The following is a 54,761-nucleotide window of genomic DNA, read 5'->3' as shown; positions in this document are numbered from 1 at the left end:
GTTCTCCAGGATCCCCGCCGCGTCGGGGACGAGAATCGCCAGAGAGTAGTAGGCGGTGACGAGATAGTTGATGATCGCGGTGGTGTTGATGCCCATGAACCGGACGTTCAGCCCGGGCTGGTACTCCTCGGGAATTCCGGTCTGGTAGAGACCGATGACTCCTTGGTCAGCCTCTCCGGTACGCAGCGCGAGGATGCTGGTCGTGTGCTGGGGGCTGACCGGGATCTTGCCGCAGGGGAAGATCGGGACGCCTCGCCAGGCCGGCACCTCGTGACCGTCGACGTTCGCGGTCCCGGGCACCAGACCACGCCGGTTGCACTGCCGGAAGAAGGCTGCGATGGCCTTCGGATGGGCGACGAAGAGCCGGGTCTTGCGGCGCATCGACAGCAGTTCGTCGAGATCGTCCGGGGTGGGCGGACCGGAGAAGGTGCTGATGCGCTGGCCGTAGTCGATGTTGTGCAGCAGCCCGAACTCGCGGTTGTTGAGCAGTTCCCACTCCTGGCGTTCTCGGATCTCCTCGATGGTCAGGCGGAGTTGCTGCTCGGTCTGGTCCATCGGGTCGTTGTAGAGGTCGGCGACCCGGGTGTGGACGCGGAGCACGGTCTGGGTGAGGGACAACTCGTACTCGCGAGCCTCCAGTTCGTAGTCCACGAAGCCGCCGGTCAGCGTCGGCTCGCCGGTGTGGCCGGCCTGCACCGGGACATCGGCCTCGCCCTTGCGGTTCATCGGCCGTCGCTGCCGATCGGCGTAGGCTTCCAGGTGCGCCGCGAGGGACGGTGCCCGATCGGTGATCTCCGTGACGACGTGCCAGGGGAGTACGAGCACCGTGCCCGCGGTCTCGGCCCGGACCGAGCTCAGCCACAGCGGGTCGGACTGGCCGATGGCCTCGTCCCCCAGCTGGTCGCCGTCGGTGACGACCCCGAGGACCTCCTCCTCGCCGTACTTGCCGGCGGTGTAGCGGGTGAGCCGTCCGTGGGCGACCAGATAGGTCTCCGTCACCGGTTGCCCGGCCTCGAAGAGGATCTGACCGGCCCGCACCTCCCGGACCCGGAAGCGGGAGGCGATCTGCTCGAGGACAGCGGTGTCGGTATAGCCGCGCAGGACCGGGAGCTCGGTCAGTGTCTCGGGAATGACCTTGATGTCGTCCCCGCCGTTCTGCTCGAACTGCACCCTGCCCCGGCCGATGCTGAGCTGTAGACGGCGGTTGACACGGTACGTGCCGCCCTTGACGTCCACCCAGGGCAGAGCCTTCAGCAGCCACCGGGAGGTGATGGCCTGCATCTGCGGCGCGGACTTGGTGGTGGTGGCAAGTCTGCGCGCCGCATGGGTGCTGAGACTGGAGAGCTGTTCGCCGGCGGGTTCGTCGGTGGTGGGACCGGTGGCGCTGTCCGGTACGGACACATTCCCTCCTGGGAGGTGAACGAGGGTGAGCGAAGCGGTCGGTGATGCGCGACGTCGTCGTGTGCAGCTACCAGGTAAACAGCGGCAGGAGCCGGTCGGAACCGCGCGAAGGAGGCGGTTACGCGCCCTGGAGGTGCAAACCTGCAGGCTGAGGCAGTGGGCACACGGGAATGTGATCGCACGCCGTCCTCTCACTACGGAGACGTGTGTGCACGGGACATGTGAGCGACCGCGCTCCTCCTGACGTCGGTCAGGGCTGTCCTTTGCCGGACCGGCAAAGGTATGCATCGTTGCTCCGCAGCGCGGGGCAGGCTGGGTCCGGGCCTGGATCCGGTGTCGGACGCCGGCTTCGGCCCGTGATCGCGCACGTTCCGTTCGACCTGCCGAGGAGTCGCTATGTCCCCTGTCTCACCGACGCAGCCCGCCGAGTTCTGGGAGGCCCGTTACCGCGACCGTGACCGTGTCTGGAGCGGCCGTCCCAACGCGCTGCTCGTGCGCGAGGCGGGTCACCTCCGGCCGGGCCGGGCTCTGGACCTCGGATGCGGCGAGGGCGCGGACGCGGTGTGGCTGGCGTCGCGCGGCTGGCAGGTCACCGGAGCCGACATTTCCCGGACGGCGCTGGAGCGCGCCGCATCTCATGCGGCCGAAGCGGGAGTGGGCGAGCGGACGGACTGGGCACGTCACGAACTCGGAGAGACATTCCCGAAGGGCTCCTTCGACCTGATCAGCGCGCAATATCTGCAGTCCCCGGTCGGGTTGGACCAGGAACGGATCATGCGGGAGGCCGCCGGAGCCGTGGCGGAGGGCGGCACGCTGCTGATCGTCATGCACGGGGGATGGCCGTCATGGCAGAGCAAGGCGCCCTTCGAATTCGAGTTTCCCACTCTCGACGGACTCCTGGACCGGCTCGCGCTGCCCCGCGGGCACTGGACGGTGGAGACCAAGGAGACCGTCCGGCAGCCGAGTGTTTCACCGGACGGGATCGAGGGCTACAGGGACGACAGCGTGTGGCGTATCCGACGGGCAGGCACTGCCGCCCGGCGCAACACCGGGGGAAACGGGGATGATGCGCCGGTCGCACGCATCGTGTCGTGACCTTGATCAGAGGCGAGAGAGAGTGCACATCACGTCACGAGAGGAGCGACTGCACTCACCTCGAACGGGCATCCGTAAGGGAGGCATAAGGGTCAACGAAGGGGTGGAGATGGAAATCTCGGGCATCATCAGCGCGGCTGTGATCGGCATCATCATCGGTGTCCTGGGGCGGCTCGTCGTTCCGGGACGGCAGCGCATCGGCATCCTGTGGACCATCGTCGTCGGTATCGTGGCTGCCCTCATCGGGTCAGCGATCGCCGCAGGATTCGGCATCGGTGACACCAAGGGCGTCGACTGGGGCGAGTGGCTCATCCAGATCGTCCTCGCCGCGCTCGGCGTCGCAGGCCTCGACCGGATCAAGGGCCGCCGCTGACAGCCCGGCATCCCACAACACGACGCGCACCGGGGGCAGCCGACGTACTCCTGCGTGGGCTGCTCCGCCGGGCATGCAGCCCGCGCCGCCACTGCGGAACGCTTCAGCCGCTGCGAAGCAGGAGCCGGCCGACCCCGGAGGGAGATCGAGGAAGAGCCTCGAGCGGGCAGGAGCGCCACGAACTGGTTCCAGAGAGGTTCGAGCAGGCGCGATGGATGTGCGGGCACGGCAGCCCTCCCCGTGATCGCTGAGCGCAGGGAACACCATGATCACGGGCCCCTTCCGATGCTCACCCCCCATCTCCTGGGCACCCACTGCCGGACCGAGTGAGGAAGAGGCTCAGTCGCCCGTTGCCCCGTCGGTCCGCTCCCGCAGGAAGTCGGCATGGCCGTTGTGGCGGGCGTACTCCTGAATCATCAACACGTAGACCCAGCGCAGGCTGAGGGGAACTCCGCGAGAGGAAATGAAGGTCTCGTCGAGGTCGTGCCCGGCCGCCGCCGCCTCACATGCTGTGACCTCGGTCTGGAACAATCTGAAGTCTCCCTCCGCATCGGCTGCGTGGACTCCGTCGAGTCCCTCGTTGCCATCTGACGGACCGGTGAAGACATCGCCGACAGCCTCACCGGCGAAGCTTCGCCGGAACCACCATCGCTCCACCTCCGCCATGTGCCGGACCAAGCCAAGGAGGGTGAGGTGGGAAGGCTCCACGGTCGCCCGCGCCAATTGGGCCGGATCCAGCCCGGCGCACTTGGCCAGCAATGTCTCTCGGTGCCAGCTCAGCCAACCCTCCAACATCTGACGCTCAGTTACGGTACCCAGGCCGGCTAGCTGCTTGGTGCGCTCGACCGGAGGTGCTGTCCATGTCATGGATCCACCCTGCACCGCCGTCCGGGAGGGATCAAGCAGGTGAAATCGCAGCGTGGCCAAGCCGCCCCTTGTGATTGCTGGGCGCAGGGCACCCCCTGATCACGTGGACCCGCGGCCGTTCTGACGTACCCACCTCACGGGCACCCCCGCCGGCCGGTCCAAGTCGCAAGCCGATGACGACCAATTGTCCGCCCTGGGGGGCGTCGTTGACGGCCGGGTGCGATCATCGTCGTGCGGGCAGCACTCCAACTGCCGACAGCACCATCGTGTGGCGTCGCGTAACGACTGTCGGGACTTCGCGATTCCTGGCACATCCGACTGTCGATCGATGTCACAAATCGAGTCGCTGACTCGTCATGCCAGGAGCACGGCATCCCGCGGTGGGGTGTCGAACGAACCTGCACTCACAGAAGTGGAGTTAGCGTGCACGCCGCCTACGTCACGGTCACCATCCTCGGCGCGGTCTTCAACGGCGCCGCTGCCGTCACCTACCTGATCGGCCATGAATACCCCAAGACCCAAGCGGACATGAAGGGATTGCCGCGGAAGTGGGTACCGGTGCTGGGCGGGTTGCTGGCCGCGGGCACCGTGGGGCTGCTGGCCGGGCTCGCCGTGCCGTTCCTGGGCACCCTCGCCGCATCCGGCCTCGTGCTGTACTTCATCGGCGCAATCATCGCCCACCTGCGGGTGGGCTCACGCAACATCGTAGGCGGAATCGTCTTCCTGGCCACCGCGGTGGCCGCCCTGACCCTCGGCCTGCTCGAGCACGGCGCTTGGTGAGGTGTCATTGCCGTCCATGGGGTGGGCAGTCCAGTTCCGTCACCCGGGAGTGTGACTGTCTGGCTCACGGGTTCGGGAGGCCTACGCCGACGACCCGTGCTGACAGCCGCGGCATCCGACAGACCTGATGGATGTGGAACGGGCGGCGGTCCGGCCTGTCGATGCCTGGCCGGCCGACGCCCCCACCCGCGTCTGATCGACAGCACACCGACGCAGCGACCCAGTGTCCGGATGCCGACCAGGTCGGCCTTGCCGTCGCGACCGATCCGCCGCATGTCTGGCACCAGGAAGTCATCGCTCCAGGACATGCCGCGGGCTATGACGGTGTCATCAACGACTACTTCCTTGTGCGCACTGCCGCGTTCGATCCGCGCGGGACCCTGTCCGACGACCGGCTTGCCGCGGAACACATCAGCGGTCTGAAGCGTTGGCTCCCGTGCGAAGTCGCCCCCTACGTCGCTTTCGCAGGAGAGCGAAGTCTGCGCAACCCGGCTTCCGGCGCCTCGGCATCGAGGTGGACCGGGACCTGATCGCGCTGCGGCGGACGACGGTCCACTCGGCCATCTGCCGAGCTCGTGCCGCGGACATCGCCGGCTGGGACTCCCGTACGGTGCCGGGCCGTTCGGCCGGAGCGGGCAACGGCACCACGTTCGAGGAGGCAGCCCCGGACACCGCGGTCTCCGGGGCCGGTGCCCGAGGGTGAGGTCGACGCCCCCGCGCATCATTTCCAAAACAAATTCTGCAAAAATACTTTTGGAAAGCTTTCGAGAGCTCTAACCTCCGGTCATGGTCAGTGACGAGCGGAGACGCGTACTCGATCCGGAGCAGGACGCAGCAGCCCTCAAGGCGCTCACACATCCGTTGCGCATCCGATTGCTCGGGATGTTGCGACAGGACGGTCCAGCCACCGCGAGCGAGCTCGCGGTCAGGACCGGGGAGTCGTCCGCTTCCACCAGTTATCACTTGCGGGTCCTGGCGAAGTACGCGTTCGTCGCCGAGGCCGAGCACCGTGACGGGCGGGAGCGTCGCTGGCAGGCGGTGCACTCCGTGACCTCCTGGAGCAACAAGGAAATGGGAGCCACGCCGGGCAGCCGCGCTTGGCTCAGCTTGTCGCGCAGGGCCCAGATCGAGCACCTGGAGGCCGCACTCGTCCAGCACGAGGCCGATATCGCCGACGGCCGGCTGGGGCAGGAGTGGGTGGAGCCTTCCGGAATCAGCGACCTGATGCCCCGTTTGACTTCCGAGTCGCTCACCGAACTGTGGGAAGTGCTCGACCGGAAGCTGGAGGAACTGACCGCCCGTGACGCGGAGGACCCCCGCGCGGCGCAGGTCGTACTCCTGACCGCCGGGCTGGCACTGGCACCGCGCGAATCCGGCACGGAGCCGGACGCCCGCGCCGCCGAGACAGATGCAGCCGCTGAGACAGATGCCGAGAAGGCTTCATGACCAGACCGCTGGACATAGACACGGCACGCCGCCGCTACGTCACGGTCTGTGTTCTCTTCTGGCTGCCACTGGGACTGACCATCGCCCCGTTGATCCTGTTGTTCACCGCGCGCGGTATGACGATGACGGCCATCGCGGGCTTCTTCGCCGCGCACTCCCTCACGGCCGCGGCGTTGGAACTGCCGACCGGAGGGCTGTCCGACGTCTTGGGACGCCGCGCGGTCCTGGCCGCAGCCGGCCTGCTGAACCTGGTCGCCCTGACCCTTCAGGGCCTGGGCACCGCTCCCTGGCTGCTCGGCCTGGGCATGGCGCTGATGGGTGCGGGCCGCGCCCTGTCCAGCGGACCGGCCGAAGCCTGGTACGTCGACTTCGTCCACGCATACTCCGGGCCCGGCGCCGAAGTGCGCACCGGCCTGGCCCGCGGCTCCTCCGCGACCTCCGCCGCACTCGCCGCGGGCACTCTGCTCGGCGGTGCCCTTCCCTGGCTGCTCGGGGCCGGGCCCGACCTCGGTGCATGGCTGAGCGAAGCCACCTCCGGCCGGGTGCTGCCTCTCTCCGTACCGCTACTGCTGGGTGCGGCGGTCGAGATCGCCTTCGTGCTGTACGTGTTGACCGCTCTCCCCGAGCCGTCCCGGCCGTCGGCCACGCTGCGCGATGTACTCCGAGACATCCCGGCGACGGTCGCGGGCGGGTTGCGTCTGGGGGCCCGTGACGCGCTGGTTCGCCGGGTATTTCTCAGCGCGGGGGCCGCCGGCAGTGCCTTGGCCGCGATCGAACTGCTCACACCGGGACGTGCTGCGGCCCTCACCGGCGCATCGGAGTCGGGAGCGGTGCTCTTCGCCGCACTCGCCTGCGCCGGATTCATCTGCTCCGGTATCGGCAGCCACCTCGCACCGCTGACTGCCCGGCTGGCGGGCACCGGCGAGCGCGCGGTCGTCGTGAGTCTGGGCACCGGCGCGAGCGGACTGCTCCTGCTCGGTGCCACCGCAGGGTCTACAGGAGTGGGCTCCGTGATCCTCGCGGCCACCGGTTACGGTCTTGTCTACCTCGGGCTCGGCGCGGCGGGACCGAGTGAGAACGACATCCTGCACCGCCGTGTCGCCAGTGCGGTTCGGGCGACCGCGCTGTCCGTCCAGTCCCTTGCCCTGCAACTGGTGGCAGCGCTGACCGGCTTGATAGTCGGCACCCTCCGGCCAGGCCCAGTGCCCTGGCTGCTGGGAGGCATCGCGCTGCTGGCGGGAGCACTCCTGTGGATCCATCGCAGCGGGTCCGCATCCCCGGATCCAGGTACGACGCCTCTGCTGAACGACGAGTCGCGCTCCCCGAGCATCGTCGGCCCCGATCTTCATCAGCCCGATGTGGGTCAGTCGGATGCCGGTCGGTAGCGCCGGGGTCGGCGCCCGGCGCCCCGGAGCCGCCGAGCAGCGCACCATCAATGCCGGCAGCAATTCCTGGGGGATGTCCTCGGCTACGACAGCACGGATGACGCCGGCACGCGATGCCCACCGGGGCGTGATGCCTGACAGTCCAGTCAGGACAACTGTGATCGTCGAGCGCCCGTCCACTCGTGAGGGTGGTCGATGTCGCCGGTGCCCCGGACGGGGATGGCGACGAGGACGAGAACGATCCCGGCCAGGGTGACGGCGAGGCGGGCACGTCCGGGGTTCTTTTCGCGGTCGGTGGCAAGGAGTTCACCACACCGTCGGCCATGCACCTGTTGGTCGAGGGCGGTCAGATCGTCCGCATGCACCTCTACGAAGAAACGCTGGCCGTCGACCGGACATTCAGCACCGACTGAACGGGTCCGTCCGGAACGTCGGCTGCGGTGACCGGTGCGTCCACGATGTGGGAGCGAGGCCGGTACGCGTGGACCGGCGGGGGAGGGGCGTCGCATCTCGACCGGTCCCGACAGGCCGTCTGCTTGCCGCCCGTGCTGAGCCTCGCCCGGGCCGGCGGACGTAACGGCGACGGCCGCCGGAGCACGCCGGACGTGCGGCCCGTCCCCACGAGGGCCGCCCCGGCCGGCCGCTCCTGCGTCAGCCGGTCACCGCTGTCGTCCGGAAGAGGTCGCCACAGATGAGGGGCTGGGTGGTGCGCAGGGTCAGGGCCTCCCGGGAGCCGGGAGGGTAGACCCGGAGATAGTCGGGCCGGTCCCAGCACTTCGAGCCCTTGATCCCGCGGTTGAGGGTGTGCAGAGTGGTTTCGGCCGAGTCGCCGGCGCCGATGACGGTCGCCCGCCCCGCGGCGCCCTCACGGTCGGCGGGTTTGCCGATGAGACTGCCGTCGCGCTTGATCAGAGAGACCCCGGGGAAGCCGGTCAGGGTGCAGGAGTGGGAGGACTTGTTCACCAGTGTGAGCTGGTAGTGGATCTGGCCCGCTCCTGGGTCGCCCTGCGCCAGGCGCATGGTGAGTTCCTTGGTCGTGCAGCGCCCCGGACCGCTGTCGGTCACCGGGGTGGATGCGGCAGTCGAGGTGGTCGGGGTGGCGGCCCTGGTGGGAGCAGGCTCGCCCGGGGCGATGGCCGTGTCCGGGGCGGTGCTGCCGTGGGCCGACCTGCTGGAGCCCGCGGGCTCGGTCGAGGGGGAAGGGCCGTCGTTGCAGCCGGCGGTGCCCAGGGCGAGAGATGCGACTGCCGCCGGGACGAGGGCGTACCGGCTGAGCGCGCGCCCGGTCCCGGCCGGTCCGCGTCCCCACGGACGGAAGGCTCGTGGGGACGATGGGGTGGTTCGCGGAGTGGAGTCCATGATTCTCGCCTGCTCGCTTCTGCGCCCCTTGAATCATCAACTCCGGTGCGGGAGTACGGTTTCGGACTCCCGCACCGGGCCCGGCGGGAGCGGCGGACGCAAGATGACCCGGACCTGATGGAGCGAGGGGGCGCGGTGTTGCCGGATTCAGGAGGCGGCCGCGGCCTCGTCTTCCAGCGCGCATCGGATGAGGGTGTCGGCGGCGGCGCGGGCGTGTAGCGCGGTGTCGGGGTCTCCCGAGACGGCTGCCGTGGTCTGGGCGCCCTCGGCAAGAAGGACCAGCTGCGGGGCGAGCCGGTCGGGGCTGCCGGCGGCGCGCCGCCACCACCATCCGGCGCTGGCGCGACGAGCTGATCACCTTGCTGGCCGCCAAGGCACCACGGCTGGACCGCGCCCTGAAGAAGATCGCCCGACGGGACGGCGAGGTCGTCCTGATCGACGGCACCCTGATCCACGTAGGTTTCCGAAGCTCGATCGCCGGTTACCGGAAAAGTCATATTCGGCGCGGTACGGCTCCGTCCTGCCAGCGGTAGAGGTCGCGCAGCAGGGAAATCTCGGCGCCGTGATGGATCAGCTCCCTGTTGACGTGCAGGACCCTGTTCTCCATGGGAAACCGCTCGGGACCCACCGCGGGCGGATTCTCCAGGTCAGCGTCCGAGAGCTCGCGGACCCCCGCGTTCCATCTCCCATACATCTCATCGAGCTGTTTCAGCGCCTCGTCAGCGGTCCCCGCGTAGGCGAATGTCTGGGAGTCGACGTCCTGGCCGCCGAAGTACCATCCGACCCGATAGCCCAGGCACGAGACGATGATGTGAGCCAACCGCCAGGCAATCGTGGTCACCGGCGCCGGCACCGGGCCAGGGGACGCGAAGTCCATCGTCCACTCCCTCGAACCTTCCGACATCGGTGCGGCCGACGTGCCACGCGGGCGGACGCTCCAGCAGTCGCGCACCGGCTCCCAGAAATACTCCTCATCGGTGAGACCGTCCAGCCGTGGCCGCAGGTTTGTGCGCCAGTGCCAGTCCAACTGCTCCGCGAGCCGCTCGCTTCTTGCCATTTCCGCACACTACATACAACGGAAACTTGGCTGCGACCCTCGCGGATGCCGTCGCCGGCCGTGGGCCGCGAGAGCGCACCGCACCGGGAGATGACGCTGGGGGCTGATGTGCCGTTCGGGCCGCGCCGCCGCGAGCGGCTGTTTGACATCAACAACCCGGCTGGCTGGGTTGGGTTCAATGACCCAGATGTGACAGCCTCGACCGATGACATGACGGATGATCAAGACCGCAGACTCCCGCCCGAAATCAGCATGAGTACCCCGAGCGAGCACCACGCCAGAGCCTCCGACCTGCATGTTCGAAGATGGCGAAGACTCAATGGGAATCGTGGTACTCGGATCGGCCATGCGCCGATCTCCACGGGACGACCGGGTCCCGCTCGCTGCGGCGGCTCCCTCTTCGGGACCGGGCGCCGGTACTCGTCCTGCTCACCGTCCCACAACCCGCCCTGCCCCACCGGGTTTCGCCCCGGCATCGGGTCGTCCGGATCGATGACGGAATTCGACGTTGTCGACTGGCTTCGGCTAGAGGCCGCGCTTCTGTCCGTGGTCGAACTCCACGGCGCGAGTGTCGCTTGCATGGTCGAGTTTGCTCTGTCTAAAGTGCGAACGCACCTATGTGGACGCACAGTTGCTGTCGCGGTCCGAGATTGCTGACTTCAACAACGGCTGCCCGAGAAACCGTTCACCGCGCGGCCGCCTCCGGAGCCGTCCTCCTTCCGTCTCGGAGTGCCTCTCGGTCCGGTCGGATCGAGCAGAGATGCCAGGCAGCTCACCCCTGACCAGTTGTTCAGAGGCAAGGAAACACATGAAGGCGAAGAAAATGAACGACGCTTCCCGGGAGCTTCCGTCACAGCACAGGCGTCGGCTGATCGGACTGGCCACGGCAAGCGCGTTGACGGCGGGCCTCTCCGTCCTCCTGCCACCGACCGCGCAAGCCGGCGCCGACGCCTCGTCGTCTACGGTCAGACAGCGGGAGTTTGCGTCGGCCGCGGCCAAGTACCAGGTGCCCGCACAGGTGTTGCTCGCGGTGGCGTACCAGGAGTCGGCGTGGGACGCACACACCGGCCAGATGAGCACCGGCGGCGGTTACGGGCCGATGCACCTCACCGACGTCACTGCCGCCATGATGGCTGCGGGCGCTGCCGGCGCTGTCGGCCGCGGCGACCTCGCCGCCATGGCAGGCGATCCGGCCCTGCACACGGTGCACGCCGCGGCGACCCTGACCGGCCTGTCGCCGACAGCCCTGCGGAACGACCCCGCCGCCAACATCGAGGGTGGCGCGGCCCTGCTTGCGGCGTACCAGCGGGCCGTGAGCGGCGACACGCCGGCCGACGCCGGGCAGTGGTACGCGGCGGTGGCCCGTTACAGCGGCTCGTCGCAGAGGGACAGCGCCACGGCGTTCGCCGACCGCGTCTACGCAACCGTCAGGGCCGGGGCCGGCCGCACCACCCAGGACGGCCAGCGTGTATCGATGCGCGCCAACGCCGGAGTCCGTACCGCGACCGGCCAGTTGGGCAAGCTCGCGCTCACCGGCGAGGAGCCCACGCCGACCGAGTGTCCGCCCGTGGTCCAATGCACCTACCTGGCGGCCTCGCCCTCCAACGGGCAGGTCTCCAGCCGGCCCGACAACGGCATCAGGATCGACACCATCGTCATCCACGACACGGAGTCCTCGTACGAGTCGGCCATCAGTGCCTTCCAGGCCGCGGACGGCTCCGCGGCCAACTACGTCATGCGTTCCTCCGACGGTGCGGTCACCCAGATGGTGCCCACGAAGGACATCGCCTTCCACGCGGGCAACTACTCGACCAACCTGCACTCCATCGGCATCGAGCACGAAGGTTTCGCAGCCCACGGCGGCACCTGGTACACCGAGGCGCAGTACGAGGCAACGGCGAACCTGGTCAAGTACCTCTCACAGCGCTTCGGTATCCCGCTGGACCGCGAACACATCCTCGGACATGACAATGTTGCCGGACCCAACTCCACTCTGGTCGCGGGCATGCACTGGGACCCGGGAACCTCCTGGGACTGGGAACACTTCATGAGCCTTCTCGGCGCCCCGGTGACCGGACCTCACGGGGTCGGCCCGGTCGGCTCCGCGGTCACGATCACACCCGGCTTCACGGACAACCAGCAGACCGTGCAGATCTGCCCGTCGGACGACCCGACCGGCGCCACCACCGCCTGCACCGACCAGCGGCAGCCCTCGAACTTCGTTCAGCTGCGCACCGCGCCGAGCGCAACCGCCCCGCTCTTCGGTGACCAGGCAATCCACGAGGGTGGCGCGGGCACCGACCGGATCAACGACTGGGGCTCCACCGCCCAGGCCGGACAGCAGTTCGTGGTGGCCGGCCAGGACGGCGACTGGACTGCCATCTGGTACAGCGGCACACAAGTGTGGTTCCACAACCCGAACGGTTGCAACACCACGCCCGCCCACGATGTGACCCTGATCAGCGCCACCGACTCCGCACCGGTGCCCGTCTACGGCTCCAGCTACCCCGACCGGGCCGAGTACCCCGCCGGCCTGTCGCCCTCGACCCAGACTCCGATCAGCTACTACACGGTCCCGCCCGGCCAGGCCTACGTCGCCACCACCCAACCGGCCGCCACCGACGACTACTTCACCTCCGGCGCGGTCGTCATCGGGGCCAAGCAGATGTACACCATCCAGTACAACCACCGCATCGCCCTCGTCTACTCCGCAGACGTCACCCCGACCGGCGCCTGACACGGGTGTCGATGCTCTGTTCTCCGAGATCGTGACCCGGCCGCGTGGCGCTGTGAGTCGGCACGCGGGATCACACGGCGCCGGCCCACAGCGTCGGGGGCCTTCCCGCCGCGCACGCGCAGGGCCCCTCGACGGGCGGCTCGGACAGACATGGAGCAAGAAGAAAGGCGCAAGTGATGGACAGGCGAATGTTCTCCAAGATGTTCTCCGCAGGTGCTGCCGCGGCCTCGCTGCCCGCGTTCTCGACGGCGTCGGCATCGGCGGCCACGTCCGGTGAGGAGAAGTCGGCGGGACTTCCCACAACCGTGCCGGGCACGCATCCGTCTTCGGCTGGTCGAAGTAGATCAGAGCCGGTCTTCTGAACGTCGGGTACGCCGAGGTCGGCCCGGCCGACGGTCCCCCGGTCATCCTGCTGCACGGCTTGTCGTACGACATCTGCAGTTTCGAGGAGGTGGCACCTTCCGGAGCGGCTCCTCGCGATGCCCGGCGTGTGCGGATCACTTGCACGGTCGCGCCGCGTGCTGCTCGGGCGCCGCCGCATGGTGTGTCCGACGGCGCCCGGGGCCGGTATCAGCCGGCGGCTGCGGGGCTCTCAGTCGACCGGAGGTGGGCGGCCATGGCGGGATCGCTGATCCCGTCCCTGCCGGTTTCCACGCGGCCCGCGAAGCGGCGCTCGAGCGGTGACCCGTTCACCGTGACGCTGAAGTCGTACCAGTGGCCGCTCGGGTTCAGCGACCAGCGCCGTTCGACCTCCTTGCGGGGCGGCACATGGACCGTCCGGGGCTCGGAGAATCGGTAGGCGTGCGGCTCGATGTGCAGCGTGACCGGCTTCGGGCCGGGGTTGTGCACGGTGAGGACGACTGAGCTTCCGGAGCGGTCGTACCGAACCCGGAGTTCGGGGCCGGCCTCGGAGGCCGTACTCCCGGTGAAGGAACGGAAGAAGCCGCCCGGGCCGTGGACCTCGAGGTCGTACGCGCCCGAGTCGGCCACCATGGCGTCCCAGACATCGGTGAGCTGCTTCCCGGCCTCGACGGTGTAACGCCGCGGGATCCGGTCGAGGTGGCTCCTGTCGTACACGTGGAAGACGGCGCCCTTGCGGCCGGTGTTGATGAACCGGAGGGTGACCCTGCCCTCGGCGTGGTCGACGGAGGCGTCGGTGTGCAGTTCGTACGGCAGCGCGCGGGAGTACCGCGTCCCGTGCTCCTGAAAGAGCGGTTCCGCCGTCGTCGGCGCCTTCGGCGCGGGCAGGGTGCGCTGCTGGGCGTCGGAGTCGGCCCAGTCGCTCTGGTCGGGCAGTGCGGGGAATCGCCGGACGTTGGGGCGCCTGAAGTCGAAGGCCGAAGTGAGGTCCCCGGAGACCGCACGGTGCCACGGACTGATGGTGTCCATCCGGACGCCGAAGCGCTGTTCGAGGAACATGCCGATCGAGGTGTGGTCGAAGACCTCGGAGTCGACCCAGCCGCCACGGCTCCACGGGGAGACGACGTAGAGCGGCACCCTCGGGCCCAAGCCCCACGGACGGGTCGTGCCAGTGATCGTGTCCTGGGGTTTGAGCCACGACGACGTCTGGGCGGACGCGTCGAAGTACTCACCGTCCAGCGGGACCGTCGACTTGCCGGCGAGCGTGCCGTCGAGGTTGTAGGACGGAACGGCCGGCGCGGGCACGTGGTCGAAGAGCCCGTCGTTCTCGTCGAAGGTCAGCAGGAAGACGGTCTTGCTCCACACGTCGGGGTTGGCGGTCAGCGCGTCCAGCACGTCGGCCGTGAAGTTGCCGCCGTGCGTGGGGCTGGAGCCCGCACCGGGGTGCTCGGAGTCGGCCGCCGTCGTCAGCACCCAGGAGACCTGCGGCAGCGTGTCGTTGAGCACGTCGTCCCGGAGCCGGTCCAGGAAGTCGGGGCCGCCGGTCATGCCGTGCTCGTACACCGGGGTCCCGGGCCGCGCGGTCCGGAAACTCTCGAACGCCAGGCAGCCATGCATCGCGCCGGTCCAGTTGTCGTTCATGTCCTGGTAGATGTGCCAGCTGACGCCGGCACGTTCCAGCACGTCCGGGATGGTGTCCCAGTCGAACGCGTTACTCGCGTACTTGTAGGTCTGCGGCCACGCGCCGGGCACCCATTCACCGTTGATCCAGCACCGGAGGTTGTTGGGCTCGGACTGGTCGTGCTGGGCGTTGATGCCGCGGCGGCCGAGTTCGGGGTTGAAGTTGGAGCCCGACCAGAACGTGATGCGGTTGGGGTCGGTGCCGGTGGTGACGGAGCAATGGTAGGCATCGCAGATCGTGAACGCCTCGGCGAGGGCGAACTGGAACGGGATGTCGTCCCGCCGGTAGTGACCCATGGAGTACTCGGTCTTGAACTTCGGCCAGTAGCCGAGTTTGCCCTGGTTCCAGGCGGCCTGTGCGTCGGCGAACGAGTGAGGGGTCGAGGGGACGAGGAGTGCGCTGGAGCGCTCGGGGTCGAGATGGTAGGGCGGGATCTCTCTCGAACCGTCGGACTGGTACCAGACCGGTTTCCCGCTCTCGAGGGGGATCGGGAACCGGTCACCGAAGCCGCGCACCCCGCGCATCGTGCCGAAGTAGTGGTTGAAGCCGCGGTTCTCCTGCATCAGGACCACCACATGCTCGACGTCCTTGATGGTTCCGGTGCGGACTGCCGCGTCGACGGCGAGCGCCCGGCTGATGGAACCGGGGAGCGCGGACGCTGCGGCCGCCGCTCCCAGAGTCGTCGCCGACCTGCGGAGAAAGTCGCGGCGACTGGTTGATGAGGGCATGGCGCATTCCTTGCTCGGCGGACGGGGCTGCGCCCGGACGGGGACCGTCGCCGGAATCACGTCGGCCTCGGGGGCCGGCCGATTCCCGTGCGGTGACGGCGGCAGCCAGCACAACCTAGAAAGGCAGGGTGAACCCGAGCTGATCGTGCGGAAGTTCGGCATGAACAGCACTGCCCACCACTCATGCCGGGCACGCAGTCCCGGTTCTCGACCGCCGTCGGTGGACATCCTGGTGGGCCATTCGACCGGCGGCGGCGAGATGACCCGCTACATCGGCCGGCACGGCACCGGCCGGGTGGCCAAGGCCGTACTGCTCGGTGCGATCCCGCCGTTGATGCTGAAGACGCCGGAGAATCCCGAGGGGCTGCCGATCGACGTTATCGACGAGATCCGCAACGGTGTCGCGAACGACCGCTCGCAGTTCTACAAGGACCTCAGTGCGGCCTTCTACGGCGCGATCCGCCCCGGATCGACGGTGACGCAGGGCATCCGCGACGAGTTCTGGCTGTGGTCGATGTCCGTGGGCATCAAGGGCGCGTACGACTGCATCAAGGCATTCTCCGAGACCGACCTCACCGAGGATCTCAAGCGGTTCGACCTCCCCACTCTGATCGTCCGCGGTGACGACGATCAGATCGTGCCCATCGTGGCCGCGGGCAACAAGTCCTCGAGGCTGGTCAAGGGCTCGACCTTCAAGGTCTACCCCGGCGCCCCGCACGGTCTGTCGATGATCCCGAAGTTCGCCGACCAGTTCAATGCCGACCTGCTGGCGTTCGCCCGCGCCTGACGGCGTCGTCGCGCGCCGCACGGGCCTTGCGTGCCCATGAGGGCTGTCCCCCGGTCCCGGGCGGGCGCATGCGCATGACGGCAGCTTCCTTCTCCCCGAAACACCGTTCAGTCCGTCCGGTTGGCGTTGAGGGGCGACGAAACCCGCTTCCGTGCCGGGTCACGGAGAGCTAGTGTGCGGGCAGCGAGTCACCCACGAGGAGTCAGAGAGATGCCCGGTCGTCCGAGCGCGCGTTGACGCTGTAGGCCGTGATCGGCCTGTCATCGCGTGCTGCCCACGGTGTTGCGGCACAGCGAGCCTTCTCCTGCCCGAACCGCCGGCGCACCCGTTGCGCCGCCCGGTAGCGGGCCTCGCCGGCGACCCAAGGACTCCCCGTGCCGTCCGCTTCCCCTGCTGTACCCGACTCCGGTCTGCCTGTTCCATCGAGCCTGTGGTGGGACGGCGACTTCCGCAGACTGTGGGTGGGGCAGACCGCCTCCCAACTCGGCGAACACGCCAGTCTGGTGATTCTTCCGCTCTGCGCCGTCCTGACGCTCGACGCCGGCGCCGCTCAGCTGGGCGCCCTTCGCGCGGTGGGGCAGACACCGATCCTGTTGCTCTCGCTCTTCGTCGGCGCCTGGGTGGACAGCCTGCGGACCCGTACGGTGATGGTGCTGTCGGACGTCGGCCGGACCCTTGCCCTGGGCGCCGCCGCGGTGGTCGGCCTCTTCGGGACGCTCGGCCTGCCCGCACTGTTCGTGGTCGCCTTCGCCGTCGGGGCCCTGTCTGTGTTCTTCGACGTGGCATACCAGGCTTCAGCCGTACGGCTGGTGCGCCGCGATCAACTGGTACGGAGCAACAGCGCACTGGAGGCCAGCCGGTCCGCGGCACAGATCGGCGGCCCTGCTCTCGGCGGTGCGTTGGTGTCCATGCTGTCGGCGCCGATCGCTGCGGCCTCCAGTGCCCTGTTGTTCACAGTGTCGTTCCTGTCGATCCGACGGATCCGCCGCACCGAATCGGTCCCGGAGCGCCCGGCCCGTCACCCGCGGGTACGGCGGCGGATCAGTGAGGGCATCCGTTTCGTCGCCGGTGACACCTTGCTGCGGACCGTGTGCCTGGCCTCGGCCGCCTTCCAGTTCTCCTTCGCTGCCGCGATGACCGTGTATCTGCTCTTCCTGCCGCTCCAACTGCACATGTCGGGCACCGCCGTGGGGTTGACACTCGCGGCGACGGGTCCGGGCGCGCTTCTGGGCTCGATGCTGGCTGCTCGCCTGCCGAGTCGGTTCGGCCACGGTGTGGTACTCGTCTCCGCGGCAGTACTCGGCGATGGAGCCTTCCTGTGTGTGCCCGCGCTGAACGGCTCCTCAGCGGTGACGATTTCCGCACTCCTCGCGGTCAACTTCGTGTTCGGGGCCGGCGGTCAGCTGGTCAGTGTCACGGTCATGGCCGTACGGCAGACCGTCACACCGGACGGGATGCAGGGCCGCGCCGCAGCGACGATCGCGTTCAGCGGCATGGGCCTGACCCCGCTCGGCTCGCTGCTCGGCGGATTCCTCGCGGAGGAGTGGGGGCTGCGCACCAGCCTCCTGGTGACGGCAGCAGGCATGCTGCTGTCCCCGGCGCTGATGGTTCTGTCACCGCTCGCGCGCCTGGGGCCGACCCTTCCGGCATCCCGGGACACGCCGCCGGAGGGCGCCGCCGAGGTCCACGGGACGAGCTCCCCGACCGCCGAACCCGGTTCACGGGGAGGGAGCCCGGATGGCAGTTCCCCGATTCGGCGGCCCGGGCTCAGGAACAGTCCGTGAGGAATTCGATGAGTGCCGCGTTCACCTCGGCCGGACGCTCCTGCTGCGTCCAGTGGCCGCAGCCCGCCAGCTCCAGTGGCTTGCGCCGCAGACCGGGCATCAGACGGGGGAGCCTCTCGATGAGTTCGGGCGTGCCGGGGAAGGCAGGAACCGGGTCGCGGTCGCCGTAGATGTACAGGGCGGGAGAGGTGACGACCGAGCCCTGCCACGGAGCGGTCAGCTCCCAGTTGCGGTCGAGGTTGCGGTACCAGTTGAGAGCCCCGGTGAAGCCCTTCGCGAAGCTCTCGGTGAGCGCGTCGAGATCGTCCTCGGTGAACCAGTCAGGAAGCGTCTCGGGGTCCGGCATGTCCGCGAGCCAGCCGCGCTCCGGATCGACCAGCGGCTGCTTGCCCGCGCCGGCGCCGGGAGCTTCACCGGAGGCCGAATAGAAGAATTTGCGCAACGCGGTGCGCGTGTCCTTCGCGAACTCGGCGTCGGCGACACCGGGGCGGTTGAAGTAGTTCCAGTAGAAGCGGCCGCCGAACTTCTTGTCCATGGCGACCAGCGGAGGCTCCGTACCCCGGAACGGGGGCGGCACACTCAGGCCGGCCACCCCGAGGACCATGTCCGGCCTCAGCAGAGCGGTGTGCCAGGCTACCGGCGCGCCCCAGTCGTGCCCGACGACGTACGCCTGCTCCTCACCCATCGCCTGGATCAGACCGACGACGTCGCCGACCAGGTGGAGGATGCTGTACGCGTCAACGGCTTCGGGACGGTCGCTGCGCCCGTATCCACGCTGGTCAGGGGCGACCACTCGGAAGCCCGCGTCGGCCAGGGGACCGAACTGGTGGTGCCAGGAGTGCCATGACTCGGGGAAGCCGTGCAGGAGCACCACCAGGGGGCCCTCGCCTTCCTCGGCGATGTGCAGTCGGACCCCGTTCGCGTCAACCATCCGATGCTCAACCATGTGCCTGAGCGTATACGGCGTGGCCTCGGCGGTCCGTCCACTGCTCGGCGGCCTCGGCCCTGGGCCTGCGCGGAGCCCGCCCCGCCCGTCGCACCGGCCGACGAGGCGGTGCTCCGCCCGGGTGCGGCCCCCTCTCGGGGAGGGTGCCGCACCCCAGGGGCTCAGCGCTGGGCCATGGCGGGCGGGGCGGCGTCGACGCCCCAGCTCGTCGGCTTCTCCGAGAGCTTGACCTTGATCGTGCCGGAGCGGAGCAGATCCTTGTGGGAGAGCCAGCTCTGGCGCAGCTTGCCCTTGTTCGTGTCCACGGAGGACACGTACTGGAGCTTCGACGCGTCGGCGCCCGGGGCCTCGACGGTGATCTTCCGTCCGTGCTCGGGCCGGATCTCGACCTTGTCGAACATCGGCGCGGTGACCACGTAGTCGGCGGAGCCGGGCTGGGCCTCGAAGATGCCGGCCATGGCGAAGACGAGCAGCGACGAGGTGGCGCCGAGGTCGTCGTTGCCGGGCATGCCGTACACGTCGTCGGTGAAGAGCGTCCGCATCGCGCGCAGCACGGCTGAGGTCTTCCACGGCGCGCCGGTCCACGCGTACATCCACGGCGTGTGGAAGTCGGGCTCGTTGTTGGGATTGAAGGCGAAGTTGTTGTGGTAGTCGTACGCGCCGGTCACCCATGACTCCGAGGCGGCCTTCGCCGGATCGGTGAGCACGGTCGGCATGTCGAAGAACTTGTCGAGCCGCTGCTCGGCAGCTGCCTGGCCGCCCATGAGGCCGTACAGGGTCTGCGGGTCCTGCTGGGCGAGCCACTGGTACTGCCAAGCGGTGCCCTCGTGGAAGGCGCCGGACTGAGTGGGGTCGGGGTTACCGGCGACCGTGCCGTCCGCGTTCTTCGCCACCGGGAATCCGGAGAAGCCCTGCGACGTGACGCCGGAGTCCCAGAGCTTGGTGAAGTTGTCGCAGCGCGAAGCCAGCGTCGCGGCCTTGTCCCGGTAACCGAGGCCGCCGGCCATGGTGGACAGCGCGCAGTCGGCGAGCGAGTATTCGAGCGTGGCCGAGCCCGCCTGGCGGCTGTCGCCGTACAGGTACCCGGGCAGGTTCTGGTAGCCGACCCAGCCGTTCTTGACGTACGTCGGGTTGCCGTCGCGGCCACGGAAGATCGACTGGTCCGCGGGGACCTCGTTGACGTTCTTCCAGAGGGCGTCGAAGAGCTGGCGCGAGGTGTGGGTGTCCAGCAGCCCGCGGTTGTAGATGTCGACGATCCACGGGGTGATGGGATCGCCACTCATCACGTTGGTCTCGCCGCCGCCGAGTCCCCAGCGCGGCAGCCAGCCGCCGTCCTGGTAGATGTGCAGCACGGACTTGGCCATGTCCGTGGCCTTGTCCGGGTTCAGCAGCGCCACCAGCTGGTTCTGCGAGCGGTAGGTGTCCCAGAGCGAGAACATCTGGTAGTACGTGGAATCCGCGCGGTGCACCTGGTCGTCGAAGCCGCGGTAGCGGTTGTCGACATCGGACCCGATCGACGGGTGCAGCAGCGAATGGTAGAGCGCGCTGTAGTACGTGCGCTGATCGGCGGTGCTGCCGCCGGCCACGCGCATGCGGTTCAGCTCGTCCTGCCAGGCGTCGTGCGCGCCGGTGCGGGCCTTGTCGAACGACTTCGGCTGCTCGGCCTTGCGGTTGAGGCGCGCGCCGTCGATCGAGGTGTAGGAGAGGCCCACCGAAGTACCGACCTGGTCGCCCTTGGCCGGGTCGAACGTCACCCAGGCGCCGGCGCGCTTGGTGCCGCGCGTCGCTTCGCGCTGGTCCGGAGTCAGGGTGCCGTCGGACCAGGTACCGAAGTCCGAGAACTTCCGGTCGAACTTGGCGCTGAAGAATATCCGGTAGCGCTCCTTCCCGGTCTCACCGCAGAAGTTGCCCCCTTGGACCCACCCTTCCACCGTGTCGTCGCCGACAACCTTGACATCGCCGGCGTAGGTGCTGCCGTTGCTCTCGCCGGCCTCGATCAGGACGTTCTCGGCGCCCGATCCGGCGGGGTAGGTGTAGCGGTGCTGGCCGGTCCGCTGTGTCGCGGTGAGCTCTGCCTGGATGCCGTTGTCGAACTTCACGCCGTAGTAGCCCGGCGCGCGGGTCTCGTTGTCATGGCTGAACTTCGCACCGGACTGCGCCGGGTCGGACGACGTGACGGCACCGGTGGTCGGCATGAACCGGAAGTTGCCCATCGTCTGGCAGCCGACACCCGAGAGATGCGTGTGGCTGAAGCCGAGGATGGTGTCCTGTTTGTAGTCATAGGAGGCGTACTTGTTCAGCTGCGTGTCGGGGCTCAGCTGAACCATGCCGAACGGGGCGGCGGCGCCCGGGAAAGTGGTCCCGTCACCGTTGTTGCCGATCGACGTGTCGACCAGCGTGGTGGGGTCATCGGCGAACTTCGGGCCCTGCTCCTTGGCGCTTGCGACGCCGGAGGTGGCGGAAGCCGCGGCCACGGTGGTGGCGATCAACAAGGCGGTGAACACGCGTTTCAACGCTCTCATCGCGATCCTCTCGTACGACAACGTTGTCAATTTCGAGCTTGTCGATCTTTGCCCTTCCGGTGCCGTTCCGTCAATCCGCGCCTCAACTCCGTTGGTGTGATGTGGACTTGTAGTCCGCACAGTGCTCTTCGGGCGGGCGTGACCGCCCACGGACCCGAACCGCCGGCACGAGGCGGTCTCCCTTTGAGCGAGTGCAGCAGGCAGCCGAGTGTCCGGTGGATGAGGTCCGTGCACGCACCTGGCTGGAGCTGAGCCATGGGCGCCGCGCCCGGACGGCCGCAGCTGAGTGGTTCGCCGTGCAGCGGACGGAAGGGGCCCCTGGCCGGCATGACGCCGTACAGGGGCCCGTTGAGCTTTCGAACCAGGTCAGCCGTCGGACTCCGACGACGGAATGTAGGCGCCCGGAACGTCCTCCGGCGAGAAAATCTTGTCTTCGCCGGGGTACGGCTCGGACCACTCATGCGTCTGGTACCACGTGAGGTGGTTCATCTGCGCGGGGTTCGCGAAGTCGGGCACGGCGTGGGGGCCGGTCAGCCGCTGGTGCGACTTCCAGGTGTCCCACTTCGCCGCTACCGCCTGCTTGGCCGCAGGCACCTTCGCCGAAGGCACGGGCGCCGCGCTGGGGTCCTGCGGTGCCGGGGTGTCCAGGCCGCAGGCGGGCGAGGTCGCCAGACCCGCGGTCAGCGAGGTCCGGTTGGGCAGTGCCTTGAACGGCTCGAAGTCCGCCTTACGGGTGAAGGCCCCGGTCATCGGGCTGGCCGCGCTGTCCTTCTGGTTCATCGGGTGGATCCCGAGGATCTGCTCGATGGTCCGGATCATCGTGATCTGGGAGTAGTAGTGGCTGTCGACGGTGCCGTGCTGGGCCCAGGGGCTGATGATCTGGATCGGGGCGCGGTGGCCGTCGACATGGTCGAGGCCGGCCTGGGAGTCGTCCTCGACGACGAAGATCGCCGAGTCCTTCCAGTACCGGCTGTGCGAGATCGTGTCGACCATCCTGCCGACCGCGAGGTCGTTGTCCGCGACTTGAGCGGTCGCGTTCGCCGGACCGCCGGTGTGGTCGCTGGAGAGCCAGAACATGTTCAGGTTCGCCGGCCCGTTCTTCTCGAAGTCACGCTTCCAGATCTCGGCCCGGTAGATGTCCGGGACGCTGGTGTCGAATTTCGGGAAGCCGTGTACCGACACGTCGTTGAGCGACGGGATCGGCGAGGACGAGTCGAGATGGTAGGCGGTGTCCTGTTCGGTCGCCTCCATGTTCTTCGTGTCGCAGTACAGGTTCTGCCAGGTCGAACCCGAAGGCTTGGCCAGGAACTGCTGGAACTCGCCGAAGTCCCGCACCGACTTCCCCGCCGCCTGCGCACCGGTCCAGATGAAGCCGGTCCGCTGATGGCCGAGAGCGTCGTCCTCGGTGTCGTAACTGCGCAGGTACTCACCGGCCGAGGATTCGGTGTACTCCGGATTGTCTGCCTGCATCAACCAGTTGTGTCCCTCGGCGGAGTTCGTGCCGATGTCGTACGTGTTGTCGTACAGCCCGAACTGCTGGGTCAGCGCGTGCTGGTTCGGCGTCACGTTCTCGCCGAACTGCGCCAGCGAAGGTTCGCCGTTGCCCTGCGGAATGTCACCGAAGAGCTGGTCGTAGGTCCGGTTCTCCTTGACGATCAGGAAGACGTGCTTGATCGTCGAGGGATCGCCGAGTCGGGCCGGGACCGGCACCGGCTTCGTCCTGCCCTTGCCCTTCGCCAGTGGGACCGCGCCACCGGTCCAGCCGTTCTGCTTGAAGACCTTGGCGGTCTCGGACTTGATGACGCGATCGTTCGGCAGCGTGAACTGCTGCAGGCTCGAAGTCGTGTCGTGGGTGGCGTGTCCGGCGCTGTTGGTGGGGCGGCGGGCGTCAATTCCACGGGTGTTGGAGACCAGCACCTTGTTGCCGACGGTGGCGATCTCCGCGGGGAAGTAGTCCGTCGGGAGCAGGCCGACGTAGCTGACCGGCTCCTGCGGGCTCGTGAACCGGTAGACGGCGACCGCGTTGGCGCGTCCGAGCGTCACCAGCAGGTGACCGTCGTCCGTGAGTGTCACCGCGTCCGGCTCGTAGCCCACCGACGCCTCCGGCCATGGCTGGGTGGCAATCGTCTGCACGACCTTGTTCCGGGCGGCGTCGATGACCGACACCTCGTTGGTGGCGGTGTTGGTGACGAACACCGCCCCCTTCTTGGCATACAGCGCGGTCGGGTGCAGACCGACGTTGATACTGGAGACGGCGGCGGCCGGGTTCCTCAGGTCGATGACGCTGACCGTGCCGGTGGTGGTGGCAGCGGTCACCGGATCGGCCGGTACCTGGGTGTTGTAGGAGTTGATCGTGGTGTCGCCGGACTTCGCCGGACGCCCGCCCTCATTGCTGACGTACAGCCTGGTGCCGACCTGGACCACGCCACGCGGCGCGTTGCCCACGGCCCAGCTCTGCTGGATGGACCCGGTCGCCGCGTCGATGGCGACCACCCGGTTCTGACCGTTGACGGCGGAGTACACGGTGGAGCCGTCGGCCGAGAACAGCGCCGCACCCACCAGAGCGTGTCTGGGCCCGTCCGCCGGGATCGGGACGAACGTCGGGTCGGCGACGCTGCCGTCCGGATTCACGGTGAACCTGGTGTAGCCGTCGGTCTGGCCCAGCCACAGCTGCGAACCGTCGGGCGAGTACGTGGGACCTTCCTGGCCCACGTCGTTGCCACTGATGCGCAGGTTCGCCGACGCCGAGTTGCCGACGAGTTGCTGCACCTTCCAGTTCTTGACGTCCACGATGGCCAGTGCCATGCCACCATCGGTGACCGAGGCCGCGAGGTGAGTGCCGTCCGGGCTGACCGAGGACGACATGATCTTGCCGTTGTTGATGACGAGGCGGTCACCGTACGGGGCGATGTGCTGGTCACTGGAGATGACCTGACCCTGAGCGGTGGTCTGACCCACCTGTTCGGTGCCGAACTGGTGCGTCTGAGCGAAAGCGGTGCCGGTGGCGGCCAGGGCGACAGCGGTGACGCCTGCCGTTACCAGAGTGGTCCGGCGGCCGATGCTCCTACCGAGAAGGACGAAATAATCCCTCTCGACACGCCGGCGGCGGCGTGTTACCTGCATTGAGTCATCCCTTCGAAGTGGCTGAGAGCAGCTCGACATTGCCGTCGAACTGCCAGAGCGGATTCGGTGTGTCCCCGATCGGGGTCCGCACCAGGAAGTAGCCGTTCACCTCCTTCGGCCCGTCGCCATCGGCCATGAACCGGCCGTCGGAGGTGACGTCGAGCTGGTAGATGGCCGTCCCTGCGGCCTCGACCCGGGGGAGATGCCAGGTGACGACACATCGCCAGTCGTTCCCCGGCCCATGGGCGGCGACCTGCCCGGCGCCCTTGTTGCATGCTGCCGTGACCCGCAGCTGCGCCTCGGTGACGTCCGGACGGTTGAGTTCGTCGGTCTGAATGCGGTACAGGTGGGCGAAGGCCGTGGCCACCGACCGCTGGACCTTGTCCTGCTCGATTCCGGAGCCCAGGGACGGCGTGGCCACGGCTACGACCGCGACCGTGAGGGCGCCCAGTCCGGCCAACGGCAGCAGCCCGGTGCTGATCGCACGGCGTCCGGTGCCGTCGTACGCCGGGTTGGTGAAGTCGCGCCGCAGGAAAAGGAAGTACGCCAACGCCGTCGCGAACAAGGCCCACACCAGGCTGACCGCGATGCCGATCAGGAGTGGGTCGATCTGTGACGGGCTGGTGAAGAGGCCGTTCCAGGCGATGAACGCGTAGCCGGGCAGGGCGAGACGTACGGCCACGGGCAGCGGCAGCATCTGGGCGAGCTGCATCACGAGCGCGACGAGCGCGGGCAGCAGCAGCCCCATCGGGGAACGCCCCAGTGCGATCGACCCGAGCAGTCCGATTGCGGCGAGGGCTGCCGTCGGGGCGAGCACGCACACCCAGGCGAGGAGGACCCCGCCTGCGGCTTCCGAAGGCGTGAGCAGGTGGCCGTCGAGTCCGACCAATGGCTGGTTGCCGACTGTCACCAGCCCGCCGACCGCGCTGGAACACGCCAACCCTGCCATGAGAAGCAGGATGACGGTGAGGCTGGCCAGTGCCTTCGCCATGAAGATCCGCCGAGGCGACCGGACCGCCACCAGCAGGTGGCGCCATGTACCGAGCCGGTCCTCGGAGGCGAACACGTCACCGGCGACCAGCGAGGTCAGCAACGGAAGTGCCCAACTGCCCGCGAAGCCGAGCACCACCAGTGAGCCGGCCCACCCCGTGGCGTGCATCCAGCGGCCGAAGAGGGTGTCGGAGGGGAGCGAGCTCTGCTGACTCACCGCGGCCACGAAGAGCGCCGGCGCGATCCAGCATGCGAGAACCAGCAGACGGATACGCCACTGCGAGACCAGTTTGACCAGTTCGAAGCGGTAGCCGCGCGCCACCGATACGGGGTGGACCCTGGCAACGTTGTCGACGGTGAGGGTGGCGGTCATCGGTCGGCCTCCTGCTGCTCGGTGAGGGCGAGGAACGCGGCCTCGAGCGGCGACACCACGGGGGCGAGCTCGCGTACCGCGATGCCCCCGTGTACGAGCCGCGCCACCAGTTCATCGAGGGCCGGCACCAGCGCGCGCACGACGAGCACCTCGTCGCCGTGCCATGCTCCGGCGTCGTCGACGACGCCGATTCCGGCCATGCCGACAGCGAGCCCGCGGGCGGCCTGCGGGTCGGAGGTGAGCAGCCGGTAGTCCAGTTCATGGTTCTCTGCGGCGAGCTTGCTCAGCGGACCGGAGAAGACGACCCGCCCGGTGGCGAGGATGGTGACCTCCGAGCACAGCGCTTCGAGGTCGTCCATGCGATGGCTCGAGAGGACGACGCTGGTCCCGCCCGCCACGAGCCGGTTCAGGACTCCGTGGACGTGTCTCTTTCCGGCCGGGTCGAGACCGTTGGAAGGTTCGTCGAGCACGAGCAGCCGAGGCTTTGTGAGGAGGGCGGCTGCGAGCCCGAGCCGCTGACGCATACCGAGGGAGAAGCCGCGGGCCCGGTCGTCCGCGACATCGGTGAGCCCGACGTCGTCAAGTACCTCGTCGATGTCCGTCGTCCGCGCGTCGCGGCTGCGGAGAGCGGCCAGCGCGGCGAGGTTCTGCCTGGCGGTGAGCGAGGGGTAGAGGCCGGGCCCGTCCACGAAACCGGCGACACCGTCGGGAGCGGCGAGCGACCGCCCTACCGGCCTGCCCAGGATCTCGAGGCGACCGCTGTCGGCGACGGCCAGACCCAGCAGGAGGCCGAGCAAGGTCGTCTTACCGGCACCGTTCGGTCCGACCAGGCCGTGGATCTGCCCCTGTGCCATGTCGAGATCGATGCCGTCGAGTGCGACGACGTCGCCGAAACACTTGGTGATCCCGTGAGCCCGGATTGCGAAGCGTGTGTCCATGAACCCCTTCTTTCGAAACCCTCAGGGACCCTAGGGGCGGCACACCACGCAGGCAGGGGTTGCTGATTGAACACCTGCGGAACGGGAGACGACGAGGAGCCGCTGCGCCGATGGCTGTCGATGTTTCGACCGACGTCCTTCCGGTGGCGCGGTCGCAGGGCAGATCGAGCGAGGGTCTGCGCAGTTGCGTCAGCAGGCGCGCCGCGCGGGGCGGCGGAGCGCGCCCGCCTGACCATCGGTCAGGGATGTGTGATGGGTACTCGGGTGATCACGTGTCAGGTGGGTTCAGGGACTCGGCGCCGTGCGGCGAGGCCGACGAGGCCACCGACGGCCGCCAGGCAGTTGACTGAGCGTTCTCCCGACGGAGGTGAACCTCTCGTCCGTCCGCGGTGAATGCGGCCCTCGCACTCGCCCGACTGCTGGAACGCACCGGGGCGGGCCGGTATCTCCGCCGTCTCTGTCCGCGCGCCGCCCCTCGCTACCGCGCGAAGGTCACCGGCGCGTGGCCCAGGCGGCGAAGCCTTCGACGGCGTCGGTGACGGCGTGGAACCGCAGGGAGTGGAAGGAGTCGAAGTTGTGCTGGGTGCCAAGCAGTTCGACGAAGGTGACCGGCGCGGTGGAGGTGCGGGCGAGGTCGTCCGCGAAGCGACGGGCGTCCTTGACCAGCACCAGAGTGTCCAGGGCGCCGTGGACGATCAGGAACGGTGGCGCGTCCGCATGGAGATGGGCGTGCGGGGTGGCGGGGGCGCCCGATGCGTCTGCGCCGGCCGGTCCGTAGTAGCCGTACAGTCCGACGGCGCCGGAGACCGAGTCATCGGTCAGCGCGATGGTCGCGGCCAAGGTGTGCGCCGGCCGATCCTCCGGCGACGACCAGACGCGAGGGATCGGCGCCGAGCTCGTCGGCGTGGTCACGCAACCAGACGATCGCCTGTCGTGCATCCGCGAGCGAGTCGGTGTAGGCGGTTCGTAGCCGGTAGTTCGCGCTCGCGCAGACCCAGCCGCTGCCGGCCAGGCGGTGGAGCAGCGGGTGCGCACGGAGAAGCTTGCTGCCCGTCATGAACCCGCCGCCGTGCAGATACAGCAGGATCGGCGCGCCGTGCGGGTGGGCGCGCGGGACGTATACGTCCAGGCGTTGGGTCCGGGCGTCGCCGTACCGGCGGTCACGGAGCCTGCGTACGTCGGGCCGCCATGAAATCAAGGGCAGCAGCAGGACCCTGAGGAGGGGTAGTCGCCTGTGGGGTATCCGGATGCCTGGCCGGGCTGCCAGGGCCGCCTCCAGGACGCTGCGCGCCGACCGGGAGCGGAACGCGAGGGCGACCATGCCGCAGGCGGGGACGGCGGTGAGTGCGACCGCCAGCCACCACAGTGGCGTACCGACCCGTGTCAACAGCGTGGGAAGGGTGCCGGCCACCAGCAGGGCCAGGCCCAGGAACGGCTGTTCGTTGAGTAGATACCCGAGCCAGAACCATCGGTTCGACGGACTCGACCGCGGTGGCAGGGGTGGCCGCAGCGCGGCGAACGTGCACAGGGTCAGCAGCGCTACGGAGAAGAGGAAGCCCAACGGCACGATTGATCACACCCTGCCCGGCGCAGTGAGGCGCAGCCGCATCAAGGCCGCGCTGTCGAAAGCCAGGAGGACGGCGCATTCCACGGGACCCGTCAGCCGCGTCGGCACATCGTCCTCCAGCCTCGCTGATGCGATGCAGCCCATCCTGCCCTTCGCGTTGCAGGATGAGAAGTGCCGATCCTGGGTGCAGTCGGAGCCGGGCAGATCAAGGGTGACGGCAGCCCGGACGTTGCTCGTCACGGGCGTGGTCGAGCAGCGCATGGCCGCCGCTACGTCGGCCGGCAGCCTCCAGGCCGACGCATTTTTTCTTCCGATATCCAGCCTTCAGTCCCGGCGGAGTTCACGCGGGGTGTCCGGCGGTGATGTCAAGCGTGTCGTGCAGGGACAGCGGCGGTGTTGTGCCGGTGCTGGTGTGCGGGGCGTGCGTGGTGATGGGGTCGAGGAGGAAGGCGACGTGATCGCCTCCGTCAACTCGATGGTGGATCCGTCCGGCGAACCAGGCGAGGGCGTCTGTGAGAACAGGGGCCTTGTCAGGCCCTTCGCTCCATGGGACGTCGGCGAACTTGTCCACTTCGGCACCGCACAAGGCGCCGAAGTGCGCGGCGAGGTCGTGGCGTCCAGGGAGCAGGTGGACCACCAGAACTTCGGCCTCGCGGGCCAGGAGGTATGTGTGGTTGGCCTTGGAGAGCCATACGACGAACCGGGCAGGCTTCAGGGAACACTGGCCGGCGAAGCCGACCAGGCAGCCCGCGCGTTTGCCCCCGACCGCGGTGGTGACCACATACACAGGAGATTCCACCAACGCGGTGAAGGCGTCGAATTCTGCCATCTGAGAAACCCTCCTGGTGTAGGAGTCCTATTCATTCATAAAGGTCCAGTTTGTCCTTGTTGCAGTATGCTCGACATGTTGGGAGTGATCATTATGTCCGGTGGTCAGAAATCTCGATCGAAGGTCGAGCAAGCCAAGGGCAAGGTCAAGGAGACCGCAGGCCGTGCCGTGGGCAACGAAAGCCTGGAAGCCAAGGGGCGCGCCGAGAAGGCGAAGGGTGACACCCGACAGGCCAAGGAAAAGATCAAGGACGTGTTCAAGCACTGACGCGCGGGTCGGCTGCGACCCGACCGAGGTGATGAAGCGGTCTGCGTAGGGCCTGGGGGCGAGCGGGCGGGCGTGGGTTCCGTGACCTGGCGCTCACGCCATGCCGCTCCCTCCGTCGAGCCCGCTACTTCAGCGCAGCGACCTGCTCACAGCGTGCTCGCCGGTACCGGAATGCCTCGACGGCGTCGTCACCGCTCGGGGCTGTTCACGCGGATCAACGTCTGCTGTCCGTTCGCCACGAGTTTCTGACGGCCGTTCTGGAGGCCGAACACCTCCAGCCGGCACACGGTCAGGGTGCGGCCGGACCTCAACACGGTTCCCACCGCTTCGATGTGGTCCCCGACGGCAGGTGCGAGCAGGTTGATCTTGTACTCGACCGTGAGCACCTCGGTGTTCTCCGGGAACAGCGTGTAGCCGGCGTAGCCGCCGGCGCTGTCCGCGATCGCGCTGGTGGCGCCCGCGTGGAAGTAGCCGTGCTGCTGAGTGACTTCAGGACGGCTCGGGAGCACGATGTGCACCCGGCCCGGCGCGATCTGCGTTATCCGCGCACCCAGGTGGGCCATAAGCCCCTGACGGTCGAAGCTGCTCCGGATGCGCGCCTGCACCTGTGGGCTCACCTGTTCCTGCTGCGTCTGATCTTCCACGCTCTCTCCTCTTCGCGGACGTCACGGGCCGCCATGGACGATGTGAGGCTGCCGTGATTCGCCGGACGGATCTTCATTCCGGCCCGAGCGTAAGGGCGTTGCGGTGCCGTGCGTACAGTGGCGTTCGGCGGCGCCGGTCGTGAGGGTCGTGCGGGAGACGGAGAGAGTCTGGATGGCCGGCATGGATACGTCCGAATGGTGGGAAGTTCTACCGGCTGGTATTCGTGAGCAGGTCGACGGATACGTCCTGCGGGACGCCCGCATTCAGGCGATCCGCATCGTGTTCGAGGCCGGCCGTGCCCGTGGTCTGGGACTCAATGACGCTCAGCTCGTCGTCCACGACCGTTACCTCCAGCACGGCGACAGAATCGCCCGCACCCCCGACAGCCCCCTCGACGTGGTGTCCCTGGCAGCCCGCGCTGCCGGCTGCCCCGGCCGTATCACCGCGATCGAGGCGGTGTGGGACGGTGACACCGTTCATGACTGGTTCGTGAACCTGCTGGCGATCACCGCTGACCCCGCGGGTGAGCATCCACTGGCCACCATCTACCGGGGCACGGCTGTACGGCACCTTGGTGAAGGGGAGGATGCGGGCCCGCTCCACCCGTCGGCGGCAGCCGCCGACAGGGCCGGTAGAGCCCTGGCTGTGCGCCTTTCGGTCCCGTTCCACTTCGCGAGTCCGGATACCCCGGATGACCAGGCTCCCCGCTGGCGGCCTTGAGCGACGAGGACGTGGCGCCTCTGGTCATCACCGGTCTGACGAGGTGGACCGTGGCGCCGACGGTCGGCGACCGGGAAGCCGGCGGTGCACTTACCGCAGAGCTCCCGACGACCAGTCCGGGCTCTACGGTGGCGCCGCCGGCCAAGGCTCTCAGCGGCCGCGTCGTTGTCCTGCGATGAGCCGGTAGACAACCAGGACGATGACGGATCCGACTACGGCGGCGATCCAGGTGGAGAGATGAAAGAAGCCGTTGATCGAGTGCACGCCGAAGATGACCTTCCCCAGCCAGCCGCCCAGAAGGCCACCGGCGATACCGATCAGCATGGTGATCAGGCAGCCTCCCGGGTCCTTGCCCGGGAGCAACGCCTTGGCGATCGCACCGGCCAGCAACCCGATCAAGATCCACGCAATGATGCCCATGACGTACTCACCCTTCACTCGAACGCCGTGCCCGCCGTTCCTCGTGTCCGTCGTCGGCCACAACGGACCGTCGGCCACCTCCAGCCGGACAGGATCCAGCATCGGCCAGTGGCTGCCGCGGACTGATTCAACGCGCGGGACGACGTTGATACGGGTGAACGGCGGGCGAGGCACCGTCGCCGTCGTGGTGCGTCCGCGGGGGTTTGAGGGGCGGCCCTGAGCGGTCGTCGTCCTCCTGGGGGAGCGGACCGAGCTGTTCCCCGAACTCGCAGCCGACCAGCTGATCGTGCCGTGCGCCGGACTTGTTGACCGCGTACGTGACTTGCCGACCGACCGCAGGCCCCGCCTCCGCGCCGTGCACCATCGCTGCCCCGCTCGGGTGGTTGGGCGACGCGATCGGCTCATCCGGGTGTGCCCGGTGCAGACAGGGGCGGCAGGCTGACCGCAACGTCACTTTCGAGGGAAGAAGGTATTCCATGCTTGAGCGTGCCCGCGGCAAGAAGCGCACCGAGGTCACCTTCGTCATCCCGGCTGACCGACCCGTCGGCCCGGTCAGTGTCGTCGGGGACTTCAACGACTGGAAGCCTGGCGCACATCCCTTCGTCGCGCGCGCGGACGGCAGTCGTGCAGTCACCGTCGCGCTGCCGCGCGAGCAGCGGTACGGCTTCCGCTACCTCGCCGCAGGCGACTGCTGGTTCGATGACGATCAGGCCGACGAGCACGACGGCCGCAACGCGATTCTGCACACCTGATCTGAAGATCGGGCATTCGGTGACCGTGGCGACGGGGCCACGGGTGGCTGCGGTTCCTCCTGTCGCGTGCGCGGCGGCGACGGCCGCTCCTTCCCGGGTCGGACCCCGCCGCCGCGTCTGTCCGCCTCGCTGGATGGCGCGGTCCAGAGGCCTGTTCTCCAGGCCATGAGTCGGTGTGCGCCCGGCGTGAGGGTGTGCGCGGGCCGGGCCTCTCCTCAATTCACCCTGTGGTGGCTGCTGACCCAGCTGCGCCGACACCGCCCCGGCCGTATGGGTGGGTGGAACGCCGCCCGTCGATGGGGTCGAACTCCGCGACCACGCGCTGAGCGAAGTCCTTGAAACCGATGCAGGTCGCCTGCCCGGCACCCACCCCGAGGCACGCATCACCCTCACACTCACCCCCGACGGCGCCCCCGGCCCGTTCGTGCGGGAGCTGTACCGCGGACCGGTGGAGTGTGCCCGACAGTCCGTCGGGTGGAAACAACTGCCCACCCGTACCCGTCTGAACGTCGCGCACACCCGCCCGCACCGCGTCGACTGCACTTGACCGACGGCAGCTCTTCCCGGCCGTGGAGCGGAGTCGGCTCATTCCGGGGGCGGCAGCAGCGTTCCCAGCGGTCCGAGGTCGAGGTTGAGGTCGTCCATGGTCAGCCCGTGCTGGGTGCAGAGGTCGTTCATACGATCGTGCAGGACGAGCAGCGTCGCTCCCAGTCGTTCCTCCTCCTCTTCGGTGAGATCCCCTTGGTCGACTCGGTGCAGTGCCTGCCGCTCCATGAGCTGACGCAGCAGTTCGACCAGGGTGAGGACGAGTTTGACCAGGTCGCGTTCGACGTTGTCGGGGTCCGTGCTGATCCGGTGAGGCCGGGGCCGACCGGTCCCGCCCGGTGCGGGCAGGTCCTGCGGAGCGGCCGGCAGCAGCCCGAAAGCGCGGGTCGCGGCGTCCGCCACCTCCTCCCACCGACGCCCGGCGTCCTGAGGCTCCTCACTCCCCATGGTCGCTCCCGGGAGGCGACGTGCGGATGGACATGATCAGGGCGCGAAGCGAGATGCGTACGAGATCGATGTCGGCGATGGACAGCACCACATCGCCGGTGAGAACCACACCGCCGCTGAGCAGCCGGTCCAGCAGATCGACCAGGGCGACCTGGCGGCTCGCCAGAGGCTCCACCTCTGAAGAGGGACCGGGCCCGGTCATGGAGGCGCGCCTTCCGCCACGTCACCCGGTGAGGTCGGAGCCTCCGCGAAGGAGTACGGAGCCCAGGGGCCAGTGATCTCGACCCGTACCCCGGGAAAACCGTCGGCGGCGCTACTCACCTCGTCGCGGAACTCCTCGGCGTGGTCAAGTGGTACGAGATACGCGTCGTTGACGACGTTCTCGCCCGGATCGGTGGCCAGCTCGCCCTGCTGCACGCGGTGGCTGGCACGGTCGGCGGCATGCTTGCGTCCTGCGGCCTCGACTCGTTCTGCCGTCTTCTGCGCCGCTCGGTAGACGTCGTCGCGCACACTCTGCTGTGCCTTGCGGGTACGGAGATAGGCGCGCCCCGGACTGAGGCCGCTCGCGGCTGCCGATGCGGAGCCGGGAGCGACGGGTCGGGCGGACGGCTCCACATAGATCTTGACCCCCCATTCGATATGGGCGGCCAGGCGGGAGAGGCGTTCCGCGAAGCCATTCCACCCGGTCTCCAGAACCCTTCGAGCGCGCTCGTCGTCGAGATACACGGTCGCGAGCCGCAGCGGGAGGACCGTGGTGCGTGCGGCCAGCGCCTCGATGACCCCATGGTGGGCGCGGGCGACCGCCTCCAGCCACGCAAGATCTTCGAGATGGACCTTGAGGGCGTCTTCCTGGAAATCCTGTGCGGACACCGCGCTCACCGCGAGCAGCAACTCGTCACCGTCCGTACGCCCCAGCAAGTGGACTGCCGCGCCGGCCACACCGGTCAGCGTGGCCGCCGCCTCCACCAGTCCGTCGGAGTTACGGGCGACGCCGTAGGCATAGGTGACCCGCTCAGTCATCCCGCGCCCTCTTACCGCGGCGGCTCGCCCTGGGCTCCTGCTTGCCGTCGGAGAGGGCCTCACCGCTGAGCGCCGCGTCGACGCCGGGGACCGCCTGGCTCTCGGGGAGCCCCCCGCTTCGCCGTAGCGCGTCGATCTCGGCCCGGAGGCGCTTGTTCTCCTCGGCGAGGGACCGTTCCCCGTGGGCGCGGGACGAGAGCGTCGGATCGTGCTCCCACCAGTCGATGCCCATTTCCTTCGCCTTGTCGACGGAGGCGACCAGCAGCCGGAGTTTGATGGTCAGCAGCTCGATGTCGAGCAGATTGATCTGGATGTCGCCCGCGATGACGATGCCCTTGTCCAGCACCCGCTCAAGGATGTCGGCGAGGTTCGCGGACGACCCCTGAGCGTAGGGCGGTGCCGCCCTGGATGGATAGGAGCCCAGCCTGTTGGCCATGGGATCGGTCACGGCCCCGGCCTCGAATCTCCTTGCCGGTACGCCCTGATCTCGTCCAGCCGGTCGAGCAGCTCATCCTCTCTCCGGTCGAACGTCTCCTCATCGATGCGCCCGGCAAGGAGATCCGCTTCGAGCGCGGCGAGGGCCTGCTGCACAGGTGCGGGGTCGTAGTACTCGTTCTCGGCTGCTTCGAGGACGTGGTCCACCACCCAGCCGACGCCGCGCACGGGTGCCAGCGGGAGGGTCACGATCTGAGTGAAGAGGCCCATCAGATGCCCTTCAGACGAAGCTGTACGGGGGAAGAGGACCGTGGAGCCGGAACTGGAACTCGTCCCCCATCTGGTTGGCGAGACTCAACTCGGTGGTGAGGAAGAGTTCGTCCTGGTCCTCGGCCACGAGGAACGAGGCGCTGAGGAAATCGCTGCCGGTCGGTTGCGAGGTCTCCTGATCCCGGGCGAACGGACGCAGCGCTTCGACCACGCCTGCGGCCAGTGCCTCCTGGCGCGCCTGCACTTCTCTTGCGACCAGTTCGCCCAGCGCGAGCGGGGTGTCGGGGCCGGCGGTGCCGCTGCGGATCTCATCGTTGAGGGCCCGGGCTTCGTCCGAGTCCTCGAGGATCTGGCGTAGGAGGGCTTCCTCGTCCTGCGACACCTTCAGGTGGTACTCGGCGCAACTCTCCAGTGCTTGCAGCCTGTCCACGTACTCGCCGGCGCGCTCCTCCAGCACCACCCGCACTGCCTCGTCGTCCTCTGCTGTGAGGCCGAATCTCAAGGGCAGAACGGTACCGTCCGCCATCAGGCGGTTCTGCACATCCTGATGCGCGGTGAGGTCCCGGCGCTTGGGGCGCAGGCCCGCCGGCGCATCGCTGACGACTGCGCGCAGCGACCCCTCGGTGACCGTACGCAACTGCGAGGGAGGTTCCCCGACGCCGGTGACGCCGTCGAGGTGGAGCGGATGCTTCTCGCCGGCGATGCAGTACACGTATACCGCCATGGCTCACTCCTCCTCGTGTTCCCTCGTGCGTCGTGCTGGTCGGCGCGTCGCCCGCCGTCTCCTCTCAACGGGCTCCTTGCGCTTCTCCGTCTCCTCGGTCTCCTCGTCCGCCTCCGCGCCTTCGTCACCGCTTCCTCCGCCCTTTAGGCTGTCGGTCACGGCTTCCACGGCGCCGGTGAGCGCCCCCTTGGACTTGCCACGAGCTCCGCTCTCGAGCGTGTCGCCGACGATGTCCGTCAGCTGCGCCGGTTGTTTGCTTCCCGACTCGAGGTCGAGGCGGTTGCAGGCTTCAGCGAAGCGCAAGTACGTATCGACGCTGGCCACGACGATGCGGGCATCGATCTTCAGAATCTCGATCCCGACCAGTGACACGCGGACGAAGACGTCGATCACCAGCCCCCGGTCAAGAATGAGCTCCAGGACGTCGTAGAGGCTGCCGCCGCCACCGCCTCTCGACATGCTTCCACCGCTTTGCGGCACCACTGTCATGGTGCCTCCTTTCACCGGCAGGGCCTGTGGATTCAGCCCCGTCGGTCGATTTGGCCACGGGTGTAACGACGCTTTCGTTCGTAGGCCACCAGATCGCCTTCCCCATCCAGTGTTACGCGATAGGTGGCCATCACGCTGGTGGTCTCAGGGATGCGCTCCAGTTCCAGCACCTCCACATCCGCCTCCCATCCGTCTTCTGTCGGCTTCAGGGCCGACACCGATTCAGGGGGACGTCCGAGCAGCTCCTGCAGCTGTTCCGCTGCGGCGCGCATGGCTGATGCCGGCTTGGTCCTGGACCGCCGCTTGGCGGGCTCTGCTGCGGCCATGGTCGGACTCCGATGCGGAGGGGGCGCCATTCCACGTGCGCACGTACAATTTCATCATATATGGGGGATAGTTGACATTCACGCGGACGGTATCACCGCGACTCGCCGGGCCTGGCTCTCCTGCTCAATGGCCCTTGCTGGAGGGATCAGTTCATGAACGACACGACCAAGATCGCTCTCGCTGCCGCGGTCGCGGGTGGGTACGTGCTCGGGCGCGCGAAGAAGGGACGGCTCGCCTTCGCCATGGCGACGTATGTCGCTGGGAGGCGCTTCGGGCTCGATCCGCAGCAACTGGCCACAGAAGGCCTGCGCAAGCTCAAGGATGTTCCGCAAATCGCCGAGTTGAACGAGCAGGTGCGTGGGGAACTGCTGGACGCGGGGCGTCAGGCACTCGCTTCCACAGTCGACCGACGTCTCGCGGACCTTGCGGACTCCCTCCATGATCGCAGGCTTCGCCTCGGTGCGAAGGGTGACGAGGAGGAAGAGGAGCCGGAGGAGGAGGAAGAGGAGCCCGAGGAGGAGGAAGAGGAGCCCGAGGAAGAGGAAGAGGAAGAGGAAGAGGAGCCCGAGGAAGAGGAAGAGGAAGAGGAAGAGGAGGAGGAAGAGGAGCCCGAGGAGGAGGAAGAGGAGCCCGAGGAGGAGGAAGAGGAAGAGGAGGAGGAAGAGGAGCCCGAGGAGGAGGAAGAGGAGGAAGAGGAGCCCGAGGAGGAGACACCGCGGCGCCGCCGAGCGCCCGCCAGGAAGGCCGCCTCTCGGACTGCACCGCGTAAGAGGTCCGCCGGCAAGCCAGAGAGGAAGCCTGCGAAGAAGGCTCCTGCGAAGAAGGCTCCTGCGAAGAAGGCGGCCGCGAAGAAGGCTCCTGCGAAGAAGGCGGCCGCGAAGAAGGCTCCTGCGAAGAAGGCGGCCGCGAAGAAGGCTCCCGCGAAGAAGGCGGCCGCGAAGAAGGCTCCCGCGAAGAAGGCTCCCGCGAAGAAGGCCCCCGCGAAGAAGGCGGCCGCCAAGAAGACGACCACACGCCGGAGGTAGACCGATGGCCAGGACAGATCGTGGCTCCGATGGTGGCGGGGAAGCCTCGGGTATGGAACTTCTTCGCGACGAGTTGGTCGACTACCTCGGCGCTGAGGCAGAGCAGCTTGTGGGTAAAGCCGGCGACAAACTCGCCGATCTCACCGACCAGTTGTTCGATGTCGCTGAGAGCGGGGGCGGTCTCTCCAATTTGCTCCCCGGCGGCGGCGGCATGAAGGCCTTTCTGGGCGCAAAGGCCAAGGGTCTCAAGGACACCGCGATGGGCAAGGTGGGGGAACTGCTGGGTAAGGGAGGCGGCGGAGGCAAGTCGGGTGGCGGCAAGTCCATGAATATCGTGGAAGTTGTCGACGTGGGCGTGCCCCTTCGGACTGCGTACGACTACTGGACTCAGTACGAGAAGTTCAGCACCTTCACCAAAGGCGTCCGCAGCGTGTCGCGCAACGACGACAGCACCAGTGACTGGAAGCTCAAAGTGGGTCCCTCGACTCGCGGCTGGAAGGCCTCGGTCCAGGAACAGGTGCCGGACGAGCGCATCATCTGGACATCCGAGGGTGCCAAGGGAACAACTCGCGGCTGTGTCAGCTTCCATGAACTCGGACCCACTCTGACGAGAATTGTGCTCGTTGTCGAGTACTATCCCTCCGGCTTCTTTGAGAAGACCGGAAACCTCTGGCGGGCTCAAGGACGGCGCCTCCGGCTGGACTTCAAGCACTTTGCGCGCTACGTCACCTTCGCCGACGAAGAGGTCGAGGGATGGCGCGGAGAAATCCGCGATGGCGAAGTGGTCCGCACCCACGAAGAGGCGATGGAGGACGAAGAAGAAGGCGAATACGACGAGGAGGGTGACGAGGAAGGAGAAGGCGACGCGGAAGACCAGGATGACGTTGAAGAGGGCGAAGAAGAGGAGGAGGACGGGGAGTACGAGGACGAGGAAGAAGACGACGGGGAGTACGAGGAAGAGGAAGAGGACGACGGGGAGTACGAGGAAGAAGAGTGACTGCTCTCGCCGCCCAGTGCGAGGCGGTAGCCGCAGACGTGCAGCGTGGTGCCTGTGTGATCTCCCTCCGACCTTGCGCGCCGGCTGCCCCGGGAGAGGGCTCGATGCAGCGGTCACCGTGTGTCGGCCTGGGCGAGAGCATGGTTGATGGTGCACTGGGTGGGGGTGTCGTGGGTGCGGCCCGCACCCGGCGCACCGGGTGCGGGCTCCGCGCCAAGGCGGTCAGCTTCCCTCGAGGAGGATGTCCTTCAATTCGCTCAGGCTGTCGATCCGGTAGCTTGCCTGGGAAAAGTCGTTCGCCTTCGTGAACTCGTTATGGACAACGGCGCAGTCGATACCGGCCGCCACAGCCGAGGTCAGTCCTCTGGCCGAATCCTCCACGACCAGGGTCTCTTCCCTGGCGGCGCCGAAGCGTTTCAGCCCGGCCAGGTACGGTTCCGGGTGCGGCTTGGCGAGTTCGTAGTCCTCGCGAACAATGACGAATTCCATGAACTGCCTGATCTGGCGCTTCTCATGGATGATGTCGAAGTCGGCCGGTTTCGCGGTCGTCACGATGGCCATGCGGACGTACGTCGACAGCTCGGCGAGAGTGTCGACGACGCCGTCGATCTCGATGGCCTCGGTCCGCAGGTACTCCTGGTAGTAGCCGTTGCGGGCCTCGCGAACCCGGCTGAGGGTCCGGTCGTCGATGCCGGCCGTCTTGGCTTGGGCCCAGGAGCCCGATCCCCGGGCCATGTCCCGGAGGTACTGATCCTTGTCCAGCGTGAAACCGGCCTCCATCAGGGCGCGTTCCGCGGACCTGAAATACCAGAACTCGGTGTCGACCAGGACGCCATCATGATCGAAGAGTATGTATTTTCTCACGGCCTCAATCCTCTCCGGCGGCCGCGGCGGGCAGGCGCGCCGCCGCGGATCGTACCGTCGTCACCCATGAGTGAGCGTTTTCGGTGTGGCCGCTGGTCGCGTGAGGACGGGCAGGTGGGGGTGGGTGCCGTAACGAGCAGGGCTCCCGTGCCGTTGTGGGAGGTGCTCGGCGACTCAACTCAGGAACGAGGGAGCCCTGTTGGTTCCATATCCTGCCGTACTCGACCTCCCCCACGCCCTGGTCGAATGGGTCACGATGCTCCTGGCCACCCGTGAGGGTGACCGACGGTGCAAGCTCCCGCCGCACCGACGTGCGCTCGTCGCACTCGTGTACCTGCGCCGCCACGACACCCTCGCCAGGATCGCCGCGGCCTTCGGCATATCCGTCGGCACCGCCCACGCCTACGTCACCGCCGTCACCGACCTGATCGCCGAGCGGGCACCGCCTTGCCAGTAGTTTCCTTTAGTTTGCCCTTGACCTGCTTGGCCTTTGCTTTCGCCTTACTCATTGGTTCATCGATTTTGTTTCGGAATACCCTCAAGATCTCCTCCGCCGCAGGAAATCAAGGTCTTTCGACGGCCAGGCGCATAATTGAAGATGACTGGCAAAGATCGGGGAGTGTCATGATCATTCTCGGTGTCATCCTGCTTGTGATCGGACTGGTAGCCGGAATTTCCATTCTGTGGACCATAGGTGTCATCCTCGCGGTCATCGGTGTCATCCTGTGGATTCTCGGCGGGGTCGGTCACGCCGTGGGTGGAAGGCGGCACTATTGGTGAGCCGCTCTTCGTGCGGTGCCGGGGCAGCGCAGAGTTCGCGCGTCTGATCACGGATGACGCTCAGGCTGAGGGCGATCATGACCTGGCCGGCTACGCGGGCGATGCCGCCCTGGACGCCATGCAGCACCGGGGAGACGAGGGGACGTCGGCGACACCCCGCGTCTTCGGGCGGCCCGTGAAGCCCGCCCGGCGGCCCTTTGCCGCGTCCGCGGGAGATCACAAGGCTTGGTCCCGCAGCGCCGGTTCATTCCGCGTCAGCCGGCCACGGGCGTCTCGCAGTGTGCCGGGACACGGTCAGCGAGCAGGCTTGTTCGAAGCGGCCTTCTTTGTGGTCCGCTTGGCGCTGGCCGTCTTCTTGCGCGCGGGCGCCGCGGCTTTGGCTGCTTCCTTCTCCGTGCTTGCGGCAGCAGTGGCAAGGGCGCCGGAGCTTGTTTCGAGGTGGGCTCGAACGAACCACTGAAACTGTTCCAGGGACCGCAAATGCTCGATGAGCAGGTCTTCCGTCACGGCATCGATGCTGCTGACTTCGGAAGCCGCTTCCCTGTGCGCCTCGATGACACCGGTGTACACGAGATCGAGGGCGCCCAGATGCGCGAGAGCGTCGGCGCGGCCGATGCTGTAGTCCTTCCATGTACGTCCGGACACGAGTGCTCCGGGCGTTCCCTGGGGCTCGCCTCCCAGAGCAGAGATCCGCTCAGCGGTGGCATCGGCCATTTCGCGGACGGCCGCGGTCTGTGGGTCGAGCATTTCGTGGACGGCAATGAAGTGAGGCCCGACGACATTCCAGTGGATGTGCTTGAGGGTGAGAGCGAGATCGTTGAGTGCGTGCAGACGCAGTTGCAGCGTCCCGATTGTCCGGCCGCCGTCCTTCGCGCTGAGACCGGGAATGGTGTAGCGGGGGGTGTCGTCGACGGGTGACATGGCGCTCCTACCTTGTATTCGACGGTTGCTGGGGCTTCACCTGCCCCAAGTAACTGACTCATAACACCCGACTGGTGTTCGCTCGGAGTCTCGGCCGGCCGAAGCTCGGCCGAATGTTGGGGGACGGCCACCCGTTCGGGGACATGCCGTGCTGTCAGGTCTTGTCGGACGGGGAGCATGTCATCTCGTGCGCGCTCCGCGCCTGGCAGGCCGGTCTCAGGGGTGAGTCGTCGCGACTCGGGGATCAGTCGTCGGACACATCGACACCACTTCGAGTTGCCGCTGCACGGGGCTGCGCAGGATTCCCCGGAAGGGAAACGGGAAACACGACGGTTCGAGAGTGTGACGGGCCTTCCGTGGGGCAGCAGAGCCTTCGGAGGTTGATAACTATGGTCCCCCTGATTCTGGTTCTGCTCCTGGCACTCCTTCTCTTCGGTGCCGGCTTCGCATTGAAGGCCCTGTGGTGGATAGCCGTCATCGTCCTGGTGGTATGGCTGCTCGGGTTCGTGATTCGCCCCGGCGCCGTCGGTGGCAAGCGCGGACGTTGGTACCGCTGGTAATTCGGGAAACTCCCGAGGAGCGTGCGCGGGTCTCGGCATATTTCGTGTCGGGTTCAGTACGTGCTTCCCGCTCCAAAGGACGAAGTCCGTCCCGCTCGCCGTGCAGACCACCGAACCACCGTCAGACGGATCGACGAGGAGCGGTTCACCGGACAACGGGTGCCGTTCTTGAGGAAGATATCTTCGATGAAGGAGCTGATTCATTCATGAGCGAGAATATCTGGGGCTACCAGCCGACGACAGGTTATTCCGCTGGCAACAGCCTCATCGGATACAAGGTCGAGGCGGTCGACGGAAGTATCGGCAAGGTCGACAAGCATTCCGACGACGTCGGCGCGGCCTATCTCGTCGTCGACACCGGGGTGTGGATCTTCGGCAAGCACGTTCTGCTGCCCGCCGGCACGGTCACGCGTGTCGACGCCGCAGCCGAGAAGATCTACGTCGAGCGGACCAAGGACCAGATCAAGGACGCCCCCGAGTTCGACAAGGACAAGCATCTCGGCGACCTCGACCACCGTCAGCAGACCGGTGAGTACTACGGAAAGCACCGCCGCACCTGAGCATCACGCGTCAGTCGACGGGGGCGACCGGAGCTGTCCGGTCGCCCCGTCCCATTTCGCTGCAGGCCCTACGTCTCCCTCGGTGCGATGGGGCGGAGGGCGGGCCCCTGAAGGACTTCGCCGTCCACGGCTGATCGGGAGCCGTGGCACGGTCCACAGGCCTTGACCCTTCCTCGGCGTGGCCGCTCCCCGGACCGGTGTGGGAGAGAGCCTGCGCCCCCTCGTCCTCATGTCCCGTGGCATCGGATCTCGACCGGTCGTACCGAGGTTTGGCGACCGGCCTGTCCGTCCTGGCGCGGCCTGGCTTTAACAGGGTGTGCTTGTGGATCGGGATGCGTACCCTCGGATCTGTGCCCCGCAACCCGAAGAGCCCCCGTCGACTGGTCGTCGACGGGAACACGTACATGTGGACGCTTCGCCACGCCCACCGCGTGCTGGACAGCGGCCGTTCCGCGGACTGCCGCGAGACCCTCACGCTGTGCCCGCAACCCTCCGGCACCGGCGGTCCGTTGCGCATCGTCTTCGCCGGTGGCCCGGGCCGGTACGTCCCGGGCGGGTTTCACCTGGGTTCCGGGGACGTGGGGTTCACCCGGGGCAGCTCGCTGAATCTGCACGAACCGGGTGCCGTCCGGGCCCTGCTCGACGCGGCGTCGGCCCGCGGGTGGCAGCCGGGGGAGCGGCGGCCGACGGAGTTCGACGGCTGGTCCCTGCTGCACGAGGCAGCCGCCGCGCGCACCCGGAACTCCGGCCCCGCAGGTCCGTAAGGGGCATCAAGGTTCCTTTCCGCAGCCTCTTCTGACGGACGGTCCGCCGGGGAACTCGCGGAGGGGCTGCACCTTCTGGGCAGGCGTCATGGGCTGACGGCCTGCAGCCGTACTCCCACGCGTGGCGTGAGCCGACCGCCCGGGCCGCGCCCGGAAGCGCTTTCGGGCGCGGTCCCGGTTGCGTAAGGTTACGAGCGGCCCAGGAGCCGTGCGCGCCGGGCCGCCCGGGGCGCGCGGACGACGCGACCGAGGGTCAGAGGACCGGGGGGTGGCGGGGATGGCGGACGCGGGGGCCGTGGGGCGTGCGGACGAGGCGGGGGAGGACGGCGGGCGGATCGTACCGCTGGACCGGCGGGTGTTGGCCGTCGCCGGGGTGGTGTTCGTCGTGTTGATGGCACTGTCCTCGCGCTACGGCTTCCACCGTGACGAGCTGTACTTCCTCGACTGCGCCCGGCACCTCCAGGCGAGTTATGTGGACCAGCCGGCGCTGGCGCCGCTGCTCGCCCGGGCCTCGCTGTCGCTGTTCGGGGTCTCGGCGACGGGCCTGCGGCTGTGGTCCGCGCTGGCTGCCGCGGGCACGGTGGTTGTGGGCGGTCTGACTGCGCGGGAGTTCGGCGGCGCGCGGCGGGCGCAACTGCTCGCGGCGATCGCGACCGGCACCATGCCCGTGCTGCTGGGCAGCGGGCACGTGGCCAACACGACCCCGTACGAAGTGCTGGCCTGGGCGGCGATCGCGCTCGTGGTCGCGCGGATCGGTCGGACCGGCGACACACGGTGGTGGCTCGCCGCGGGGGCGCTGGTCGGCATCGGCTCGGAATTCAACCACCTCGCGGCGATCTTCGGGACCGTCCTGCTGGCCGCCGTGCTGCTCGGCCCGGCCCGTCGGACCGTGGCCGACCGCAGACTCCTCGCGGGCGCCGCGATCGCCGTTCTGCTCGTGCTGCCGGACCTGTGGTGGCAGGCGCGGCACGGGTGGGCGATGTTCGCGATGACGCGGGCACTGAACGGGGAGCACGGAGGCGCGGGAAACATCCTCACCTGGATCGTGGGCCAGCTCGGCATGTCGTGCCTGGCGATGGCGGTGCTGTGGGTGGTGGGCCTGCGGTTTCTGTGGCGGTCCGGCCGGCCGCTGTGGCGGTGTCTGGTGACTGCGTACGCCGTGCTGTTCGTGCTCTTCGCCGTGACGTCCGGAGCGCAGGTGTACTACCTGGCGGGGCTGTACGTGTGCCTGCTGGCGGCCGGGGCGGTGGGACTCGACGAATGGCTGTATTCCCGCCCGGACCGGCTGCGCAGCCTGATGGTCGGAACCGCGATCTCGGCCGCGCTGTCCGCAGTGATCGTGCTGCCGGTGCTGCCGCCCTCCGACGTGGCCTGGACGTACGACACCAGTGCGATATCGGGGGAGACCCTGGGCTGGCCGCAGCTTGTCGGTACCGTGGGGCGGGTGTGGACAGAGCTGCCGGCCGGGCAGCGCGCGAACGCGACGATCTTCGCAGCGGATTACGCCGAGGCCGGCGCCATCAACGAACTGGGCCGAAACGCCGGGCTGCCCACCGCTGCGGGCGCCCAGAACACCGACTGGTGGTGGGGCCCCGGCAACGCGCACGCCACGACCGTGGTGGCCGTCGCCCCGGGCCCTGATTACGCCCCCGGGTACGCCGCTCACCTGCGCAGGTACTTCCGGCACGTGCGCGTGGCCGCCACCCTTTCCAACCCCGAGGGTGTGCACACCATCGAATGGGGCGGCCACGTCTACGTCTGCACCGGCCCCCGTCGCCCCTGGGGCGCGATCTGGCCCGAGCTGCGCAACTACGCGTGATGCCAACGTCCCACGCTGCCCCGAGTGTTGTTCGGCGCCACATGTCCGCTCGCCATGGCTGACCGGCTACGGACGCCAGTCCTCACGGTAGTCGGGGTGGTCGCCGTGGGTCAGAGCGAGGAGACGGACGGGGCCTTCGAGGACCGATACCTCTTGCTGCGTACGCTCCCACGCGTCGAGGTCCTCCGCTGCCGGAGCGTCTCCTGCGGCCTCGATCCTCGCCACCGCCTCGTCCCGTAGTCGGCACATCGTCGCGTACTCGACCAAGATCACGCGCCTCGCCCCGATTTCCTGCAGGACGCGGGCCGGGTCGTGGCGGGCGATGTGGTGGGCAACGGCGGCATCGTTGGCCACCTGGGCGTCGACGCCAGTGACGGCTTTGTCGTGGCAGTCGATGACGACCCATTGTCCGTCGTGCTGTTCGTGGTGGTGCGCTGTCCACCGGCCGCTGTCGTAGCCGTCCCAACTGGCGTCGAGCGCCGCCTGCTCATCTTCGTCGAGGCGTGCGAGGAGGAAAGTGACCAGGTCGTCCATCGGGTCATTCTCGCGTGGTCAGGGGCTGTGCACGGTGAACGCGCCCCGCCTCGTCGCCGTCGTCACCCTCGTCCGGGCAGGTGCCCGTTTTGAACACGGCCAACTCGTCGAGCGGCCGCGGACGACTCGTCAGTCGGCGTGGAACGGTGCGAACGGCAGTGGAAGGCGCGGGTGGGTGTTCAGGTAGCGGCTGAGTAGTTCTCCGGTCGGTAGGTGCGTCATGCTGGCGGGGTGGACGAGGAGCCGTTTGAGCACTGGGTGAGCAGGCGCGAGCTGGAGCGCCGACGCAAGAAGGGACGGATGCGCTTGAGTGCGCTGAATCCGGGCCCCCGGCGGGGTTCGCACGTCTTCCCGGAAGCGCCGCGTCTGATCTGGCGTTGGGATGGCTATGCCTGGGAGCCGGTGGCTGTGGCGAGCGACTGGGCAGCAGCTGCGGCGGTGCTGTACTCGCAGGACGGTGCGGACGGACCCACCGGGCGTCGGACACCCGGCCGCCTTTCCCGAACGGCGCAGGGAAGGCGACTGCGCGGCGAAGGAATGGCGGAGAGGAAGAAAGCGCGAGTGCGGGAACTGCTCGACGAGGGGGACTACCGCCCATGAGCCCGAGGGATGAACGGGGTGTCGAGGCCACTCCTTGTGCTGGTCGGCTTCGCCGCCGTGGGCGGCCTTCCTTCGGCGCGTATCGCTCTGCCGGCCACCGTGCGCCCGTCTGCCTTGTGGGCGGATCGCTCCGGAGCGCCCTGAGGTCGACAGCCACCGGAGCCGACGCCGCCGCTCCGGCGGGCCTCTCCACACGACCGTGCCGCCGCTTCGCCATGAGGACTCAGCGAAGCAGCGGCACAGAGGGTTGACTCACGGAGCGTCAGTGCAGCGCGACCTCACCCGCGCGGACGGCACGCATGGCGCGCTCGACAGTTTGCCGGTTTTCGCCGACCGGAGCCACGTAATCGATGACGTCGCGCACGGCGTCCTGGCCGAGCATCCGGGTGATCACCCACGCGGCGAGATACTGCGACGCCAGGCAACCACCTGCCGTAGCGATGTTCCCCACGGAGTGGAACGGCGTGTCCAGTACGGTGACGTCGCAGGCTTCGAGATAGGGTCGGCTCTTCATGTCCGTGCAGGCCGGCATGGCGTTCAGCAAGCCCAGCCGGGCGAGCACCAGCGCGCCGGAGCACTGCGAACCGATCAGCTGTCGCGAAGGGTCGAGCGTCAGCCTGGAGATCAGCCGGTCGTCGGCGACCACATCTCGCGCCTTCACACCGCTGCCGATCAGGACGACCTCGGCCTCGGTCACGAACTCCATCGGACGCTGCCCGGTCACTTCGACGCCGTTCATCGACGTGACCACCGGCGTCGGCGTCGTGATGAAGGCTTCCAGGCCGTCCTTGCGGCACCGGTTGATCAGGGAGGAGGCGATGAAGCTGTCGAGCTCGTTGAACCCGTCGAAGGTGACCACGGCTACCTGCATCACAGCTCCTTCAAGTAGGACCGACCGGCAATTGGAGGGCGGCGTCATGGGGTCCGGCACGCACACCTGCGGCGTTGTCGCACCATGGCTCCGCCATGACGCGGTCCTCCGCCTTGCAGCTGCACCGGACCCCGCCCCTTCTCCCACCCTCCCATTGCCGAAAGGTCTGGGGCGTCAGACCTGCAATCTCCCAGGCGCGCCGCTCCGGGGCGAGGGCCAATCAGCCATTGGTGGCATGCCTACCGCGGTCTGCGTCTCGACGAGCCCCGAGAGCGCAGGAGCAGGCAATGGGCGAGATCACCGTCGGCAGGCAGCACCTCGACCGGCGGCCGGCCGGCAGCAGCGACAGCTATGGACAGCCCTACCAGACCGAGAATCGCACCCTTTCCGACAGGTTGGCGGCGGTGCCGCAATGTCACCGCAGCGGGTCGATGAGAACACGGGGGTTGAGGATCCCGGCCGGGTCGAGCACTGCTTTGCCGGCCTGAAGGGCGGAGGCGAAGAGGTCGGGACGCTGTCGGTCGTACCACGGCCGGTGGTCGCGGCCCACCGCGTGATGGTGGGTGATGGTGGCGCCGTTGGCGATCAGCACGTCGGAGACAGCCTGCTTGATCTCGTCCCACTGCTCCACGGTCCTGCCCCACCGGCCCGCCCCGTAGATCCCGAAGTACGGTGCCGGACCGTCCGGGTAGATGTGGGTGAACCGGCAGGTCACGACAGCTTCGACGCCGACCTGGCGCATGGCGTCCCGAGCCGCGTCGTCGACGGCTGCCCGCAGAGCGTCGAACCGGTCCCAGGTGCAGGCTGTCTCGAAGGTCTCCACGATCACGCCCTGAGCGGCAAGGGCGTCCCGCTGGTAGGGCATCCGCACGAAGGAGGAGCGCCAGGTGTCGGCGGCCCCGGTGCGCGCTGTCCGGTCGGCGTCGTCGGTGTAGCGCGGCGGCTCGCCCGGCGTGCCGCCGTGGTCCCGGCACAGCTCCAGCGCCCGTTCCATCCAGGCGTTGACAGGATGGTCGGCGGATTCGAAGCCGAGCACCAGGACAGCGGTCGGGGAACCTGCGTTCAGGAACGCCTCCATGGGGTCCAGGAGCCGGCAGTTGGCCGGGTTCAGCCCGGACTGTGACAGGGCACGCACCGCCTCCACGCCCGCGGCGTGGTGCGCGAAGCCCACCGACGCGCCTGCACGCCACCGCGGCCGGTCCTGGAGTCGGACCCAGGCTTGTGTGATGACGCCGAGGGCCCCTTCCGAACCGAGGAACAACCGGTCGGGGGACGGCCCGGCACCCGACCCCGGGAGTCGACGGGTCGTGACGACGCCGGCTGGGGTGATGACCTGCAGCGACTCGGTGAGGTCGTCGATGTGGGTGAGGTGCGTCGCGAAGTGGCCGCCCGCCCGGGTGGCCAGCCAGCCGCCGAGAGTTGAGAACTCGAAGGACTGGGGGAAGAACCGCAGCGTGTACCCGTGGGGCCTCAGCTGCTGTTCCAGGTGCGGGCCGAAGAGCCCCGCCTGGACGAGCGCGGCCCGGCTGGTCGTGTCGACCTCCAGGACCTGGTTCATCGAAGTGAGGTCCAGGCTGACGACCCCGGCGTACCCGTCGCCCACCTGGGGCTCCACGCCTCCCACCACGGACGAGCCGCCCCCGAACGGCACGACCGCGATGTCGGCGTCGCTGCACCAGTCGAGCACGTGGACGATCTGGTCCTCCGAGGTCGGTCGTACGACGAGGTCGGGTACGTGAGGCAGCTGTCCCAGCAGCGCCCGCACGACATCCCGGAACGCCTGTCCGTGGCTGTGCGCGAGCCGGTCGCGCACGTCCTCGGAGACGATCGGTGCCAGGGACGGCGGTGCCTGAACCCTGCTTGCGCCCACTCCGAACGACTCGACCGGGGGTGCTTCGTGCACAGTCAGGTCGGCTCCCGGCAGCAACTCCGCGGTGCGTCGGCCGAGTTCCTCACGTTCCGGGCCGGTCACCGCGTCTTCGACGTTTCCCCATCCCCACCACGAACGCGTCTTGCCGGTCACGGCCGCACCTCCCTATCTGAATGTCGGGTAAGTTACCTGCCGGTCAGATTGGCATAGGGTGGGGTCATGGGCAAGCAGGAGAAGGTCACGCGAGGGGTGGGCACCAAGGGGATGCCCCGCAAGGAGCGGGAGCGTCTGATCCTGGACGCGGCGGCGGAGGAGTTCGGTAAAAAGGGCTACGCCCGCGGGTCGACCGCGGACGTGGCGGCGCGGGCGGGAATCAGCAAGCCCATGATCTATGAGTACTTCGGGTCCAAGGACGGCCTTTACCTGACCTGCTTGCAGCAGGCCGGTTCCCGCCTCGTGGCAGCTGTCGAATCCGCACAGGAGGGGCCTTCCGACATCACGCGCGCCGCGCGCACCCTGGAGGCCGTCTTCCGGGCGCTCGAGTCACGGCTCCACGACTGGGAACTCGTCTACGACTCGACCCTGCCGGCCGACGGCCCCCTGCATGCGGCAGCCGTTGTCCACCGCCGGGAACTCAACCGCATGGGAGCGGTCGGTGTGGCCGAGTTCCTCGGCTCCGCCCAGGTCGCTGAACCGCTGGACGCCGACCTTGCCACGCACCTCTGGTACGGGGCGGTGAGCGCTGCGGTTGCCTGGTGGAGGCACCACCCCGAGCAGACCGCCGACGAGATGATCTACCGATTCGAACGGATCTCCGCGGTGCTCCATCCGGAGAAGTCGGCGAAGTCGCTCACGCCCTCTTGAGCGTCCTTCATCCGGTCGACATGGCCTTTCGGGCGAGGTCGAGTTCCGGCGTGGTGCGAGCGGTGCCGTAGCGGGCTGGGCACCGGGCATTCCCCCGTGTATTCCCCGTGCATGGGTGCGGTCCGGCCCGCTGTGCGGTCGTGGGTCTGGCGTGGCTCGCGGCGAGGCTGCCCGCCGCAGGGGGAGCGAGGCGTTCTCCCTGCGGCGAACGTGTTCGTTACGATCGGTCCATGACAGCGAGAAAAGAGCCGATCAGCCGCCGGGCGCGTCCGGCGAAGCCCGCCCTTTCCCGGCGATGGATCGTGGACACCGCCGTGCGCATCATGCGCGCCGAGGGGCTGGAAAAGGTCACCATGCGCCGGCTGGCGCAGGAGCTGGACACCGGCCCGGCCTCGCTCTACGTCTATGTGGCCAACACCGCCGAACTGCACGCGGCCGTGCTGGACGCGCTGTTGGGCGAGGTCGACCTGGCCGGCGAGGGCTCCTGGGACGGTTGGCGCGATCAACTCCTGGCCGTGCTGACGTCCTACACCCTCGTGCTGTTCGAGCATCCGCAGCTCGCCCGGTCGGCTCTCGTCGCGCGCCCCAGCGGCGAGAACTACCTGCGGCTGGTGGAGCGCGTTCTCGATCTGCTGTCCCGCAGCAGTGCCTCCCGTGAGCAGGCCGCCTGGGGCGTGGACCAGCTGCTTCAGAACGCCACGGCCACCGCCGCCGAGCAGTCGACGCAGGAGCACGGCGCCACGGGTGAGAAGGATTGGAACGCCCTCACCCGGGCCCTTCACGCCCTGGACGAGGCCACTCATCCGGCCATCAAGGCGCACATGCCCGCTCTGGTCAGCGGCTCCGCCGGGGATCGCATGCGCTGGAGCTTCGACGTTCTCGTCAGCGGTATCACGCACACCCCCGTTCCCGGCGCGGCAGGCTGAGGCACCTCTCGCCTGCGGCCCGGCCCGGCCCGCGCGCTGCCTGGCCGGTCGGGAGCCGGTCGGCACGTCGCGGATCGCGGAACCGTACTTCCTCCTCGGGGTCGGCGCTTCATGGCGAAGAACTTGTTCGTAACGAACACGTTCGCTACGCTGGTCGGCCTCGCGTACCGCACACCCCTGTCGGAGGCCTTCATGAGCACCCACCACCCCATCGCGATCATCGGCGGAGGCCTTGGCGGTCTCACCGCCGCTCGAGTCCTGCACACGGCCGGTATCGAAGCGACCGTGTTCGAGCTGGAACCGTCCGCCCGGGCCCGCACGCAGGGCGGCATGCTCGACATCCACGAGGAGAGCGGGCAGAAGGCTCTGCACGCGGCAGGTCTCTACGACGCCTTCCGCAAGATCATCCATGAGGGGGGCCAGGCCATGCGCCTGGTCGGCCCCGACGGCACCGTCCACATCGCCGAGGAGGACGACGGCGAAGGAGACCGCCCCGAGGTGGACCGCGGCGACCTGCGCGACCTGTTCCTGGACTCCCTGCCCGACGGCACGATCCGCTGGGGCGGCAAGGTGACCGGTGCCCGCGTGCTGGGCGACGGCCGACACGAGGTGTCCTTCGCTGACGGCTCCACCGTCACCACCGACCTTCTGATCGGAGCCGACGGCGCCTGGTCCCGGATCCGGCCGCTGGTCTCGGCCGCCCAGCCCGCCTACACGGGCATCTCCTTCGTGGAAGCCGACCTGCTCGACGCCGATGCCCGCCACCCGCGCAGCGCCGCCGTCATCGGTGGCGGCTTCTTCATCTGCCTCGGCGACGAGCGCGGCTTCCTCGGCCACAAGGAGACCGACGGCAGCCTCCACGTCTACACCGCGCTCAAGGTCGACGAGAGCTGGGTCGACGGAATCGACTTCGACGACACGGCGGCTGCCAAGGCTGCGGTCCTCGCCCACTTCGAAGGCTGGGACGAGGGCCTGCGCGGCCTCGTCGGCGATGCCGACGGAACGCTCACGCCCCGCCGCATCCACGCCCTGCCCGTCGGCCATCGCTGGGAACGGGTCACGGGCGTGACGCTGCTCGGCGACGCCGCCCACCTGATGTCCCCCTTCGCCGGCGAGGGCGCCAACCTCGCCATGCTCGACGGCGCGGAACTCGGCCAGGCCGTCGCGGCCCACCCCCGCGACATCGAGGCCGCCCTGACCGCGTACGAGGCAGCGCTCTTCCCGCGCAGCGAGGCGTCCGCCGCCGAGTCCGCCGGCAGCCTGGACGCCATGTTCGGCGCGGATGGCCTGGAAAAGATGGCCGCGTTCTTCACCACCGGCCCGGCCGGCGCCTGACGGTTCCGACCGTGGACCGGCGCACCCCCTGATCCGGCTGCGAGGCCGGGATCCCACGCCGGCACGGCTCCAGTTGATCCTTCTGCACCAGGCGCCGGCCGACAGCGGCGTAGCACCGCTCATCACGGGCCGGGCGGTCTCTGCGGCCGTCACCCTGGCCGCGGCGGGAGTGATGCACCGCAGGCCGGCTCCGAGCAGCCCGCCTTGCGATCCCGGCCGCCGCAGGTGCGCTGGACTCGGTGGCGAACCTGCTGTTCCTGCAGGCGGCCCGCAGCGGAGACCTCGCTGTGGTCGCCGTGATCACGGGTCCGGCCGGTACGGTTCTCCTCGCCGAAGGATCTGCCGAGGCGGGCTCGTCGGCCTGAGCACCGCCGCCGTCGCCGTCGGCCTCCTCGCCCTCACCCGAGCCTGCGGCTCACCTCGTAAGGAGCACAGCATGTTCATCCAGCCCTGGGACGCGAGCCTGGACGAAACCGAATGGCAGACCTGGATCGCCGACGGCCACGACTTCGGGCAACTCAGTGTCAACGGCCTGCCCGGCCGGCCACCCGCCGTCGTCCCCACGCACTTCACCACCGGCGCCGGTCACCTGCTGATCCACCTCGCCCGACCGAACCCGGTCTGGAAGTCGATCGAGCACGACCCGAACGTCACCTTCACGGTCATCGGCGACTACGCCTTCGTCCCCGGCCCCTGGCGTGCCAAGCCGGACATCCCGTCCACCGACGGCGTGCCCACGAGTTACTACGCCGCGGTCCAGTTCATCTGCCGCGCTCACCTCATCGATGACCCCGAAGGCAAGGCCGAGCTGCTGCGCCGCCAGCTCGCCCATTTCCAGCCCGATGGCGACCACGCCCCTGTCGCTGTCGACCAGCCGCCGTACGGCCGGATGCTGTCCGGCATCCGGGGCCTGCGCCTGGACGTCATCGAAGTGCGGGCGAAGTTCAAGTACGACGACCACAAGCCCGTCGAGCACCGCACCTCCGTCGCCGACCGTCTCACCGAACGCGGCCAAGGACTCGACGTGCCCACCGCGGAGCAGCAGCGTCGCCGTCTGGACCGTATCGGTCCCTGGCAGCCCTGACTGCCGCCCTGCACGCACAAAGGACGGAGCTACGTCCATGACAGCCTTCCGCATCGCACCCGCCGTCGTCGACGCCTTCCCCGGCACCCTCATCGCCGTGGTCACCGCCACCGGCCTCCGCGGCCACGGGTCCTGGTCCGACACCATCAGCGTCCGTCAGAATCTGGAGCAGCAGGTCGCCGACGGCTCCTGGCAGCCCGCCGATTCCCGCACGCCGAACAGACCGCCGCGTACCGTCTCAGCCCCGATCGGCCCGAGGTCACCGTCCGAGGAGTGACACCGGTCCGCCGGGCCCGCTTCGCGCCGGGAAGGCCCTCGTCGAAGCCGAGCCTCCAATCTGTGCGAACCGACCGGTCTGAGCGCCATGGCCGGGGGGGGTCGCACCCCTTGTGTCCGCATCCGCGGTGCGTAGTTCTTCAAGAAACCGCAATGGTCTAGTCCAACGCATTGACGTGTCTGCGTCACCCGTTGATTCTGGCGGCACCTTCTCCCGACAGGAGCCCCCATGAAGCGTCTTCGCGCTCTGCTCTGTGGTGCCGCCACCGCCGCGCTGGCCACCGCTGGTCTCGGTGCCTTCGCCGCGCAGCAGGCTTCGGCGTCCGCCGACGCCACCGCGCTCAGCAACCGGTGGTACGCCGCCGCGCCCTACCTGATGCCGCATGACAACAACCCGCCGGACGCGGGCGCCATCATGGACGCCACCGGCCTCAAGGCATTCCAGCTCGCGTTCGTCCTCGCCCCCAACGGGGGTGGTTGCAGCCCGACTTGGGATGGCACCTCACCGATATCGTCGGACACCGCCGTCGCATCCGTCATCAGCGCGATCCGCGCCAAGGGCGGTGACGTGTCGGTCTCCATCGGCGGATACGGGGGGACCAAGCTGGGCCAGGCCTGCTCCGACGCGGCGTCCACCGCGGCCGCATACCAACAGGTCATCACCAAGTACCAGCTGAAGGCCATCGACTTCGACCTGGAGGAGCCGGAGTACGAGAACACGGCCGCCATCGCACACGAGATCGGCGCAGCCAAGATTCTCCAGCAGAACAACCCGGGCCTCTACGTCTCGGTCACCACCGCTGGAACCGCCGACGGTACCGGCTGGTTCGGCAAGCAGATGCTCAACGAGGCCAAGGCGCAGGGCTTCACACCGAACAACTTCTCCATCATGCCCTTTGACGGCGGGTTCAACGGGGCGGCTGCACAGACCAGCGCCTTGACGAACTTCAACTCCATCCTGCAGTCCACCTTCGGCTGGGACGTGGCGACTGCGTACGCGCACGAAGGCTTCTCCGGCATGAACGGCCGCAGCGACACCGGGGAGTACTTCAGTCAGGCCGACTTCCAGACCGTGCTGGACTACGCAACCAGCCACCACATGGACCGCTTCACCTTCTGGTCCCTCAACCGTGACCGCCAGTGCAGCCCGCCCGACAACAACGGTCAGACCTCCGGCACGTGCAGCAGCGTGGCCCAGTCGGACTGGGACTTCGCGAAGTACCCGGTGAAGTTCGCCGGCGTGACCCCGCCTACGACCACCCCGCCGACCACCCCTCCTCCGGGCGGCAACTGCAGCGCGGCAGCGTGGAGCGGCACCGCTGTCTACACGGCAGGTAACACCGTCTCGTACGACGGCCACACGTGGCAGGCCAAGTGGTGGACGCAGAACGAGAAGCCCGGCACCACAGGTGAATGGGGAGCCTGGCAGGACCTCGGCGCCTGCTGAGCCGACATCCGTCCGGCCCGGGTCGCGCACGCGTGCCGACCCGGGTGCAGGCGTCCGGAGACTGTCCCGTCACCCCTGGCAGCCGACCTGCGCCGGACGTGGGAGAAGCCCGGCCCGCCCGACCGGCTCACCCCTGCCCGGGTCCGCCGCGCTTCCGGGCGCCTCCGCCCGAGAGTCACCTGCAGGTCGTCGGTGCCGGGGCTCAGCCCTCTTCGCCGGCCGGTGGCGCGCCTCGGGAGGGACGCGGTGCGTTCAGTCCAGGGTTGCGCGGATACCGGTGAGGATCAGTTCCAGGCCGTTGTCGAAGGCGCGGTCGCGGCGGTGCCTGGGCCACGTGTGAGACTCCGTCATGCGGGCCTGTTCCTCGATGGTGTGGCCGTTGACATAGGCGAGGACGGTGTCGACGGCCACGACCGCGGTGTCCGGTGCGGTGCCTGCGCTCCGGAGGACGGTGATGAGGTCGTGGAAGTTGGA

Annotated in this window: 57 protein-coding genes and 2 pseudogenes (2 of these 59 cut by a window edge); 29 read left to right on the top strand and 30 right to left on the bottom strand. The window is 68.3% G+C overall.

Annotation, left to right across the window (positions count from 1 at the left end; all coding sequences use genetic code 11):
- Positions 1-1,401, bottom strand: partial view of a family 2B encapsulin nanocompartment shell protein gene (locus tag ACFVXE_RS04675; RefSeq protein ID WP_389669159.1) — the 5' portion only. It extends 27 nt beyond the left edge of the window; only the first 1,401 of its 1,428 coding nucleotides appear in the window; its start codon is at positions 1,399-1,401; the stop codon falls past the left edge of the window.
- A 396-nt stretch (positions 1,402-1,797) separates the two neighbouring features.
- Between ACFVXE_RS04675 and ACFVXE_RS04670 the strand changes: the two genes are divergently transcribed.
- Positions 1,798-2,496 carry a class I SAM-dependent methyltransferase gene (locus ACFVXE_RS04670; RefSeq protein ID WP_389669157.1) on the top strand — a complete coding sequence of 233 codons (699 nt, stop codon included), beginning with the start codon at positions 1,798-1,800 and terminating at the stop codon, positions 2,494-2,496.
- Positions 2,497-2,605: 109 nt separating this feature from the next.
- Entirely contained in the window at positions 2,606-2,869 is a 264-nt protein-coding gene (locus tag ACFVXE_RS04665) for a GlsB/YeaQ/YmgE family stress response membrane protein (RefSeq protein WP_389669155.1), read from the top strand.
- 339 nt (positions 2,870-3,208) lie between these two features.
- Here the strand turns inward: ACFVXE_RS04665 and ACFVXE_RS04660 are convergent, their stop codons facing one another.
- The gene (locus ACFVXE_RS04660) at positions 3,209-3,736 is read right to left on the bottom strand and encodes a DinB family protein (RefSeq protein ID WP_389669153.1); all 528 of its coding nucleotides are present in this window, start codon (positions 3,734-3,736) and stop codon (positions 3,209-3,211) included.
- Between the two features lie 423 nt (positions 3,737-4,159).
- Between ACFVXE_RS04660 and ACFVXE_RS04655 the strand changes: the two genes are divergently transcribed.
- From ACFVXE_RS04655 to ACFVXE_RS04635, 5 genes are all read left to right on the top strand, one after another.
- Positions 4,160-4,516: a DoxX family protein gene (locus ACFVXE_RS04655; protein WP_389669151.1), complete on the top strand. Its 357-nt coding sequence runs from the start codon at positions 4,160-4,162 to the stop codon at positions 4,514-4,516.
- Between the two features lie 514 nt (positions 4,517-5,030).
- On the top strand, positions 5,031-5,219 hold the full coding sequence (locus tag ACFVXE_RS04650) for a hypothetical protein (protein ID WP_389669149.1): 189 nt from the start codon (positions 5,031-5,033) through the stop codon (positions 5,217-5,219).
- 83 nt (positions 5,220-5,302) lie between these two features.
- Complete coding sequence (locus tag ACFVXE_RS04645; RefSeq protein ID WP_389669147.1) at positions 5,303-5,962, top strand: ArsR/SmtB family transcription factor; 660 nt, start codon at positions 5,303-5,305, stop codon at positions 5,960-5,962.
- Positions 5,959-7,347, top strand: a complete 1,389-nt coding sequence (locus ACFVXE_RS04640) for an MFS transporter (RefSeq protein ID WP_389669145.1) — start codon at positions 5,959-5,961, stop codon at positions 7,345-7,347. The genes ACFVXE_RS04645 and ACFVXE_RS04640 overlap by 4 nt, the downstream gene beginning before the upstream one ends.
- A gap of 188 nt (positions 7,348-7,535) precedes the next feature.
- Complete coding sequence (locus ACFVXE_RS04635) at positions 7,536-7,760, top strand: hypothetical protein (RefSeq protein ID WP_389669144.1); 225 nt, start codon at positions 7,536-7,538, stop codon at positions 7,758-7,760.
- A gap of 238 nt (positions 7,761-7,998) precedes the next feature.
- Here the strand turns inward: ACFVXE_RS04635 and ACFVXE_RS04630 are convergent, their stop codons facing one another.
- Positions 7,999-8,706 (bottom strand): DUF4232 domain-containing protein, encoded by a 708-nt coding sequence (locus tag ACFVXE_RS04630; protein WP_389669142.1) that lies wholly within the window; start codon positions 8,704-8,706, stop codon positions 7,999-8,001.
- A gap of 493 nt (positions 8,707-9,199) precedes the next feature.
- Positions 9,200-9,763, bottom strand: coding sequence for a DinB family protein (locus tag ACFVXE_RS04625; RefSeq protein WP_389669140.1), 564 nt, complete (start codon positions 9,761-9,763; stop codon positions 9,200-9,202).
- Positions 9,764-10,586: 823 nt separating this feature from the next.
- Here ACFVXE_RS04625 and ACFVXE_RS04620 point away from each other — a divergent pair.
- The gene (locus tag ACFVXE_RS04620) at positions 10,587-12,500 is read left to right on the top strand and encodes an N-acetylmuramoyl-L-alanine amidase (protein ID WP_389669138.1); all 1,914 of its coding nucleotides are present in this window, start codon (positions 10,587-10,589) and stop codon (positions 12,498-12,500) included.
- A gap of 70 nt (positions 12,501-12,570) precedes the next feature.
- Here the strand turns inward: ACFVXE_RS04620 and ACFVXE_RS04615 are convergent, their stop codons facing one another.
- Both ACFVXE_RS04615 and ACFVXE_RS04610 read right to left on the bottom strand, forming a co-directional pair.
- Complete coding sequence (locus ACFVXE_RS04615; RefSeq protein WP_389669136.1) at positions 12,571-12,918, bottom strand: hypothetical protein; 348 nt, start codon at positions 12,916-12,918, stop codon at positions 12,571-12,573.
- A 152-nt stretch (positions 12,919-13,070) separates the two neighbouring features.
- A complete protein-coding gene (locus tag ACFVXE_RS04610; protein WP_389669134.1) occupies positions 13,071-15,269 on the bottom strand; it encodes a phosphocholine-specific phospholipase C in 2,199 nt (732 codons plus the stop codon).
- Positions 15,270-15,495: 226 nt separating this feature from the next.
- On the opposite strand from ACFVXE_RS04610, the pseudogene ACFVXE_RS04605 reads away from it, so the two are divergent.
- Positions 15,496-16,056: pseudogene (locus ACFVXE_RS04605) on the top strand (alpha/beta fold hydrolase); the annotation flags it as partial.
- A 374-nt stretch (positions 16,057-16,430) separates the two neighbouring features.
- On the top strand, positions 16,431-17,840 hold the full coding sequence (locus tag ACFVXE_RS04600; protein ID WP_389669132.1) for an MFS transporter: 1,410 nt from the start codon (positions 16,431-16,433) through the stop codon (positions 17,838-17,840).
- Here ACFVXE_RS04600 and ACFVXE_RS04595 read toward each other — a convergent pair.
- The 8 genes from ACFVXE_RS04595 to ACFVXE_RS04560 form a co-directional block, all read right to left on the bottom strand.
- Positions 17,824-18,786, bottom strand: a complete 963-nt coding sequence (locus ACFVXE_RS04595; RefSeq protein WP_389669130.1) for an alpha/beta fold hydrolase — start codon at positions 18,784-18,786, stop codon at positions 17,824-17,826. The genes ACFVXE_RS04600 and ACFVXE_RS04595 overlap by 17 nt on opposite strands.
- Positions 18,787-18,947: 161 nt before the next feature.
- A complete protein-coding gene (locus tag ACFVXE_RS04590) occupies positions 18,948-21,308 on the bottom strand; it encodes a GH92 family glycosyl hydrolase (RefSeq protein ID WP_389669129.1) in 2,361 nt (786 codons plus the stop codon).
- A 366-nt stretch (positions 21,309-21,674) separates the two neighbouring features.
- Positions 21,675-24,431: an alkaline phosphatase family protein gene (locus ACFVXE_RS04585; RefSeq protein WP_389669127.1), complete on the bottom strand. Its 2,757-nt coding sequence runs from the start codon at positions 24,429-24,431 to the stop codon at positions 21,675-21,677.
- Positions 24,432-24,435: 4 nt separating this feature from the next.
- Entirely contained in the window at positions 24,436-25,794 is a 1,359-nt protein-coding gene (locus ACFVXE_RS04580; protein ID WP_389669125.1) for an ABC transporter permease, read from the bottom strand.
- A complete protein-coding gene (locus ACFVXE_RS04575) occupies positions 25,791-26,732 on the bottom strand; it encodes an ABC transporter ATP-binding protein (RefSeq protein WP_389669123.1) in 942 nt (313 codons plus the stop codon). The genes ACFVXE_RS04580 and ACFVXE_RS04575 overlap by 4 nt, the downstream gene beginning before the upstream one ends.
- Positions 26,733-27,224: 492 nt before the next feature.
- On the bottom strand, positions 27,225-27,572 hold the full coding sequence (locus ACFVXE_RS04570) for a hypothetical protein (protein ID WP_389669121.1): 348 nt from the start codon (positions 27,570-27,572) through the stop codon (positions 27,225-27,227).
- Positions 27,544-28,299 (bottom strand): alpha/beta hydrolase, encoded by a 756-nt coding sequence (locus ACFVXE_RS04565; RefSeq protein ID WP_389669120.1) that lies wholly within the window; start codon positions 28,297-28,299, stop codon positions 27,544-27,546. The genes ACFVXE_RS04570 and ACFVXE_RS04565 overlap by 29 nt, the downstream gene beginning before the upstream one ends.
- Before the next feature lie 340 nt (positions 28,300-28,639).
- Entirely contained in the window at positions 28,640-29,128 is a 489-nt protein-coding gene (locus tag ACFVXE_RS04560; RefSeq protein ID WP_389669118.1) for a flavin reductase family protein, read from the bottom strand.
- Between the two features lie 93 nt (positions 29,129-29,221).
- Between ACFVXE_RS04560 and ACFVXE_RS04555 the strand changes: the two genes are divergently transcribed.
- Positions 29,222-29,395 (top strand): CsbD family protein, encoded by a 174-nt coding sequence (locus ACFVXE_RS04555; RefSeq protein ID WP_389669244.1) that lies wholly within the window; start codon positions 29,222-29,224, stop codon positions 29,393-29,395.
- Between the two features lie 188 nt (positions 29,396-29,583).
- Here ACFVXE_RS04555 and ACFVXE_RS04550 read toward each other — a convergent pair whose 3' ends face one another.
- Positions 29,584-30,039: a PaaI family thioesterase gene (locus ACFVXE_RS04550; protein ID WP_389669116.1), complete on the bottom strand. Its 456-nt coding sequence runs from the start codon at positions 30,037-30,039 to the stop codon at positions 29,584-29,586.
- Positions 30,040-30,211: 172 nt separating this feature from the next.
- Here ACFVXE_RS04550 and ACFVXE_RS04545 point away from each other — a divergent pair, with 172 nt between their 5' ends.
- Positions 30,212-30,760, top strand: a complete 549-nt coding sequence (locus tag ACFVXE_RS04545) for a hypothetical protein (protein WP_389669114.1) — start codon at positions 30,212-30,214, stop codon at positions 30,758-30,760.
- 150 nt (positions 30,761-30,910) lie between these two features.
- On the opposite strand, the gene ACFVXE_RS04540 is transcribed toward ACFVXE_RS04545, so the two are convergent.
- Complete coding sequence (locus tag ACFVXE_RS04540; protein ID WP_389669112.1) at positions 30,911-31,180, bottom strand: GlsB/YeaQ/YmgE family stress response membrane protein; 270 nt, start codon at positions 31,178-31,180, stop codon at positions 30,911-30,913.
- 476 nt (positions 31,181-31,656) lie between these two features.
- On the opposite strand from ACFVXE_RS04540, the gene ACFVXE_RS04535 reads away from it, so the two are divergent.
- On the top strand, positions 31,657-31,932 hold the full coding sequence (locus ACFVXE_RS04535; protein ID WP_389669111.1) for an isoamylase early set domain-containing protein: 276 nt from the start codon (positions 31,657-31,659) through the stop codon (positions 31,930-31,932).
- Between the two features lie 585 nt (positions 31,933-32,517).
- On the opposite strand, the gene ACFVXE_RS04530 is transcribed toward ACFVXE_RS04535, so the two are convergent.
- Genes ACFVXE_RS04530 through ACFVXE_RS04495 form a run of 8 tightly spaced genes read right to left on the bottom strand, consistent with a single transcriptional unit; the run spans position 32,518 to position 36,189 of the window.
- Entirely contained in the window at positions 32,518-32,925 is a 408-nt protein-coding gene (locus ACFVXE_RS04530) for a gas vesicle protein K (protein ID WP_389669109.1), read from the bottom strand.
- Positions 32,915-33,127 (bottom strand): gas vesicle protein, encoded by a 213-nt coding sequence (locus tag ACFVXE_RS04525; protein WP_389669107.1) that lies wholly within the window; start codon positions 33,125-33,127, stop codon positions 32,915-32,917. Before ACFVXE_RS04525 ends, ACFVXE_RS04530 begins: the two co-directional genes overlap by 11 nt.
- Positions 33,124-33,945: a GvpL/GvpF family gas vesicle protein gene (locus ACFVXE_RS04520; RefSeq protein WP_389669105.1), complete on the bottom strand. Its 822-nt coding sequence runs from the start codon at positions 33,943-33,945 to the stop codon at positions 33,124-33,126. The genes ACFVXE_RS04525 and ACFVXE_RS04520 overlap by 4 nt, the downstream gene beginning before the upstream one ends.
- A complete protein-coding gene (locus ACFVXE_RS04515; RefSeq protein ID WP_389669242.1) occupies positions 33,938-34,381 on the bottom strand; it encodes a gas vesicle protein in 444 nt (147 codons plus the stop codon). Before ACFVXE_RS04515 ends, ACFVXE_RS04520 begins: the two co-directional genes overlap by 8 nt.
- An 8-nt stretch (positions 34,382-34,389) precedes the next feature.
- Positions 34,390-34,650, bottom strand: a complete 261-nt coding sequence (locus tag ACFVXE_RS04510) for a gas vesicle protein GvpG (protein ID WP_389669104.1) — start codon at positions 34,648-34,650, stop codon at positions 34,390-34,392.
- A 10-nt stretch (positions 34,651-34,660) separates the two neighbouring features.
- On the bottom strand, positions 34,661-35,374 hold the full coding sequence (locus ACFVXE_RS04505) for a GvpL/GvpF family gas vesicle protein (RefSeq protein WP_389669102.1): 714 nt from the start codon (positions 35,372-35,374) through the stop codon (positions 34,661-34,663).
- 3 nt (positions 35,375-35,377) lie between these two features.
- Positions 35,378-35,863: a gas vesicle structural protein GvpA gene (locus tag ACFVXE_RS04500; protein WP_389669101.1), complete on the bottom strand. Its 486-nt coding sequence runs from the start codon at positions 35,861-35,863 to the stop codon at positions 35,378-35,380.
- Positions 35,864-35,895: 32 nt separating this feature from the next.
- Positions 35,896-36,189, bottom strand: a complete 294-nt coding sequence (locus ACFVXE_RS04495) for a gas vesicle protein (protein WP_389669099.1) — start codon at positions 36,187-36,189, stop codon at positions 35,896-35,898.
- Between the two features lie 153 nt (positions 36,190-36,342).
- Here ACFVXE_RS04495 and ACFVXE_RS04490 point away from each other — a divergent pair, with 153 nt between their 5' ends.
- Positions 36,343-37,215, top strand: coding sequence for a histone protein (locus ACFVXE_RS04490; protein WP_389669097.1), 873 nt, complete (start codon positions 36,343-36,345; stop codon positions 37,213-37,215).
- 4 nt (positions 37,216-37,219) lie between these two features.
- Entirely contained in the window at positions 37,220-38,212 is a 993-nt protein-coding gene (locus ACFVXE_RS04485; RefSeq protein WP_389669095.1) for an SRPBCC family protein, read from the top strand.
- A 222-nt stretch (positions 38,213-38,434) separates the two neighbouring features.
- Here ACFVXE_RS04485 and ACFVXE_RS04480 read toward each other — a convergent pair whose 3' ends face one another.
- Positions 38,435-39,076, bottom strand: coding sequence for an HAD family hydrolase (locus ACFVXE_RS04480; RefSeq protein WP_389669093.1), 642 nt, complete (start codon positions 39,074-39,076; stop codon positions 38,435-38,437).
- Positions 39,077-39,275: 199 nt separating this feature from the next.
- Between ACFVXE_RS04480 and ACFVXE_RS04475 the strand changes: the two are divergent.
- Positions 39,276-39,521 (top strand): annotated as a pseudogene (locus ACFVXE_RS04475) (transposase family protein); the annotation flags it as partial.
- A 179-nt stretch (positions 39,522-39,700) separates the two neighbouring features.
- The gene (locus ACFVXE_RS04470; protein ID WP_356126546.1) at positions 39,701-39,856 is read left to right on the top strand and encodes a DUF6131 family protein; all 156 of its coding nucleotides are present in this window, start codon (positions 39,701-39,703) and stop codon (positions 39,854-39,856) included.
- A gap of 294 nt (positions 39,857-40,150) precedes the next feature.
- Here ACFVXE_RS04470 and ACFVXE_RS04465 read toward each other — a convergent pair whose 3' ends face one another.
- The gene (locus ACFVXE_RS04465; protein WP_389669091.1) at positions 40,151-40,777 is read right to left on the bottom strand and encodes a Dps family protein; all 627 of its coding nucleotides are present in this window, start codon (positions 40,775-40,777) and stop codon (positions 40,151-40,153) included.
- 389 nt (positions 40,778-41,166) lie between these two features.
- Between ACFVXE_RS04465 and ACFVXE_RS04460 the strand changes: the two genes are divergently transcribed.
- From ACFVXE_RS04460 to ACFVXE_RS04445, 4 genes are all read left to right on the top strand, one after another.
- A complete protein-coding gene (locus ACFVXE_RS04460; protein WP_389669090.1) occupies positions 41,167-41,337 on the top strand; it encodes a hydrophobic protein in 171 nt (56 codons plus the stop codon).
- A 206-nt stretch (positions 41,338-41,543) separates the two neighbouring features.
- Positions 41,544-41,897 (top strand): PRC-barrel domain-containing protein, encoded by a 354-nt coding sequence (locus tag ACFVXE_RS04455; protein ID WP_389669088.1) that lies wholly within the window; start codon positions 41,544-41,546, stop codon positions 41,895-41,897.
- 404 nt (positions 41,898-42,301) lie between these two features.
- On the top strand, positions 42,302-42,661 hold the full coding sequence (locus ACFVXE_RS04450) for a hypothetical protein (protein ID WP_389669240.1): 360 nt from the start codon (positions 42,302-42,304) through the stop codon (positions 42,659-42,661).
- A gap of 277 nt (positions 42,662-42,938) precedes the next feature.
- Positions 42,939-44,480 carry an ArnT family glycosyltransferase gene (locus tag ACFVXE_RS04445; protein ID WP_389669086.1) on the top strand — a complete coding sequence of 514 codons (1,542 nt, stop codon included), beginning with the start codon at positions 42,939-42,941 and terminating at the stop codon, positions 44,478-44,480.
- A 66-nt stretch (positions 44,481-44,546) separates the two neighbouring features.
- On the opposite strand, the gene ACFVXE_RS04440 is transcribed toward ACFVXE_RS04445, so the two are convergent.
- On the bottom strand, positions 44,547-45,014 hold the full coding sequence (locus tag ACFVXE_RS04440; RefSeq protein WP_389669084.1) for a DUF6221 family protein: 468 nt from the start codon (positions 45,012-45,014) through the stop codon (positions 44,547-44,549).
- A gap of 231 nt (positions 45,015-45,245) precedes the next feature.
- Here ACFVXE_RS04440 and ACFVXE_RS04435 point away from each other — a divergent pair, with 231 nt between their 5' ends.
- A complete protein-coding gene (locus ACFVXE_RS04435; RefSeq protein ID WP_389669082.1) occupies positions 45,246-45,614 on the top strand; it encodes a DUF6087 family protein in 369 nt (122 codons plus the stop codon).
- A 262-nt stretch (positions 45,615-45,876) separates the two neighbouring features.
- On the opposite strand, the gene ACFVXE_RS04430 is transcribed toward ACFVXE_RS04435, so the two are convergent.
- Both ACFVXE_RS04430 and ACFVXE_RS04425 read right to left on the bottom strand, forming a co-directional pair.
- Positions 45,877-46,485: a DJ-1/PfpI family protein gene (locus ACFVXE_RS04430; protein WP_389669239.1), complete on the bottom strand. Its 609-nt coding sequence runs from the start codon at positions 46,483-46,485 to the stop codon at positions 45,877-45,879.
- A gap of 415 nt (positions 46,486-46,900) precedes the next feature.
- On the bottom strand, positions 46,901-48,508 hold the full coding sequence (locus ACFVXE_RS04425) for an FAD-binding oxidoreductase (RefSeq protein WP_389669080.1): 1,608 nt from the start codon (positions 48,506-48,508) through the stop codon (positions 46,901-46,903).
- A 66-nt stretch (positions 48,509-48,574) separates the two neighbouring features.
- Here ACFVXE_RS04425 and ACFVXE_RS04420 point away from each other — a divergent pair, with 66 nt between their 5' ends.
- The 7 genes from ACFVXE_RS04420 to ACFVXE_RS04390 all read left to right on the top strand — a co-directional run bounded on the left by ACFVXE_RS04420 (position 48,575) and on the right by ACFVXE_RS04390 (position 54,287).
- Positions 48,575-49,219, top strand: a complete 645-nt coding sequence (locus ACFVXE_RS04420) for a TetR/AcrR family transcriptional regulator (RefSeq protein WP_389669079.1) — start codon at positions 48,575-48,577, stop codon at positions 49,217-49,219.
- Between the two features lie 230 nt (positions 49,220-49,449).
- Positions 49,450-50,145 (top strand): TetR/AcrR family transcriptional regulator, encoded by a 696-nt coding sequence (locus ACFVXE_RS04415; protein WP_389669077.1) that lies wholly within the window; start codon positions 49,450-49,452, stop codon positions 50,143-50,145.
- Positions 50,146-50,337: 192 nt separating this feature from the next.
- Positions 50,338-51,480, top strand: coding sequence for an FAD-dependent oxidoreductase (locus ACFVXE_RS04410; RefSeq protein ID WP_389669237.1), 1,143 nt, complete (start codon positions 50,338-50,340; stop codon positions 51,478-51,480).
- Between the two features lie 239 nt (positions 51,481-51,719).
- Positions 51,720-51,845: a hypothetical protein gene (locus ACFVXE_RS04405; RefSeq protein WP_389669075.1), complete on the top strand. Its 126-nt coding sequence runs from the start codon at positions 51,720-51,722 to the stop codon at positions 51,843-51,845.
- A gap of 71 nt (positions 51,846-51,916) precedes the next feature.
- On the top strand, positions 51,917-52,564 hold the full coding sequence (locus ACFVXE_RS04400) for an FMN-binding negative transcriptional regulator (RefSeq protein ID WP_389669074.1): 648 nt from the start codon (positions 51,917-51,919) through the stop codon (positions 52,562-52,564).
- A gap of 37 nt (positions 52,565-52,601) precedes the next feature.
- Positions 52,602-52,841 (top strand): hypothetical protein, encoded by a 240-nt coding sequence (locus ACFVXE_RS04395; protein ID WP_389669072.1) that lies wholly within the window; start codon positions 52,602-52,604, stop codon positions 52,839-52,841.
- Positions 52,842-53,069: 228 nt separating this feature from the next.
- Positions 53,070-54,287, top strand: a complete 1,218-nt coding sequence (locus ACFVXE_RS04390; RefSeq protein WP_389669071.1) for a chitinase — start codon at positions 53,070-53,072, stop codon at positions 54,285-54,287.
- Between the two features lie 252 nt (positions 54,288-54,539).
- Here the strand turns inward: ACFVXE_RS04390 and ACFVXE_RS04385 are convergent, their stop codons facing one another.
- Positions 54,540-54,761 carry the 3' portion of a TetR/AcrR family transcriptional regulator C-terminal domain-containing protein gene (locus tag ACFVXE_RS04385; RefSeq protein ID WP_389669070.1) on the bottom strand. 327 nt of this gene lie beyond the right edge of the window, so the window shows 222 of its 549 coding nt (coding positions 328-549); its start codon lies beyond the right edge, outside the window; its stop codon occupies positions 54,540-54,542.

The organism is Streptomyces sp. NPDC058231, from assembly GCF_042882275.1.
Taxonomy (GTDB): Bacteria; Actinomycetota; Actinomycetes; order Streptomycetales; family Streptomycetaceae; genus Streptomyces.
Note: the sequence above shows the minus strand (reverse complement) of the source record. Positions and strands in the feature narration are given on the sequence as shown.

Bases quoted from the DNA above. Each gene is read 5' to 3' on its own strand.
- ACFVXE_RS04670 (WP_389669157.1), top strand. From the start codon at position 1,798: ATGTCCCCTGTCTCACCGACGCAGCCCGCCGAGTTCTGGGAGGCCCGT.
- ACFVXE_RS04665 (WP_389669155.1), top strand. From the start codon at position 2,606: ATGGAAATCTCGGGCATCATCAGCGCGGCTGTGATCGGCATCATCATC.
- ACFVXE_RS04660 (WP_389669153.1), bottom strand. From the start codon at position 3,736: ATGACATGGACAGCACCTCCGGTCGAGCGCACCAAGCAGCTAGCCGGC.
- ACFVXE_RS04645 (WP_389669147.1), top strand. From the start codon at position 5,303: ATGGTCAGTGACGAGCGGAGACGCGTACTCGATCCGGAGCAGGACGCA.
- ACFVXE_RS04640 (WP_389669145.1), top strand. From the start codon at position 5,959: ATGACCAGACCGCTGGACATAGACACGGCACGCCGCCGCTACGTCACG.
- ACFVXE_RS04630 (WP_389669142.1), bottom strand. From the start codon at position 8,706: ATGGACTCCACTCCGCGAACCACCCCATCGTCCCCACGAGCCTTCCGT.
- ACFVXE_RS04625 (WP_389669140.1), bottom strand. From the start codon at position 9,763: ATGGCAAGAAGCGAGCGGCTCGCGGAGCAGTTGGACTGGCACTGGCGC.
- ACFVXE_RS04620 (WP_389669138.1), top strand. From the start codon at position 10,587: ATGAACGACGCTTCCCGGGAGCTTCCGTCACAGCACAGGCGTCGGCTG.
- ACFVXE_RS04610 (WP_389669134.1), bottom strand. From the start codon at position 15,269: ATGCCCTCATCAACCAGTCGCCGCGACTTTCTCCGCAGGTCGGCGACG.
- ACFVXE_RS04595 (WP_389669130.1), bottom strand. From the start codon at position 18,786: ATGGTTGAGCATCGGATGGTTGACGCGAACGGGGTCCGACTGCACATC.
- ACFVXE_RS04590 (WP_389669129.1), bottom strand. From the start codon at position 21,308: ATGAGAGCGTTGAAACGCGTGTTCACCGCCTTGTTGATCGCCACCACC.
- ACFVXE_RS04585 (WP_389669127.1), bottom strand. From the start codon at position 24,431: ATGCAGGTAACACGCCGCCGCCGGCGTGTCGAGAGGGATTATTTCGTC.
- ACFVXE_RS04580 (WP_389669125.1), bottom strand. From the start codon at position 25,794: ATGACCGCCACCCTCACCGTCGACAACGTTGCCAGGGTCCACCCCGTA.
- ACFVXE_RS04575 (WP_389669123.1), bottom strand. From the start codon at position 26,732: ATGGACACACGCTTCGCAATCCGGGCTCACGGGATCACCAAGTGTTTC.
- ACFVXE_RS04560 (WP_389669118.1), bottom strand. From the start codon at position 29,128: ATGGCAGAATTCGACGCCTTCACCGCGTTGGTGGAATCTCCTGTGTAT.
- ACFVXE_RS04555 (WP_389669244.1), top strand. From the start codon at position 29,222: ATGTCCGGTGGTCAGAAATCTCGATCGAAGGTCGAGCAAGCCAAGGGC.
- ACFVXE_RS04545 (WP_389669114.1), top strand. From the start codon at position 30,212: ATGGCCGGCATGGATACGTCCGAATGGTGGGAAGTTCTACCGGCTGGT.
- ACFVXE_RS04540 (WP_389669112.1), bottom strand. From the start codon at position 31,180: ATGGGCATCATTGCGTGGATCTTGATCGGGTTGCTGGCCGGTGCGATC.
- ACFVXE_RS04535 (WP_389669111.1), top strand. From the start codon at position 31,657: ATGCTTGAGCGTGCCCGCGGCAAGAAGCGCACCGAGGTCACCTTCGTC.
- ACFVXE_RS04530 (WP_389669109.1), bottom strand. From the start codon at position 32,925: ATGGGGAGTGAGGAGCCTCAGGACGCCGGGCGTCGGTGGGAGGAGGTG.
- ACFVXE_RS04525 (WP_389669107.1), bottom strand. From the start codon at position 33,127: ATGACCGGGCCCGGTCCCTCTTCAGAGGTGGAGCCTCTGGCGAGCCGC.
- ACFVXE_RS04520 (WP_389669105.1), bottom strand. From the start codon at position 33,945: ATGACTGAGCGGGTCACCTATGCCTACGGCGTCGCCCGTAACTCCGAC.
- ACFVXE_RS04515 (WP_389669242.1), bottom strand. From the start codon at position 34,381: ATGGCCAACAGGCTGGGCTCCTATCCATCCAGGGCGGCACCGCCCTAC.
- ACFVXE_RS04510 (WP_389669104.1), bottom strand. From the start codon at position 34,650: ATGGGCCTCTTCACTCAGATCGTGACCCTCCCGCTGGCACCCGTGCGC.
- ACFVXE_RS04505 (WP_389669102.1), bottom strand. From the start codon at position 35,374: ATGGCGGTATACGTGTACTGCATCGCCGGCGAGAAGCATCCGCTCCAC.
- ACFVXE_RS04500 (WP_389669101.1), bottom strand. From the start codon at position 35,863: ATGACAGTGGTGCCGCAAAGCGGTGGAAGCATGTCGAGAGGCGGTGGC.
- ACFVXE_RS04495 (WP_389669099.1), bottom strand. From the start codon at position 36,189: ATGGCCGCAGCAGAGCCCGCCAAGCGGCGGTCCAGGACCAAGCCGGCA.
- ACFVXE_RS04490 (WP_389669097.1), top strand. From the start codon at position 36,343: ATGAACGACACGACCAAGATCGCTCTCGCTGCCGCGGTCGCGGGTGGG.
- ACFVXE_RS04485 (WP_389669095.1), top strand. From the start codon at position 37,220: ATGGCCAGGACAGATCGTGGCTCCGATGGTGGCGGGGAAGCCTCGGGT.
- ACFVXE_RS04470 (WP_356126546.1), top strand. From the start codon at position 39,701: ATGATCATTCTCGGTGTCATCCTGCTTGTGATCGGACTGGTAGCCGGA.
- ACFVXE_RS04465 (WP_389669091.1), bottom strand. From the start codon at position 40,777: ATGTCACCCGTCGACGACACCCCCCGCTACACCATTCCCGGTCTCAGC.
- ACFVXE_RS04460 (WP_389669090.1), top strand. From the start codon at position 41,167: ATGGTCCCCCTGATTCTGGTTCTGCTCCTGGCACTCCTTCTCTTCGGT.
- ACFVXE_RS04455 (WP_389669088.1), top strand. From the start codon at position 41,544: ATGAGCGAGAATATCTGGGGCTACCAGCCGACGACAGGTTATTCCGCT.
- ACFVXE_RS04450 (WP_389669240.1), top strand. From the start codon at position 42,302: ATGTGGACGCTTCGCCACGCCCACCGCGTGCTGGACAGCGGCCGTTCC.
- ACFVXE_RS04445 (WP_389669086.1), top strand. From the start codon at position 42,939: ATGGCGGACGCGGGGGCCGTGGGGCGTGCGGACGAGGCGGGGGAGGAC.
- ACFVXE_RS04440 (WP_389669084.1), bottom strand. From the start codon at position 45,014: ATGGACGACCTGGTCACTTTCCTCCTCGCACGCCTCGACGAAGATGAG.
- ACFVXE_RS04430 (WP_389669239.1), bottom strand. From the start codon at position 46,485: ATGCAGGTAGCCGTGGTCACCTTCGACGGGTTCAACGAGCTCGACAGC.
- ACFVXE_RS04420 (WP_389669079.1), top strand. From the start codon at position 48,575: ATGGGCAAGCAGGAGAAGGTCACGCGAGGGGTGGGCACCAAGGGGATG.
- ACFVXE_RS04415 (WP_389669077.1), top strand. From the start codon at position 49,450: ATGACAGCGAGAAAAGAGCCGATCAGCCGCCGGGCGCGTCCGGCGAAG.
- ACFVXE_RS04410 (WP_389669237.1), top strand. From the start codon at position 50,338: ATGAGCACCCACCACCCCATCGCGATCATCGGCGGAGGCCTTGGCGGT.
- ACFVXE_RS04400 (WP_389669074.1), top strand. From the start codon at position 51,917: ATGTTCATCCAGCCCTGGGACGCGAGCCTGGACGAAACCGAATGGCAG.
- ACFVXE_RS04395 (WP_389669072.1), top strand. From the start codon at position 52,602: ATGACAGCCTTCCGCATCGCACCCGCCGTCGTCGACGCCTTCCCCGGC.
- ACFVXE_RS04390 (WP_389669071.1), top strand. From the start codon at position 53,070: ATGAAGCGTCTTCGCGCTCTGCTCTGTGGTGCCGCCACCGCCGCGCTG.